Here is a 57,532-nt window from a genome sequence, read left to right on the forward strand (position 1 = left end):
CCTACACCACGCTCTACCGATATACCGACGACACCGCCCACCACGCCACCGACAACGCCACCCACCACCCCACCGACAACTCCCCCCACCACCCCACCGACAACTCCCCCCACCACCCCACCGACAACTCCCCCCACCACCCCACCCACGACTCCCCCGACCACGCCGCCAACCACCCCACCGACGACCCCGCCCACGACACCTCCGACCACGCCACCGACGACACCGCCCACCACGCCCCCAACCTCCCCGCCAACGTCGCCCCCGACGTCGCCGCCTACTTCTCCCCCGACGAGCCCGCCGACGTCGCCGCCCACCTCACCACCAACGTCTCCCCCCACCTCACCTCCGACGTCGCCGCCCACCTCACCACCCGTGCCGACGGTCTCCCCCAGACCGCCCCAGGTCACCAAGACCCCACAAGGCCCTGTCAACACAGGCGATGCGTCCGGCCCGTTGATCTGGCTCATCGAGCCGCCGACCGCGCCGTGGTTCGGTTGGATCGACACCGGCCCCTCCTGAGGACCGGCGCAGCGGTTCTGCAGGTCGCGATCGCCGGGCGGCGGTCGGCTGTGCGAGTGAGTCGGGCGAGGGGCCGACTCAGTCCGGACCGGTCGCAGCCGACCTCGGACCGCGAACCGCTGCGCCAATCACCACGGTGGGCCGATCGAGGCACACCACCGCAATAGAAACTGGAACACCCAACCGAGGACTCCGCTCGGCGCCCTCCCGCGAACCGTCCCGGCCCTCACCCCACCAGGGACGCGAGCAGCCGGCACCGATGCGGAACTCCACCCCGATCCGGGTCGCCATCCCCGCGATCGGGGTGGACTCAGGTCTGGTGCTTCTCGGCCGCAACGCAACGGCTGGTGGACGCAACTGTTCCCGGTGCCGTCGTACGGGCTCTACATAGGTTGCACAGTCGTGGCCGCGCGTTCCTGTCTGGTTGCGAGGATCAGGCCTGCGTTCCAACCGGGGGCGCGGCCGCCGACGGGTGGGTGGATCGTGGTGAGGTCGTGACCGGTTCGGGCGAGCAGCCAGGCGGTCAGTGAGTTCGAGTTCCACATGTCACCCGCGCCCAGTTGATCCCGTCCCCAGACAAGAGGCGGGACCGACGGGATGAGGTCGATCAGCGAGGCGGCACGAAGTTCGTCCTGGCTCACCCAGCCCGAGCCGGCCACGGCCTCCGCGATATCCGGAATCTGACCTCCCTGCCAGCAGCGGACCTCGTAGCGGAAGTACCGCGATCGGCCGAGCCAAGCCAGACCTACTGGGCCTTCGCAAACCACACCCCGGTCGGCCTGGTCGCTGCTCCAGACCGGCGTCATCTCGATCACGAACCGTTGTCCTCGGGCGTGCACCTGCAGTGCGGAGTGGTACAGGTCCGCCGCGGAGCGATGATCGCGCCACGAGGCCAGCGTTTCCAGTACCCGTCCGTTCCACCGCACCGACCGCCCACCGGCCCCGAGCGGAAGCCAGAACAACTCGATCCCGGACTCCGGTGTCGACATCACGCTTCCACACCAGAATGCGGGACGGTCTCGGCCCGTTGTTTGATGCCGAGCATGCACTTGCGCATCATCGGAAAGTCGAAGGGCTCGACCAGGAGAAGGCTGAACAGGATGGTCGGATGCGTCCAGCGGTAGTGGGTGCGGACTCTGGTGCGCAACCGGCTGCCTTCTGATCCGACCGGCTCCAGGTACCACAGCCAGGTCGTATGCCCGGCCTTGTCGCCCCAGAGCAACCACCTGCCGGGATCCAGATCCTTCACGTACAGACCTCCGCCACCCGGCCCGAGAGGCACAAGATCACCGACCCGGACATTCTGCAGCGATTGGTCGATGCGCACCGCGCTCCTGTGGCCGAGGTTGTCGAGCAGGTCGTAGCTGTACCACCCGGCCCGGTCGAAGCCGAGCTGGACTATCCACGGCCAGACAGCTTCGGGAGTCGCCTCGATCGTCACCGCGCGGGTCGCCGCGAAGGTGGGTGCGTCTACGACCTCATCTCCGGGCAATGGCTCGTGAACCTCGGCGTCCGTCGATCCCCACCGCAGATGCCAGGGACGGTACCTGGAGGTCAAGAACACTGCTGCCGCCGCGAATGCGCACACCCGGCCTAGATGTCGCAGCCAGGTTGGCGGGCTCAGCCGCGAGTACGTAGGCATGGTAGGTCAGTTCACCGTTGTGACGAGGTCCTCGACGGAACGCGGTTCTGTGTGCTGATTCCCGTGCGCAGCACGGTGTGGCACGATCGCGACCGGGCCGGAGACGACAGCCATCGCCCGGCGAGCGATGGGATCGCCGATCGGGACGATGCCCGCGTGCGCGCCAAGAACCACCAAGCTGACCTCTCGGGACTTGTGTAACAGCGCCGCGACGACCGGCCGACACGTCAGGTACCGCGTCACCTTCACCTCGGGGTACTCCGAGGACCATCGTCCGAGCATTTCGGCAAGCGCGGACTCCGCCGTGCGGATCCACAGGCCGTCGGGAAGCGAGTGGCGTGGAGCGGCATGAACCGCAACCAGGTTCCCGCCACGAGCACCTGCCGCGCCGAACGCATACCCGACCGCCTCGGACGACAGCGCAGTACCGTCGACGCCGACAGCGACATCGCGTTGCGACGGGGCCGCCTTCCACGAGCCTGGTACGACGATCAGCGGGCAGTCGCTGCGGCGGGCCAGAAGAAGGTTGCTCCGAGCAGCGATCAAGCGTTCAGGACCGCGATGCCGCGAGCGCCCGATGACCAAGGCACGGGCACCGTCGGCCGCCGCGGACAACACCTTGATCCGCGATCCCGACTCGCAGATCACTGTCACCTCGAGGGCGTCACCGATCTGCCGGCGAGTATGAGCAACGGCGACCCGCAAGGATTCACGGGCCCGCTCGGCCGACGGCTGGCGCTCCTCACCGGCGGCCACGTCCGAGGCCTGATGCGCGGCCAGGAGAACCAGCTCGGCATCGTCGCGGACAGCCTCCGTGCAGGCGTAGTCGATCACGCGCAGCCCTTCAGCCGATCCGTCGACTTCGACCACGACCGGACCAGTAGCAGCTGGGGCGGTTTCGGGCGACCGCGTGGTCGAGGTCACGGTGATTCCTTCCGGTTCGGGATGTCTGCTCCGATCGTGTCCCGCGGAAGCCGATCGGAGGCAGAGCCCGCCGGTCCCCTGCCTGGGTGCCGAAAGGCCCGTCGGCTCGGGACCGATGCCCGGTGCGGTCAGGTGTGGTGTGGGCGAGGCTGACGGTGACCTGCACCAACGATCGGGAGTCACCCATGCGTCAACTGCTGGAAAAGCCACTCGACAGCGTCGAACTGCAGGCGATCAACGCGTACTGGCGAGCCGCGAACTACCTGTCGGTCGGCCAGATCTACCTCATGCACAACGCCTTGCTGACCGAGCCGCTACGGCCGGAGCACATCAAGCCACGGCTGCTCGGCCATTGGGGAACGACTCCCGGCCTGAACCTCCTGTACGCCCACCTCAACCGGGCGATCAAGCAGCGCGACCTGTCGATGATGTACGTGATCGGACCCGGCCATGGTGGCCCCGCGATCGCGGCGAACACCTGGCTCGAAGGCAGCTACACCGACACCTACCCCGACGTGACCCGCGACGCCGCAGGCATGCAGACGCTGTTCCGCCAGTTCTCCTTCCCCGGCGGGATCCCCAGTCATGTCGCTCCGGAGCTGCCCGGCTCGATCCACGAGGGCGGCGAACTCGGCTACTCCCTCAGCCACGCGTACGGCGCCGCGCTGGACAACCCGGACCTGGTGGTCGCGTGTGTGATCGGCGACGGTGAGGCCGAGACCGGGCCGCTCGCGGCGTCCTGGCATTCCAACAAGTTCCTCGATCCGCGCACCGACGGCGCGGTGCTGCCGATCCTGCACCTGAACGGCTACAAGATCGCGAACCCGGCCGTCCTCGCCCGGATCGGCGACGAAGAACTCACCAGCCTGCTCGAGGGATACGGCCACCGGCCGTACCTGGTCGAGGGTCACGATCCTGAGCTTGTCCACCAGAACCTCGCCGCCACACTCGACGCGGTACTGGACGAGATCGCGGACATCCAGGCCGAGGCCCGCGCACTCCCCGACGTCCCTCGCCGGCCGTGGCCGATGATCGTCTTGCGAACACCCAAGGGCTGGACCGGTCCGCGAGACGTCGACGGCGTACCCGTCGAGGGAACCTGGCGGGCCCACCAGGTCCCGCTGGCCGGCGTACGAACCTCGCCAGAGCACCTCGCCATGCTGGAGGCGTGGATGCGTAGCTACCGGATCGAGGAGCTGTTCGACGCCGAAGGCATGCCGGTCGCCGAATTGACTGACCAGGTCCCGCCCGGAGACCGCCGGATGGGTTCCACCCGGCATGCCAACGGTGGACTGCTGACTCGCGCGCTCGACCTGCCTGCCCTGTCGGAGTACGCCGTCGACGTACCGCAACCAGGCAGCGGACCCGACGAGCCCACTCGCGTGCTCGGGACCTTCCTGCGCGACGTGATGCGGGCCAACGCCGACCACCAGAACTTCCGGGTCTTCGGGCCCGACGAGACCGCCTCCAACCGCCTCGACGCGATCTACGAGGCCACCTCCAAGGCCTGGAATGCCGAGGTGCTACCGACCGACGAGAACCTCGCGGTCAGTGGCCGGGTGATGGAGATCCTCAGCGAGCACACCTGCCAGGGCTGGCTCGAGGGCTACCTGCTGACCGGACGGCACGGCTGGTTCTCCTGCTACGAGGCGTTCGTGCACATTGTCGATTCCATGGTCAACCAGCACGCCAAGTGGCTGAAGGTCTCCCGCACACTTGCATGGCGGCGGCCGATCCCGTCCCTCAACTATCTCCTCACCTCGCACGTGTGGCGCCAGGACAACAACGGGTTCTCGCATCAGGATCCCGGCTTCATCGACCATGTCGTGAACAAGAAGGCCGAGGTTGTCCGGGTCTATCTGCCACCGGACACCAACACCCTGCTGGCGGTGTCGGACCATTGTCTGCGCAGTCGCGGATACATCAATGTCATTGTCGCAGGCAAGCAACCTCAACCCAGCTGGCTGGACCACGAGTCCGCTGTCCTGCACTGTGCACGAGGTATCGGGGTCTGGCAGTGGGCGAGCAACGATGCCGGCGAGCCGGACGTCGTACTGGCGTGTGCCGGCGACGTTCCCACGCTCGAAACCCTGGCCGCGGTGAGCGTGCTGCGTGAACACGTCCCCGACCTCAGGATCCGGGTCGTCAACGTCGTGGATCTGATGCGTCTACAGCCGGCCTCGGAGCACCCGCACGGGCTGAGCGACGCCGAGTTCGACGCCATCTTCACCACCGACAAGCCGGTCATCTTCGCGTACCACGGGTACCCGTCGCTGATCCATCGCCTCACCTACCGGCGGCACAACCACGCGAACCTTCATGTGCGCGGGTACAAGGAAGAGGGAACCACGACCACGCCGTTCGACATGGTGGTCCGCAACGACCTCGACCGCTACCACCTGGCCATCGACGTGATCGACCGCGTCCCCGGCCTCGGCCAGCGGGCCGTCACCACCCGCCAGTGGCTCACCGACCAGCGCGCACGGCACCACGCCTACATCATCGAGCACGGCGAGGACCTCCCCGAGGTACGCGACTGGCACTGGACACCCGCACCCGTTGGTCCCTGATGGTGACCATCCGGCGGGTCGGCTCGGCCAGTGGTTAGGGTTCAGCCATGGGGAGCAGCGTCTACATCGCGTCGGTAGAGGGGTCCACCGGAAAATCCACCGTCGCGCTCGGAGTGCTTCAGCAACTGTCGCGCCGGGTCGAACGGGTGGCGGTGTTCCGGCCCATCGTTCGTCCAGACACGGCGATGCACGGTGGTCGTGACTACGTCCTGGACCTCCTCACTGCCCATGATGCTGTCCAGTTGTCGTACGACGAGTGCCTCGGCGTGACGTACGACGAGGTGCACGCAGACCCCGACGCCGCGCTCGATGTGATCGTGCAGCGCTACCACGAGGTCGCCGACCGCGCCGACGCCGTACTCGTCGTCGGCAGCGACTACACCGACGTAGGAAGTCCGACCGAGTTCTCCTACAACGCGAAGATCGCCGCCAATCTGGGAACGCCGGTGCTGCTCGTCCTCAACGGATTCCAGCACAGCCCACACGACTTGCGGGCCATCGCCGACATGGCCGTCGGGGAGCTCCGGGAGAACCATGGTGCGCTCGCGGCGGTCGTCGCGAACCGGGTCGACCCGAAGCATCTCGACGACGCCGTCGCGGCGCTGGCCGGCGTCGGGGTACCGGCGTTCGCCCTGCCGGAGGAGCCGCTGCTGACCCAACCCACTGTTGCCGACCTGCTGCCTCCGGTAGACGGCAGCCTGCTGAGCGGCGACCCCGCCCTGCTGACGCGAGAAGTCACCGGCCTCGTCGTCGCCGGTATGACCATGCCGAACGTGCTCGACCGGTTGTTCGAGGGAACTGCGGTGGTGACAGCCGGAGACCGCCCAGAGGTTGTCCTCGGGGTCCTGATGGCGCACGCCTCGCGCAACTTCCCGCAGATCTCCGCGGTGGTTCTCAACGGTGGGTTCACCCTGCCGGCCCAGGTCCAGCGACTGATCGACGGCCTCGGGGTGACCCTGCCCATCCTCGAGACCACGCTCGACACCCAGGCAACGTCGGCGGCACTGACCGCAGTACGCGGCCGGCTCACCAAGGACTCGCCGCGCAAGGTGGACGCGGCGTCGGCGTTGTTCGAACAGCACGTCGACAGCGACGCTCTGCTCGATCAGCTGGAGGTCGCGCGCAGCAGTGCGGTCACGCCGCTGATGTTCGAGCACCAGCTGATCGACGAAGCAGTTGCCCAGCGCAAGCACATCGTCCTGCCGGAAGGCGAGGAGGAGCGCATCCTCCGAGCTGCCGACGTACTGCTCCGCCGGGGCGTGGCCGACCTGACCCTGCTCGGGAATCCGGTGACGATCAGCGCGAAGGCCGCCGCCCTCGGCACCGACATCGCCGCGGCCCGGATCGTCGACCCTGAGCACGACCACCTCGCCGACCGGCTCGCGGAGGAACTGCACAGGCTCCGGCAGCATCGCGGCGTCGACCTCGACCGGGCCCGCGAGCTGGTCAAAGACGTCTCGTACTTCGGGACGATGATGGTCCAACTCGGCCTCGCCGACGGCATGGTGTCCGGCTCGGTGCACACCACGGCCCACACCATCCGGCCCGCCCTCGAGGTCGTCAAGACCGTGCCCGGCGTGTCCGTCGTCTCGTCGGTGTTCTTCATGTGCCTGCAGAACCAGGTCCTGGTGTACGGCGACTGCGCCGTCAACCCGGATCCCACCGCCGAGCAGCTGGCCGACATCGCGATCTCGTCGGCCGCCACGGCAGTTGCCTTCGGCATCGAACCACGCGTCGCGATGCTGTCCTACTCGACCGGCGCCTCCGGCTCCGGAACCGACGTCGAAAAGGTGTCCGAGGCAACCGCGATCATCCGCGATCGGGCGCCGGAGCTGCCGGTCGAGGGACCGATCCAGTACGACGCCGCGATCGACGTCGCGGTAGCGAAGACGAAGCTGCCCGGATCGCCGGTGGCCGGCCGGGCGACCGTGTTCATCTTCCCCGACCTCAACACCGGCAACAACACCTACAAGGCCGTGCAACGGTCAGCGAACGCAGTCGCGGTCGGGCCGGTCCTGCAAGGTCTCCGCAAGCCCGTCAACGATCTCTCCCGCGGTGCGACCGTACGGGACATCGTGAACACCGTTGCGATCACTGCCATCCAGGCCGCCCGATGAGCGACCACGTCCTGGTCATCAACGCCGGTTCGTCGTCGCTCAAGTACAGCGTGGTCGACGCCCGCAACGGTGAGTCCGCTGCCTCCGGCCTGGCTGAACGCATCGGGGAAAGCCAAGGCCGCCACATCCACCGCGGCCCGAACGGTGAGACGGCAACGACGCGATCGATTCCCAGCCACGAGGACGCGCTGCGCGGGGCGATCGAGGCCTTCGAGTCGCACGGCCCGTCACTCGACGGCCTCGATCTCGCGGCAGTTGGCCACCGCGTCGTGCACGGCGGATCCAAGTTCTCTGCCTCGGCACTGATCGATGACGCACTGGTCGACGCGGTGACCGAACTGGTGCCCCTGGCCCCGTTGCACAACCCTGCCAACCTGGAGGGAATCCGGGTCGCCCGCCAACTGTTCCCCGGCTTGCCACAGGTCGCCGTGTTCGACACGGCGTTCCATCAAACCCTGCCACCGCCCGCCTACACCTACGCTGTGCCGTTGCGCTGGCGAGATGATCACGGGATCCGTCGCTACGGCTTCCACGGGACGTCGCACGCGTTCGTGTCCCGCGAGACCGCCCGGCTGCTCGGACGCGACCCGGCCGACGTGAACGTCATCGTGCTGCACCTCGGCAACGGGTGCTCGGCCGCAGCCGTCCGAGGTGGCCGGTCGGTCGAGACGTCGATGGGCCTGACGCCACTCGAGGGGCTCGTGATGGGGACGCGCTCAGGTGATGTCGATCCGGCGATCCCGGCGTACCTCACCCGAGAGCTCGGCCTGTCGATGGACGAGATCGACCATGCCCTCAACTCCGCTTCGGGATTGAAAGGCATCGCCGGCGAGAACGACTTCCGTGAGCTGTCGCAACTGCGTGCACAAGGTGACGAACACGCCGGCCTGGCCTTCGATGTCTACTGCCACCGGATCCGCAAGTACGTCGGTGCCTACTACGCCGTCCTGGAGACAGTCGACGCCGTCGTCTTCACCGCAGGTGTGGGTGAACACTCGGGCGAGGTTCGGGCCGCATCACTGAACGGCCTTGGACGACTGGGAATCGCCATCGACAAGGACCGCAACAACGCACCGTCGGCCGGAGCTCGCCGGATCTCCACCGATGACAGCGAGGTCGCGGTCTTCGTCGTTCCGACGAACGAGGAGTGGCAGATCGCCCGTGAGACCCTCGGCGTCGTAGGAAACTGAGAGCCGCAGTCGATGTCCGGGACCTGCTGACAGTCCCCGGCGAGTCCGGGACCTTCGGCCCTACTGGAGCACGACGGGCTGGATGATCGTGGATTTGTCGACGGTTGGGAGACCCTGATGAGCACGCAAAGTCATTTCGACCGGTCCCGGCTCGAGATCGTCGGTCCGGCAGATTGCCTGCAGCTGCTCGGGTCGGTCCCGCTGGGGCGGCTCGTCTACACGTCCGGCGGGCTTCCCGCGGTCCGGCTGGTCAACTTCGTCCTGGACGACGACACCATCGTGTTCAGCACTGCGAGCGGTGACAAGTTCCGGGCCGCGGAGCGGGGCGACGTGGTCGCCTTCGAGGCCGACGAGGTGGACCTCGAGCGGCATGTCGGCTGGACAGTGACCGCTGTCGGGCACCTGTCGGTCGTCTCCGCGGACGAGGTCGAGGCGCTTCGCCACAGCCTCCCGTTGCATTCCTGGCTGCCGATGGACGACCCGTACCTGCTCCGATTGGGCATCGAGTCCGTCCACGGCCGGCGGCTGCTCCCCTGGGCGCAGCGTCCCGGGTCCGCAAGTTCGCGTCGGCGATAACTTTCCGGAGTACCTTGGAGCCGTGGCTGAACGCTCGCGAGCGGAGCAAGGCAGCTGGGACGAGGGGGCGCTGGAGTACGCCGGTCTGTCCCGGATACGTCTGGACGCCCTCCTGCAGGAGCTGCTCGGCCGGGTCGACGAGATCATGGACACCCAGGAGCGGCTGCGGGCCCTGCTCGACGCGGTCGTCGGCATCGGCGCCGACCTCGACCTGAACAGCACGCTCGACCGCATCGTCACCGCGGCCTGCGAACTGGCCGGCGCGCGGTACGGCGCACTCGGCGTGGTCGGCCCGGACGGCAAACGGCTCGTCCGCTTCATCACTCACGGCGTCAGCGCCGAAGAAATTGCGGCGATCGGCCCATATCCCGAGGGTCACGGCATCCTCGGGCTGCTGATCGAGCACCCGGAACCGATCCGCCTGCACGAGCTGGCCGAACATCCGCGGTCGTACGGCTTCCCGGCGAACCACCCACCGATGAAGAGCTTCCTCGGCGTACCGATCCGGACCCGCGAGCGCGCCTTCGGCAACCTCTACCTGACCGAGAAGACCGGCGGCGCGGACTTCACCGAGGACGACGAGCGCACGGTCACAGCACTCGCGGTTGCCGCCGGGGTCGTCATCGACAACGCCCGCCTGTACGCCGACACCGAGCAGCGCCGGCGCTGGCACGAGGTCACCGCTGAGATCACCCAACTGATGCTGGGCGAGTTCGAGCCCGAGCAGGCACTTCGGCTGATCACGCAGCGATCCCGCGAAGTCTCCGGCGCACAGGTCGCAGCGTTGCTGCTTGCCGAAGGCACCGATCTGGTCGTGCGCGCCGTCGACGGACCACAGGAGTACCACCGCTTCATCGGCCGGCGGATCCCGGCCGACCTTCCCGTGCTCGGCACCGCGGCGATCAGGGACGAGCAGGTCGTGATCGAGGACCTGGCCCAATTCCTGAAGGACGCCGGCGGACTGACCGAGTTCCCCGAAGCGGCCGACCTCGGGCGAACGACGATGGCACCACTGCCGGCCGGCCGTACCGGCACCGGCGGCCTGCTCGTGATCGCCATGGAACAAGGATCGAACACCCGCAGCTCTGACGGCGCAGACCTGATCCGGGTGTTCGCCGGGCAGGCCACCCTGGCCCTCGAACGCGCCCAGGCACAACACGACCGCGAGATGCTCGCGGTCCTCGAGGACCGCGACCGGATCGCCAGGGATCTGCACGACCTGGTCATCCAGAGGCTCTTCGCCACCGGACTGCAACTGCAGGGCATGCATCGGCTCGCCCGCCCCGAACACCAGCAACGACTGAGCCAGGCAGTCGATGACATCGACACGACCATCCATGAACTCCGCGCTGCGATCTTCCAGCTCCAGCAGACCCCCGGCACCAGCTCACTGCGTGGTGACGTGCATGCGCTGGTCGCGGAGTACTCCGAACCGCTCGGGTTCCGGCCCCAGCTGATCTGCACCGGCCCGATCGACACCGTCGTACCAGCTCCCGTCCGGCCGCAGATCCTCGCCACCATCCGGGAATCGCTGTCGAACATCGTCCGTCACGCACAGGCATCCCAAGCCACCGTCGAGGTATCGGTCGGCGCGGACGAGGTCATGGCCCGGATCTCCGACGACGGCGTCGGCATCGCGCCCGGCAACCACAGAAGCGGCCTGCGCAACCTGACCGAACGCGCACGAACGGTCAACGGCACCGTCGAGATCGCCGGCAACGCACCGCACGGCACGGTGGTCGAGTTCAGAGCGCCGACCGGCGACTGACTGACTGCCGAACGGCCTGCTGGGTCGGGACTCTTGCCCGCAGCGCCACCCTCCTCCCACGCGCGACGCTGAAGTATCACCATTGGGAGGAGCCCTCCATGAAGTCGGACCTGCAACTGCCCGCGGCCCACGTCGACGCCCTGCTCACAGCGGCCATCGCCGCGCCCAGCATGCACAACACCCAACCCTGGCGGTTCGAGGTGAACGGTCACGTGATCGACCTCTTCCTCGACGGCTCGCGCACTCTGCCGGCCGAGGACCCCACCGGCCGGGCGATGCGCATCTCGGCCGGCGCGGCGATCTTCAACCTGCGCTGCGCGGCTGCCTCGCTGGGCTACGGCACCTGGTACGGCTTCGCGCCGTACCCCGACGAACCCAACCTGCTGGCCCGCATAGTCCTGGAACCCACGAGCACGCCGGACGAGACCCTGGGCAACCTCGCGACCCAGATCCCGCACCGGCACACCGACCGCCGTCCCTCCGACACCACGCCGGTGTCCGAGCGTATGCGCGTTGCCTTGATGCAGGCGGCGTACGCCGAAGGCGCCGAGCTGACCTGGCTCGGCGAACCCGAGGTGGACACCGTGCTCGGCCTGGTACTCGACACCGACCTGCGGGAGATCGGCGACTGGCAGCGCCGGACCGAGCGCGCCCACTGGGTCGGCGGTGAACGCAGGACCGAAGGCATCCCCAGCTCGGCGCTAGGACCGCGATCCACCACCTATCCGGCAGCCGTCCGCGACATGGCCACCCGCCCCGCCGACCACCTCCGCGAGCAGACCACCTTCGAGACCCACCCCGATCTCACCGTACTGTCCACCGGCTACGACAAGCCCGCGGACCAGGCCGCCGCCGGCGCCGCACTCGAGCGAGTGCTGCTCACCGCGACCCGGGAAGGCCTCAGCGCGTCGTTCCTCAACCAGCTACTCGAGTTCGACGACCTGCGCCGTACGGTTCAAGACCTCACGCTGCGGCCGGGACACGCCCACATGATCATCCGCTTCGGCCACCACCGGCCCGGCACCACCACCACGCCCCGCCGCCCGATCGCCGACTTCCTGCCCACCGAGGAGCAATCATGACCGGCACGTTGCAGCAAGAGATCGACCGCTGGGAGGCCGAACTCTCCCGCATCGCCGAGAGCAGCGCGTCCGACGACTGGTTCGTCGAAGAGCGCCGCCTGGCCGAAGCACGATGCACCCTCACCGCCTACCGCGGCCGCATCCTGCCGACCTTCACGAACCAGCCGAACGACGCGATCGTCGCCGACGAGATCACCCACCTGCTCGATCGACTCGAAGACCTCCGCAACGACCTCTTCCGAACCGTCCACCCGCCCACCTCCCACCAGGAGATCGCCGAAACCCTGGCCGCGCTGCGCGCCCTGACCCGCGTCGCCCTGCGCTTCGACCGAACACTCGAGAACGCGCACTGACCGTCGCCTACTACCGACGATCACGCGTTGGGCCCGCGCATCCGGCGGGCGTGCCAGTCGGGTTCGGGTGGTGCCGGGACGAGTCGCACGCGAACGTCGACCGCGAAGGCACCGGACGGGCCTGCGATCAACGGGTTGATGTCGAGCTCGGCCAGTTCAGGTATCAGCTCAGCGAGCCAGGCGACGCGGTGGACGACGTCGAGCACAGCCTCCTGGTCGGCGGCCTGTGCACCGCGATAACCGGCCAGCAGCGGTGCGCAGCGCAGTGAATGCACCATCTCGGTGGCGTCCAGGTCAGTGAGTGGCAGGCCTCGCCACTGGCGGTCGGCCAGCAGGTCGGTGAGGATGCCGCCGCTGCCGGCCATCAGCAGCGGACCGAACAGGCGGTCGCGCACGACGCCGATCACCAGCTCGGTCCCGCTCGGCGCCATCTGCGCGTCCCCGGCCGCCGCAGAGATCTCGTCGTACGCCGGCAGCACCGGAATCCCCGCGCCCTCGAGCAGCTGACCGACGTGCTGCGAATCCAACCAGCCACCGTCGGGATTGTGCTCGAGAAACCGGCGGACCAGTGCTCGCGTTCCGGCCGGATCAACCCGAGTCAGCACCGGCACGGCGCCCTGCGGCCGGGACCGCCATTCGGCGTACCGAACGGCATGAGCCACGGCACGCACCGCGCTCTCCGGGAAGGGGAACACCGGGAGACGACGACCGTCCGCGAGCGCGATCTCCGGTGCGGCATGGGCCGAACCGACACAGTTCACGACGATGGGAAGCTCGGCCTCTGCCGCCGAGTTCGCGATCGCGTCGTAGATGTCGCCGATGCGGCCGGCCCGCGTGACGGCGTAGCAGACCAGCACGGTGTCGACCTCGCCGCTGTCGACGATCACCTTCAAAGCCTGCGTGAGGCTCAGCGGTGACGCGGCCGCGCCCAGATCGACGGGATTTCCACTCCCCACCGCACCGATCGCGGCCAGCTGACGCAGAACGGCCTCACTGAGTTCCGGTAGGTCGAGTCCGAGGCGACCGGCAGCGTCCGCCGCGAGTACACCGGCACCGCCCGCGTTTCCGACGACGGCAAGCCGGCGGCCACCTGGCAGTGGCCGGGCCGCGAGTACCCGGGCCGTCTCCACGAGTTCCTCGACGGTGTCCATCCGCAGTACGCCGGACTGCGCGAACAGCGCGTCGACGGCGGTCTCCGGGGTCGCGGCCGCGGCAGTGTGTGAGGCACCGGCCCGCCGGCCATCCGCAGACCGGCCACCCTTCACAACCAGGATCGGCTTGGTCCGGCCGACCAGCCGGGCCAGGCCGCCGAACTTGCGCGGATTTCCGAACGACTCCAGGTAGAGGCCGATCACCGCGGTCCGCGCGTCGCCCCACCAGTGCAGCAGCAGATCGTTGCCGCTGACATCGACCTTGTTGCCGAGCGAGACGAACTCGGAGATCCCGAGTCCGGTCCGGGCGGCCTGGTCGAGCACTGCGATGCCGACGGCGCCCGACTGCGCGGCGATCGCCAGCGTTCCGGGCGTCGGTGACCCCTCGGCAAAGGTCGCGTTCAGGCTGACCGCCGGGTCGGTGTTCACCAGTCCCAGGCAGTTCGGGCCGATCAGCCGGATGCTGTGGCTGCGGGCGATCTCAAGGATCTCTCGCTGTAGCTCGGCCCCCGCCGCTCCCAGCTCGGAGAAGCCGGCGGTCAGCACCACCGCTCCCCCGACGCCCTTGGCGCCACACTCGGTCAGCACCGCTGGTACCTGAGCGGCCGGGACCGCGATCACTGCGAGATCGACGTCACCGGGCACATCCACGACCGACGGGTACGACGGAAGGTCCCTAACCCGCTCGGCGTGCGGATTCACGGCGTACACGGTTCCGGTGAAGTTGCCGCTGACAATGTTCCGCAAGACCTCGTGACCGACCCCGCCCGGAGTCCGGCCCGCACCGATCACCGCCACCCCGCGAGGCGAGAACAGCCGGGCGAACGAACGGTCTTCAGCACCCCGCTCACGCTCGGCCATCCGCTCCAGCGTCGACGGGCGGTAGGCCGTGTCCAACACCAACTCGACGACGCCGCTGTCCATGCTGCGGACCTGTTCGAAACCTGAGCCGGCGAACACGCGCAGCATTCCCACGTTCTCGACCAGCGTGTCGGCTCGCAGCCGCCAGATCCCGTTCTCCCGGGCCATCGCAGCGAGTTGCTCCAGCAGCAGCGTCCCGATCCCCCGGCCGTGGACCGAGTCCTCGACCAGGAAGGCCATCTCGGCCTCGCCCGTGCTCAGCGGTTCGTAACTCGCCACACCCACTAGCTGATCGCCGTACTCGGCCACCAAGGCGACATGCCCGTCGTGCACCGTCACCAGATGGTGCGTCTGCTCATCGGCGGACGACCGGCTGATCCCGAAGAAGCGCAGATAGATCGACCGGTCCGACACCCGCAGGTTCATCGCCGTGAGCGCCGGCTCGTCGTCCACCCGGAGCGGACGGATCTGGACCACCGACCCGTCCGAGGCCAGCACGTCCCAGCCGGTGGCCGGCCGCCCACCCACGACCTGATCGATCGCCGTCATGACGTCTCCTTCCGACACTCCACCAGCCCACCGCGCCACGCGCGCGCGAGCCAGTGCCGTTGGGTCCCACATCAGCGGGACCTTTGCCCCTTGGTGACCGCCGCGCAGGTCCTCGGGCCCGGTGGCGATGGTCATTCGGCACTGCCTCGACCGCACCGGCAGCTGATGTGCTGGAGACGAGCAGAAGGAGGTCTTCATGTCACGCAAGGTATTGGTTGCTTACGCCAGCAAGATGGGTGCCACCGCCGGCATCGCCGAGGTCATCAGTGACGAACTGCGCGAGCGCGGACACGAGGTCGACGTACTCGACGTTACCCAGGTCCGGACCGTCGAGCCGTACGACGCCGTCGTACTCGGCAGCGCGATCTACCTCCGCCGCTGGCGGCCCGAGGCGAGACAGTTCCTGAAGCGCTGCGCCGACGAGCTCCGCACCCGCCAGGTCTGGCTCTTCCACAGCGGACCCGTCGGCCCCGACAAGGACCAGGACCAGGAAATGCCTCCCGCCGTACGTCGCCTCGCTCGCGAGATCGGAGCCACCCCAGCGGTCACCTTCGCCGGTCGGCTCGAACCCGCCACCGCCAAGGGCTTCCTCGCCCGTCACCTGGCGACGGGAAACATGTCCGGAGACTCCCGCGACTGGACCAAGATCCGCGCCTGGGCAGCCGACATCAGCGCCGCCATCTCCACCACCCAACGCACCTGGGACACCACGCCAAGCTGACCCACGAGGTCCGGCGGCCGACCGAGGAGGCTTCTCGGTCGGCCGTTCCTATGGTTGCGGGTGCTTGTTCGCGTGTTCGATCGCGAACACGGCGGCCTCGGTGCGACGCTCGAGGTTCAGCTTGCGCAGCAACGAGGACACGTAGTTCTTGACCGTCTTCTCGGCCAGGAAGAGCGATTGAGCGATCTGGCGATTGGTCTTGCCTTCGGCGATCTCGGCGAGGATCCGGCGTTCCTGCTCGGTCAGAGCGGCATACCTCGGATCCTCCTCGGCGACCGGGTGACGGAGTCGTTCGAGCACCTTCATCGTCATCGCCGGGTCCAGGAGCGACTCGCCGGCGGCGATGCGTCGTACCGCCTCGATCAGCGCGTCGCCGTGGATCTGCTTCAGCAGGTAGCCCGCCGCGCCGGCCATGATCGCGGTGAAGAGTGCCTGGTCGTCGGAGTACGACGTGAGCATCAGGCAGGCCGGCGGATCGTCCATCGACGAGCGGATCTCGCGACACACGGTGATGCCGTCGCCGTCCGGCAACCGCACGTCCAGGACCGCGACATCGGGGCGTACGGCGGGGATCCGCGCGATCGCCTCCGCCGCGGTCGAGGCGTCACCGACCACGTCGATGTCCGGCTCGCCGTCCAGCAGCTGGTGCAGTCCCAGCCGGACGACCTCGTGATCGTCCAGCAGAAACACCTTGATCGCCATCACCGTCTCCTTCGCCGTCACCCGCCTGTCGGACGTGATCCGGCACGCCTGTTTGCAGCATGTCCTCTCAGCGCGGCCTGCGCCAGGGCCATCGGTCCCCCAGATCAGGACGTTTGCCGAGAGCCCGGATCTGGCCGTGCGTCGCGGCACAGGGTCAGTGCGTCGGTACGACGAGGTCGCCGCGCTGCTCGTGCTCCTGGTCGTCCTCGAGCGTGGGCTGGTGATGCGGCACGATCGCGACCGGACACGTCATCGCGGACACCGAGCGGCGCGCCACCGGATCGACCGGCAACGGACCAGCGTGCGAACCGACGACAACCAGGCCGACGTCACCGCTTTCGTGCACCAACGCGGCGGCCGGTTGACGGCTGCTCAGGAACCGCGTCACCCGCACACCCGGGAACCGGCTCGTCCACGGGGCGAGCGTCTCCGACAGCAGGTGATCTGCCCGGCTGATCCATGCATGCTCGGGGTCGTCGTTGTTCCAGGCGTGCTCCGCGGGCAGACCGGCGTGCACGACGACCAGTTCCGCCTCTCGACCGGCCGCCATACCGAAGGCGAACTCCAGTGCCTCCGACGACAGCGTCGTACCATCGATGCCGACGGCAACCTTGCGGTCCTGCAGCGACGGCTTCCAGGACGCGGGTACGACGACCACCGGACAGCCTGCGCGACTCGCCAGCGTCAGGCTCGCGTGCGTGCTCTGCAGTCGCTGCGGACCGCGACCACGCGATCTGCCGACAACCAGCATCCGCGCGTTCCGCGCCGCGTGTGCGAGCACCCGTGTGCGCGATCCCTCACCAGCGATCGCGGCCAACTGGAGCGCGTGGCCGTCCCGGTGCCGGACATGCGCGACCGCCACGCGCAACGTGGCGTCCGCGAGCTCGGCCGGCGGCTTCGGTGTATATCCCGGCATCATCGGCGAGAACGAACTGTGCGCCGAGTACGGCGCAACCAGCACCAGCTCGGCGCCACTGCGCAACGCCTCCGCGGCCGCATAGTCCACGACCCGCAGATTCTCCGCACGTCCATCGACCTCGACCACAACCGGCCCGGTCCGCGTCCATGTACTCATGTCTTCCGCCTTTCTCTCACGTCCAACGTCTCGCTATCCGGGCCGGAGTGGTCAGCCGCCTGCCGGCACGACCGCCGGCAGACAGCCGGCGCCGTGGAGCACACCCACGGGTCGCCGGCTTGACAGTCATCGGGTCACCGCAGCCACGGGTACCGGCGGACTGCGTCGACACCGCTCCACCATCGGCCGAGGCCCCACACGTTGCCAGCGGCAACGAGGGCGAGGACGATGACGGTGATGGCGCCGAGGATGTGGTCGTCGATCACCGGGTTGGTCTCCGGCGGCAGCGCTGCCGTCCACATCATCAGGTAGAGCACGGTGCCGCTGACGGCGGCGATCCGCATCCCGATTCCCAGGGTGAGGGCCAGGCCGATACCGGCCAGAGCGATCATGAACAGCGGTGTGACCCACCAGTCCCCGACCAGCGAGTGGTAGAAGTCCGCGAACGGGCCGCTGGTGCCCTTGCCCAGGAAGCCGGCGGTCGGGTCCCCGCCGTCGATCCAGCCCTTGCCGGCCGGGGTGGCGTAGCCGAGGCCGAACAGCTTGTCGACGAAGGCCCACAGGAATGTGAGGCCGAAGGCGATCCGCAGTACGGCGAGCGCGCGCCCGGCCATCGTGGTGATGACGGGATGACGATCACTCGTGATCGTGGAACCCGGCGAGCGGTGCGAGGTGGTGGTCATGGTGTCCCTTTCCTTTGAATCCGATACCTCGATCCTGCTGCCATCCCGGCTCGCCGGTTAGAGCCTTACTCACCTCACCCACCTGCCGAACGGCCTCTCAACTCGGGACCCTTGCCGCTGCGACGACGTGAGTGGACACACCATCGGTCGTCCGGCCGATCGCCTGCACCGCGATCTGAACGCGCAACAGCCGCGGTCCGCGACACCAGGTCGCCGACCGCGGCTGCAAATGCTGCTGGCGGCCGTCAGCGGATCTCGTGCCGGCGGACGATCGCGACAGGCGAGTCCGCGTGGTGCAGGAGACTCTGACTGACCGAACCCAGCAGCAAGCCGGCGACGCCGCCACGGCCACGGGATCCCACCACCACCAGCGAGGCCTGGTCGGACAGCGCGACCAGCAGGGCGCTCGTACGCCCTTCGAGCACCGAAGCCGTCACCGTCACCGTCGGATACTTCGCCCGATACGGCTCGAGGCTCTCCGCCAACCAGGCCATCAGCATCCGATGGGTACTCGCGATCGCCGCGGCGTGCTGAATCTGCGGGTGCCAGCAGTGGGTGACGATCAGGTCGTTGCCGGACCGGGCCGATTCCTCGAACGCGAAGGCCAGTGCCTCGTCCGAGTCCGGCGAGCCGTCGGTGCCCACGACCACGGATCCGGTACGGCGCTCACCGCGCATCACGACCACCGGACACGGTGCCTTGGCTGCGACCGACGTCGCCACCGAGCCGAGCACGGCGGCCGACATCTTGTTCCGTGATCTGGTCCCCAGGACCACCATCTCGGCCTGCTCTGCCTCGATGAGAATCGCGTTGGCCGGATCGGACTCCGCCAGCCACCCGGACGCATCGTGGTCTCCGAGCCGGTCCCGCGCGTACTCCACCGCGTCGTCGAGCTCGGCCTGGTACTCGTCCAGCGGCATCGGCGGTGGCACGTAGCCCTCGACACCGAGTGCCGGCCACCGGCTGAGCTCGTTCAAGTAGGCCCGGACGACCCGGACCGCCGATCGGCGCCCCTCGGCCGCCTCGACGGCCCAGTGCAGCGCGAGCTGACTCTCCGGGGTGTCGTCGACACCCACGAGGATGTACTTCTTCATTGCCTGTTCCCTTCCTTGGCTCGAACGGGATGGACAATCCGAACGGCTCGGGCCGGACCGTCGATGGTTGCGGCGGGCAGCGCCCGCGGGTGCACGTCGACCAAGTAGGTCTTGTCACGGACCGTTGCCGAGCGCCCCAGACCTGCGCGCACCATCCGCTGGACAATGACCGGCATGGCAGTCGCCAGGTGATCCACGCCCTGTTGCTCTCGGTTGCTGACGGCAACAGCACTGAACAGCGAGGCGAAGCACCGCCGACAGGCCGCGAGCACGTCCGCGCCGGTGCACAGATGGAGGAAGGCCTGGTCGACCACGTCGGGCTGCGTTCCTGTCGGGCTGTTGCGCACAGCAACCTCCGTGCCGTCACCACCCAGTTCCTCATACGCGGCGAGAATCTCGGCGGTCAATGCCGAGGGCAACGATGCCTCGCAGAACGCGGTGCGGATCTCGGCGGCGACCACGACCACGTCCCGCCCGGCCCGGTAGCGCCGAATCTCTCGTGCGATCACCGGGACCAGGCCGGCTTCGCGAACGAACTCCCGGTACGCCGTCGCAGTCACCGCGAAGCTCTCCGGGCCCCGGATCCCCTCCCGAGCCGGCTCAGCCAGTCGAGCGCTCCTCTGACCGACCTGCTCCGCAGCGATCCCGGTGGCACCGTCCAGTCGGATCACGTTCTTGCTGTTCATGTCTCCTCCTGTCAGAGCGAACCGGCAACAGCTTCGGCTTGTCGGTTGATTCCTGCTCTCATTCGACAGGTCTGACGGAGACGCCTGCAGAGTCGAAGGTCCCCTCTTCCGACGGCGCAGGTCCTCGTGCTCGAGTACGCGCCCTCGCGATCGGCGTTACTCGACGTACGCCGTCATCCGGATCGAGACGAGCAGTCCGGGTACATCGACGCCGAGCTTGGCGACGTAACGAGTCGGCGGCTCCGACCCGAACCACCGCGCGTACTCCTCGTTCAGGCCTGCGAAGTCCCCGGGGTCCGTGAGCAGTATGCCTACCTCGAGGATGTCGTCCAGGCCGGCGCCACCGGCGTTGAGGATGGCCTCACAGTTCTTGAGCGCCTGTCGTGTCTGACCTTGGATCGTGTCATCGGCGATGCTGCCGGTGCTCGGGTCGATTCCGACGGTTCCGGAGACGATGACATAGGGCCCGGCTTTGACTCCCTGGCTGTAGAGCGGCGAACTCGGCGCGTTGGCGGCGGTGATGATCTGACGTGCCATGACGGTCCTCTCGTTTCTTCCACATTCCGGCAGCACTAGATGAGGAGGTCAGCGATCTTTGCGATTCCGGAGCAGATGGATCGGTCGCTGACGTTGCCGAAGCCAAGGATGAGTTGACCAGGGGTCGTGGCCCGGTTCGATCGTTGCGTGCTCATCCCGTACAACCCCACCGACCGGGCTCGGGCGGCCGCTCGTACTTCGATCTCGTCGAAGTCGGCCGGGAGATGGGCGACGGCGTGGAAGCCGGCGGCGAGTCCCGTGACCGGCATCCCCTTCGCATACTCCGCCAAGGCATCCAGCAAGACTGTCCGACGGGCGCCGTACATAGCGCGAACTCTGCGCAGGTGCCGGTCGTAGCGACCGGACTCCATCAACCGCGCGAGCGCAAGTTGGTCGATTCCCGGACAGCCGCGATCGAGCGCGTTCTTCTGGTCGGCCACTGCTTCAAGCACGGTTGAAGGACAGAGAACCCAGCCGAGCCGGACAGCGGGAGCGAGCGATTTGCTCACCGTGCCCACCGCGAATACCCGGTCGGGAGCGAGACCCTGGACGACGCCGACCGGCTCGCGGTCGTAGCGAAATTCCGCGTCGTAGTCGTCCTCGATGATCCACCCGTCGCTACTGGTCGCCCAGTCCACCAAGGCATGCCGTCGTTCAGGTGAGAGGACCACCCCGGTGGGCCACTGGTGCGCTGGGGTGATGACTACCGCCTGTGCGCCGCTGGCCCGCAACGCGGCGACATCGATCCCCTGCGAATCAACGGGCACCCGGATAAGGTCCGTCAGTCCCGCCCAGGCCATGGCGAGCGTGCTCGTCTCGTCATAGCCAGGATCTTCGAACGCGATCTTGGTGATGCCCTTGTCTGCCAACGCCTTCAGGACCAGGTTCAGCCCCTGACAGAAACCCGCACACACGACCAGGCGGTCGGGCGATGCCGCCGCTCCGCGGACGCGGGACAGGTAGCCGGCCAGGACGCTGCGCAGTACGCCGCTCCCCCGGTGATCGTCGTACCCCAGGGCAGCGTTGGGAGCGTCCCGGCAGGCCTGCTGCACCGCCCAAGCCCAATCCGTACGGGGGAAGGACGCGAGGTCCGGGACAGCTGGGAGGAAATCCGCCAGCAACCGCGGCTCCGGAGCAGGCGCCGGGGCGTGTACGTCGGGCGACGTGTGCGCGCTCGCGGCCACCCGCGTAGCTGATCCCACCTGGGTGGTGAGGTATCCCTCCGCCTGTAGCTGACCGAAGCACTCCTGAACCAGACCACGGGAAACACCGAGCGTTCTTGCCAGCTCTCTGCTGGACGGGAGCCGCTCACCGACCGGCAGGCGACCGCCGCGGATCGCCTCCCGGAGGCCGGTCTCCAGCTGCACCCGCAACGGCTCCGGCCGCGACCGATCCAGCGACAGCAGCAAGGCCGGACCCAAACCGGACCACTGGATAGCCATGACATTGGACCATATCGTGGTCCACCTGGCGCTTCTAGCGTCAAAACATGAACGAAACAAGCACCCTCACAGCGCCCAACCAGACCAGCGCCCGATGCACGCCGCAACTGTCGGGGCCCGGAGTGGATCACGATCCAGGGCCTGAATTGGATCTCATCAGCCCCGGTGGCTCCGACCTAGGTTCTTGACCACAGCAACATCCAGAGAAAGGAACGGACCATGGGAAAGGTCGCGGTCAGCGAGTTCATTTCGCTCGACGGAGTCATCGAGGATCCAGGCGGTGGCGAGGGCACGAGCTTCGGCGGCTGGACCTTCCGGTTCCCGGCCGACGACGGACAGCGGTTCAAGTACGAGGAGTTGATGGCGAGCGACGTACAACTCCTGGGCCGCGTGACCTACGAGGCGTTCGCCGCCGCCTGGCCGGGGATGGAGGAGGCCGCCGGTGACTTCGGCGCGAAGATGAACAGCATGCCGAAGGTCGTCGTCTCGACCACGCTGACAGAAGCGAACTGGAAGAACTCCACCATCGCCTCGGGTGACCTCGCCGACATCGTTGCGGAGCTCAAGAAGCAGTACGAGGGCGACATTCTGGTCGCCGGCAGCGCCACGCTGGTAGCGGCCCTGCGCGCCGCGGACCTCGTCGACGAGTACCGCCTGATGGTGCATCCCGTTGTCCTCGGCCAGGGCAAGAAGCTCTTCCAGGACGGCGCCACACCGACCGACCTCGCCCTGGTGGAAACGCGCAAGGCCGGCCCCGACGTACAACTGCTCATCTATCGCCCGGCGAACCGCACGCCATGAACACCGTCACCGCAAGCGACGGTACGACGATCGCCTACGACCGGGCCGGCTCCGGCCCGGCCGTGATCCTCGTCGCCGGCGCCTTCTCCGACCGCAAGGACGCGATGATGACCGGCCTCGCGAACGCCATGGCCGGCCAGTTCACCACCTACCTCTACGACCGGCGCGGACGAGGCGACAGCGGCGACACCGCGCCGTACGCACCCCAACGAGAGGTCGAGGACCTGGACGCCCTGATCGCAGCGGCCGGCGGTCGGGCCGTTGTGTTCGGCGGGTCGTCCGGCGGTTCGCTGGCCCTCGAAGCAGCCGCCGCGGGGTCGGCCATCACCCACCTCGTCGTCTTCGAACCGCCTTACGTCGTTGCGGATCGCGGACCACTGCCGACCGCGGAGGAACTGGACGCACTGGTCCGATCAGGACGGCGCGGTGAAGCGGTCGAGCAGTTTCTCGTCCAAGGTGCCGAGCTCCCCGTCGAGGTCGTCGCCGGCATGAAGGCCGATCCCTCCTGGCCGCATCTCGAGTCGATCGCGCACACCCTCGTCTACGAAGCCGCCATCGTCGGCCCCGGCCCGATCCCCGACGCCCGGCTCAACACGATCTCCATCCCGACTTTGATCCTTTACGGCTCCAACAGCGCACCCCGCATGCAATCCGCCGCAAAGGTCGTCGCCGCTGCCATCCCCCACAGCACCCTGCAAGTCCTCCAAGGCCAGGCACATGGCGCCCTCGACGCCGAAGACGTCGCCACAGTCCTGGCCGACTTCGTGAGACGCACACAACCTTCCTGACCGTTGGGTAGGAGGTGTCCGGCGGCGCGAGCTCTCGCCAACACAGGCAGTGACTGGCATGCTCGAAGGTGAGGTGCGGCTGCACGGGGGTAGGGGCACGCACCGAGGGGGATGTGCACCAAGGGGGAACACAAATGAACGATTTACCAGCTACCGGCGCGCCCTCAGACGGCGAGGACTTCGCGCCCGCGAGTCCGGTGCGTCCAGGACCGGACACCGCCGCATCCAAGCCGGCGAAAGGCGTCGGACTCTGCCTGTCCGGCGGCGGCTTCCGCGCAATGCTGTTCCACGTCGGCGTCCTGAAGCGACTGAACGAGGCCGGCTGGCTGCCCAAGCTGGACCGCGTGTCCAGTGTGTCCGGCGGATCCATCACCGCCGGGTTGCTCGGCCTGCGCTGGGACGAGCTCGAGTTCTCCGACGGCGTCGCGACCAACTTCGACGCGCTGATCACCGACCCGCTCCGGGCCTTCGCGCATACCAAGGTCGATCTGCCCGCGGTGGCGGCCGGCGCGCTTCTGCCATTCGTCACGATCTCCGATCGCGTGGTCGAGAAGCTGAAGAAACATCTGTACGGCGACAAGACCCTGAAGGACCTGCCGTTGGACAAACCACGTTTCGTCATCAACGCGACGAATCTCGAGTCCGGCGTCCTCATGCGCTTCAGCCGGCCGTACATCGCCGACTACAAAGTGGGAAAAGTCGATGATCCCACCGTGCTCCTGGCCGAGGCGGTGGCCGCATCCTCGGCCTTCCCGCCGTTCCTCTCCCCCTTCGAGCTCGATCTGTCCGGCGCGAAGTGGGACACCGAGAAGGGCAATGTCTACACGAGCGCGGGCTACCGCTCCGACATCCTGCTCACCGACGGCGGCGTCTACGACAACCTGGGCATCGAGACGGTCTGGAAGGCGTACGAAACCGTCCTGATCAGTGACGCGAGCGGGCATCTCGACGCCGACCCGTCGCCCGGACGCGACTGGGGGCGCGGCATCATCCGGGTGCTCCACATCCTCGACTCGCAGATCAAGTCGCTGCGACGCAGCGCCGTCGTCACTGCGTTCAACAACGACAGCGACCCGCACGAGGGCTTCTTCATCAGCACGACGACCGACTTCCGGACCTGGCCGGCCCCCGGGCAGCGCCCGTACCCGGACGTCGATCCTGCTGTCACGCAACGACTCGCGAGCATCAGCACCCGGCTCAACGTGATGCCCGACGACCAGCAGGAGCTGCTGATCAACTGGGGCTTCGCGGCGGCCGACGCCGGGCTGCTGGCCTTCCTCGTGCCGGACCTGCCGGCCGAGCGGTTGCCGTATCCGGACCGTCCGTTGCGGGAGACGCAGGATGCCTCCGCCTAGCTTCGACGAGGTCGCCGCGGAAGCACCACGCAAGCGCGGCGCGACTGGGGCGGAGCGGAACCTGCTCAAGCACGACACGGTCCCGATGACCGTGTTCGCGCAGGACCCGATCGTGATGGATGCCAAGACAGGCCCGATCTTCGCCCAGGTCGCGGTGCCGGCCGAACGCCTGCAACGCGGACCGCGTGGGCATCGCTTCCACGTGGTCGACATCGGCGTCGGGTCGAACACCGCGGCAGCCCCGGTGATCCTGACCGACCGCGATCCCTGGGTTTATCGCGACCGCTGGGACGCCCAGAACCGGACCGGCGATCCGGCCGACCTCGTCGAGAACGCGGACTTCCGGGCCCAGAACCTGTACGCCGTCGCCGCCCACACCCTCGCGCTGTTCGAGCAGCATCTCGGCCGGCCGATCCCCTGGTACTCGCACTACCCGCAGCTCTACCTGGTCCCCCGCGCGCGGATCGAGGCCAACGCGTTCTACTCGCGCGAACACAACGCGGTCATGTTCGGCTGGCTGCCGGCCGTCTCGGGCCGACCGAGCCTCTACACCGCTTTGTCGTACGACGTCATCGCGCACGAGGTCAGCCACGCGATCCTCGACGGCCTGCGACCGCGGTACACCGAGCCCGGTCTGCCGGACCAGCTCGCGTTCCACGAGGCGCTTGCCGATCTCGTCGCGCTGCTGTCGGTCTTCAGCCTCAAGGATGTCGCCCGGCGCCTGCTCGACGAGGACGGCTCCGGACTGATCGAGTTCGAGACCGACGACGCCGCGATGCGGAACCCGGATCGGGAGCTGGGACGGAAGGAACTGGCCGAGGGACGCGCGGCCAAGCTGAAGGCTTCGCCGCTGGCGAGGCTCGCCGAGCAGATCGGCGGACAACGGGCACAAGCGGCCGGCGGTACGGTCGCCGGACGCTATCCAGCGCTGCGCAGGTCGATCGATCTGCTGCCATCACCTGCCTGGTTGAACGATCCCGCGTACGTCGAGCCGCATCGCCGCGCGGAGATCCTCGTCGCCGCCTTCATGCAAACCATGGTGTCGATGTGGGCCGGCCGGCTCGATCCGTTGCGCATCGAGGTCGCCGCCGATGGTGCTGCCGCCGCCGACCACGGCGGTCTCGACGTCGCCCGGGTGGCGGAAGAGGGCGTCAAGGCGGCTCAGCACCTGCTCGGCATGCTTCTGCGCGCGCTCGACTACCTGCCGCCGGTGGAGCTCGAGTTCGGCGACGTGATCGACGCGGTGATCACCGCGGACCAGAGGCTCGCCGCTGACGACGAGCACGGATACCGCGAGGCGCTGACGGCGGCGTTCGGGAGCTTTGGCATCGTCCCGCCGTCGCACCAGATCGTCGACCAGGACGGCGTCGCCGCGCCCGGCCCGGGCAACGCCAAGGCGGACGGCGCGACCACGCCGTACAAGGCCGATCCGGACACCAGGCCCAAGGTAGGTATCCGGTACGAGCACCTCAACCTGGCCGCGCTCCGGACCTCACCCGAGGAGGTCTACCAGTTCATCTGGAACAACGCCGGCGCGCTGCAGATCGACGTACGGCTGACCACGCGGGTCGAGCGGGTCCTGGGCAGCACCCGGGTCGGCCCCGACGGTCTGATTGTCAACGAGACCATTGCCGACTACATCCAGATCCTGCATGCGCTGCCTGACGAGCTACCGCCCGGCATCAAGGTCCCGGCCGACCTGCCCGAGGACACCCCGGTCGAGTTGCTGGGCGGCGGCGTACTCGTCTTCGACCAGTTCGGAAGGTTCAGGTTGCATCAGCGCAAACCGATCCTGGACGTCGAGCGGCAGAACCGCAGGTTGGATTACCTGTTCACACAAGGGATCCTGGACCGGGAGGGCGGCCTCGGCACGTCGGACGGCCAAGGTGACAAACGGCGGTTCTCGCTGCTGCACCGCGACACCGAGCTGGACGAGCTGTGAACGCGCAACCGAGCCGCGTCCGGCTCCGTGCGTACAAGGTAGGTTTCGGGGACTGCCTGCTGCTGACCGTGAGCTACAAGTCCGCGTTGCCGGACGGGCGCCGAGAGCGGCACCTGCTGATCGACTGCGGCACCATCGCGCGCGCCGTGGACGGGCCACGCCTGACTGACATCGCCGAACAGATCGCGAAGCACTCCGACGGCCAGCTCGATGCCGTGGTGGCGACGCACCGGCACCGCGACCACATCTCGGGTTTCGGCAACAAGGGCGCTGCGCAAGCGCTCGACCAGCTGAACCCGCGGATGGTGATCCGGCCGTGGACCGACGTACCCGAGACCGAGCGAACCGATCCCCGGCTCGGACTCGACGACGATCAGCGCCACTTCCTCAGCGTCCTCGACCAAGTGCCCGCACTGGCCGAACACCTCAACGCCCTCGCCTTCGACAACGCCGGCCAGGCCACGCGGGCCGGCCGCCTCGCGGAGCTCGGATTCAAGAATCCCGAGGCGATCGCGCTGCTCGAATCCTGGGGCTCTCGTGGCCGGGCGCACTATGTCACCGCGGGCGACACCTTGGACGTCGCCGAGCAGCTTCCAGGCGTCAGTCTCCAGGTCCTCGGCCCACCCACGCTCAAGGACGTGGGTGACCTCACCCACTATGCCAAGGATTCCGAGGACTACTGGCTCGGTCTGGCCGGCGAGCGCGCCTTGGCGCCCTTGGTGCAACCGGGGAACGCCGCGGCGCCGGCGCGGGCCCGCCGCGTTCTCGCCGAGCCTGGTGGCGTCGGCGCGGCCGAGTGGCTGCTGCGGAATCTCAGCGAGCGCCGGATCTCGCAGGGGCTCGAGATCGTCGAGGCACTGGACGACGTACTCAACAACACCAGCGTCATCCTGCTCGTCACCATCGGCAGTAGGCGGCTGCTGCTGCCGGGCGATGCCCAGATCGAGAACTGGTCGCTCACGCGGGACAAGGTCGAGGGACGCAACGGCCGCAAGCAGGACCGGAAACTCGCTACCGCGCTGAGCAAAGTCGATCTCTACAAGGTGGGCCATCACGGCAGCCGCAATGCGACGCCCAAGTGGCTGACCAAGCACTGGGCGGCGACCGCGCCGCCGGGGCATACGGTCGTATCGGTGCTGTCGACCAAGACGCACTTCTTCGAGAAGAGCCAGGAAGGCGCAGTGCCCAAGCCGGAGCTGATCGCAGGCCTCGGCGAACTCGGACCACTCCACAGCACCGACGACCTAGCCCCCGGAGTCTGGTGGATGGACCTCGAGGCCCCGGCCCGCGGCAACGCCACCTTCACCTTCACCGCCGGCCCAGACATGGGTACGCCGTAGGCAGGGGCGCGACCAGCCGGATCGGGTTCAGGCGACGTGGGTGGCTTGGGGCTCGGCGAGGGTGAAGAGGCGGTCGAAGACTGCGATTCGGTCGAACTGCAAGGCGTACTCCCGTGCGCGCCGCTCGGCCGCCGCCCGCTGCTCGTGGGTCCAGTCGCACACGACCTCGTCGAGCACGGTCCGCAGGGCCGCCGGGTCATGCTGCGGCACCAGCAAGGCCGTATCACCGACCGCTTCAGGTACGCCGCCGGTCGCACAGGTGATGACCGGTCCGCCACCCGCGAGGGCCTTCTCCACCAGCGCGATCCCGAACGTCTCCACGAACTCCGGCTGCTCGCGGGTCGGCAGCACGAACGCCGCGCTCCCGGCCATCAACCCCGGCTTCTCCGCGTCGTCCACGTCGGTCAGCACCCGCACTCGCTCGCCCAGGCCCGCTGCCGCCACCCGCGCCACCACCTCGGCTTCCTGCGGCCCGCGCCCGGCCAGGACCAACTGCACCCGCTCAGCTGACCGGGATCCGGCGTACGCGTCTATGAGGTCATCGATCCCCTTCGCCGAGGCGATCCGGGACAGGAACAGCACATATCCGTTCCGCGAAAGGCCCCGTCGGGCAAGGGTTTCCGCGATCCGGTCTTCGGTCAGCGACAGGTAGGACCAGGAGTCGACCGCCGGGTAAGAGATGGCGATCCGCTCCCGGCAGCGCTGCGCGAACGTCGTACCGTGCATGGCATCGAGGGCCGCCGCCGATGCCACGATCAGCTCCCTGGTGTATTCCGACACCGCCACGCAGTGGTCAGCCTCCAGGTAGACCGACAGGATGTGCGCGGCGGCCCCGAACTGGCCGGTGTTCACGCACTCGCGCACCACGTTGGTGATGTCGGAGCCCACCGCCTCAGCCACCGTGGTGACCCGTGCGGGCCCGATCCGACGCGCGACCTGAGCAGCCTCCTGTACGGCGATCGCGTGCGGGCTCAGGTACAGCGACATCGCCACCGTCGGTACTCCGTCACTGAACAGCTCGACCAGCCGCCCGATGAGCCCGGACAAGTACCGCCCGTCCGGAACCCGGTAGTCGCCGACGGGATCAGGCCGCTCCACGGTGATGCCAGGGCTGTACGGCAGCACGCGATCCAATGGTTTCAACGGCAACCCGGCCGCCTCCAACGCATCCAGCGGCCAGGTCACGATACGTACGTCGTCGAACCCGCGGGTGAGCGCCACCTCCGCGAGGCACCGTGCCTCACCCGAATGGCCGCAGATGACCGGGTCTGCGCGGACGACAAGGACCAGACGGCGGTTGGGTGTGGACGAGACATTCATGCCTCACCTCCAAGCGGGTCGGATGTGGATGGTGGCCTGATGTGCCTCCCCCAGCCGGAGGGCTGAGGGCCGAGATCGATGTGCAGGTTGCGGATGTGCCGCAGTTCGCGGCCGGAGATCCAGGGGCGTTCGAGTGTCTTGCCGTCCACCGTGATGGATTGGACGTAGGAGACCGGTCCGCCTGCCTCGACCGGTTCGAATCCTGACGTGGTGATCGACAGGTCGCCGTCGGGCAGCCGGGTCAAAGACTCCGCCACGGCCGGCGCGCTGACCAGGAACAGGTTCTGCCCAGCCACCGGGAACAACCCGAGCGTCGCCCACACGTACCACGCAGACAGCCCGCCGGAGTCGTCGTTTCCGGGCAGCCCGCCCCGGCCGGTGCCGAATTGGTTGGCGACGGCGGCATGCACCACCTCTGCGGTTCGGTCCGGCCGTCCCGCGTAGTGGTAGGACCACGGCGCTTCGTAGTCCGGTTCGTTGTTCAATCCCTCGAACCGGCACAGGCCGTACCCGGCGTCCATCTCGGCCACGCTCGGCGCCACTCCCGGCTGGGTGACCGGTACGGCGTCGTACCCGAAGAACCGGTCGAGCAGTCCCACGAACGCTTCGTCACCGCCGGCGAGTGCGATCCGGGCGCGCATGTCGTGCAGCAGCCGGAAGGAGTAGTTCCACCGTCCGCCCTCGTAGAACGTCGAGTCGCGCAGCAGGCCGGTGCCCGGGTCGTACGCCGCCCGCCAACCTCGAGCGAGGTCGCGCATCTGCTGGGCCAGTGGCCGGTCGCGCACCTTGTGGGCGATCGCCGCGGTGCAGTGGTAGGCGTACGCCAGATCGAGAGTGTGGCTGATCGGGTGCGCCACACCGTGCACCAGGTAGTCCTCGCCGTACGTCCGGCGCAGGTCCATCTCCAGGTGCACCATGGCCCAGTCCCAGTCGACACCAGGCAGATCCAGTTGGCACAGGTCGGCGAAGAAGGTGTGCGCGAGGGCGCTGCCCTGCCGGGAGAAGCGGTCGGCGCCCTTGGCCATCCGGTAGCCGATCGGCAGGTTGCCCTCCTGCTCGCAGATCGACAGCAGCGCGCCGGCCAGCGCGACCGAACGCTCCGGGAACAGCGTGGTCATCAGCGGCAGGTGGGTGCGGTAGATGTCCCACATCGTGCAGATGTCGAACGCGTACGGGCCCGCGGTCGTCCATGACGGGCTCTCGTCCGGGGCGAAGCACGGCTTGACCAGCGAGTGGTACAGCGCGGTGCCGAAAACGGTTGCCTGGTCATCGGCCCCGGTCTTGATCTCAACCTTGCCGAGGTGGTCGCGCCAGCTGGCCGCCGTACGGTCGCGTCGTACGGCGAAGGTGGTCGGGTTGCGACCGACGTCCGCACGGAGGTTCTCGCGCGCCGTCTCACACCCACGCAGTGAGAACCCCAGCCGCACCTCGACGGTCTGCTCGGCGCGTGACGGGCCCATGAACATCAGCCCGAACGGCCGCAAGGTGGTCGGCCGGATGTAGTCGAAGTCGAGGCGGGTGCCACCGGGCATCAGGCGCCGGTCGTACCACAGCAGCTGCCGCCAGCCGGGGGCGTCGACCTCGAGGTGCACAGCCAGCGGCACGCCCTCGACGTGGATCTCCCCTTGAGCCACACCGGGCTCGAGCATCGCCAGGTGCGCCTTCAGCGGGACCGTCCGGCTGTGCGGGATGGCCAGGCCGCCGGTCGAGGCATCGATGACGATCCGGGCCGCGTCATTCGCCGGGAAGGTGTACCGGTGGACGGCCGACTTGGGGCCGACCGTCACCTCGCAGTGCACCCCCGAACTCAGCGTCGCCGCGTAGTACCCGGGCTCGGCCACCTCGTCCAGCAGGTCCCACGTGGTGCCCAGGTCATCGAGCGGGCCGAGCATCGGAGTGACCTGGAAGTAGTTGTAGTACTTGCGGATCGCGCCGGTGCCGGACTGCTGGAAGTGGGTGAAGCCGGAGGCGACGGGGCGGTCGTACAACAGGTCGGGCACGCCCTCGGTGTTGAAGTCGTACAGCCCGTAGCCGGTCGGGTAGGCCCCGGAGTACGGGCAGGCCGACACCATCCCGAACGGGTACATGGCGCCCGGGTGGGTGTTGCCGACCTGCGGCTTGGGCCACCACCAGGTCGAGGCCAGGCCCTTGGGCGCGGGCAGGTCGGTCGCGCCGGTCCCGATGAACGGGTCGACATGCTCGTACATCGGCTCACCGCCTCGCGCGGCTGACGTGGACTCTCAACGTAAGAAGCGGATGTTTCAGCCACGTGACCGGAAGAGACGTGCAGGGTTACGACCGTTCCGGTGAGGAGGTCGGCAGCGGCCGGCGCTCGCGGGTCCACTTAACGGCGATGGCGACGGCTACCGCCAGGAGCAGCGGAGCGGCGAGGTTCGTCGGGACCGAGGGGACCGACGAGGCCGACACGTTGGTCACGGCATGGATTGCGATGGCTGCGGCCACACTGCCGGTACCACCGAAGATCCAGACGTAGATGACCCGGAGGGCAAGGGACGCGAAGAGTCCCAGGGCGATCAGCAACGATGTCTCGTCGCTGCTGAGCATCGACGGGATGTGCCAGGCCCACCACGGCACGCCGATGATCAGGCTGGCCGCGACCGGCCCAAAGCGCGACCACAGTGGTTCGGTTGCGTATCCGATCCAGCCGAGCTCCTCCCCTGTCGCAGCTAGGAAGTAGACAGGTACGAACACGGCCATGGTGGACAAGCTCAGCGCGGGCTGACCGGGCACATGAAGACCGGTCAGATGAACGACGGCGGCGGTCGACAGATAGATCGCCGGCATCAGCAGCAGGATCGGCAGGATCCATGCGCGGCTCGGGATGCGCCTGAAGTCGAGAGCTCGTCGAAGGAGCATGCGCACGCCGCGGCGGCCCTCGGAACGGCCGGTCAGGATCAGCGCCGCGGTCATCGGCATGAACGCTCCGACGAAGTCGAGCGGAGGGCCGTTCTTCGGCATGCCCGGCAGCGTCACCAGCGGACTCAGCACATACAAGGGCAGTGTCAGCACGAACACCAGCGCGAAGAACATCAATGGCCTGCGCCGATCCACCTCCGCAGAACGACCACTCACGCGCTCTTGAAGACTCCAAGCCATACCAAGACCCTACGAGACAGTCGCAGTCTTCAGCAAGTCACTGTCTCAACGCACCAACTGAGCGGGCGGGGCCTGGGAGGGGCCCCGCCCGCTGCTAGTGGTCGTTCAGGTAGCTGTACTGCTTCAACCCGTAGTACGGGTCGCCGCTGTTGCCGGTCAGCCAGACCTCGACGTAGATCGTCGTACCCTCGGGCAGGTTGTGGATCGCCGACCAGGTCTCCGAGCACTGACCGTTGCCGCCGGCATGCAGCTGGTACAGCGGCTGGTACGGAAGCACCGAGATCGCCGCGCTGACGCCGTACCCGTCCGCTTCGTTGTCACACACCCGAATGTCGTCGTCGTACTCCTTGACGAACACCTTGCCGCCGGCCGTCCCGGAGTCTCCGGTCGAGTAGATGTGATCCCAGAACAACGGCGTCGTGTGGGCGGACGCCGGTGCCGCGGTCGCCCCGGCGACCACAGTGCCCATCGCCAGCGCCACTGCGCCGACCGACTTACGAAACCTCATGATTCTCCTCAATCGTTGCCGCATTCCCCTACTCCACAACGATCTGCTGGACGCGACCCGGTCCGCTACGCATCGGAGTCCAATCTCAGCGCCACGGCTTCGTAGCACGCTACAAAGCGACGGCTGCGGCGCCGATGCGTTGCTCCGGGCAACGACGTCGGGCGCGGCCGGCGTCTAGCCGTACCGGCGGTCTGCGAGTTGGACGAGCTGCTGCGCGCGAGGTACCTTCGGCCCTGGGCTTGGCGACGGACGACCAGCCGCGGAGGCCGACAGTGGAAGAGTGGGACGAGCACCGCTCCGCGGTCTTCGGCGCGGCGTACCGGATCCTCGGCACGGTGACCGAGGCCGAGGACGTCACCCAGGACGTCTGGCTACGTGCGGCAGCTGCCGACCGGTCCGACGTCCGAGATTTGCGTGCATGGCTGGTCACGCTCGCCGCCCGGACGTCCTACAACGTCCTCAAATCGGCGCGGGTACGGCGGGAGCAGTACGTCGGCCCCTGGTTGCCGGAGCCGTTGCTCACCGGGGAGGACGCGGCCGCGAAGGTGCTCCTGGACGAGTCGCTGAGCACCGCGATGCTGGTCGTGATGGAGACGCTGACGCCCGCCGAGCGCGTCGCGCTCGTGATGCACGACGTCTTCGAGCTTCCGTTCGACCAGATCGCCGAGGTGCTCGGGACAACGAGCGCGGCCGGCCGCAAGCTCGCGTCCCGCGCGCGGACGCGACTCGCGAAGGTCAAGGATCGGCCGCCGGCCTCGCGGGCGGAGACCGAACGGCTGCTGCTGGCGTTCCGGGCCGCGACCGAGCTGGGCGACCTGGCCGGTCTCGTCGCGCTGCTGGATCCCGACGCGGTGTACGTCGCCGACGGCGGCGGCAAGACCCGGACCGCACAGAAGCCGGTGTCGGGCGCCGACCGGATCGCCGCGCTGGCGATCCGGGTCCTCGGCCTCGCCCGGGCCGACACATCCCGGATCGTGGAGGTGAACGGTGTGCCGGCGCTGGCGACGTACCGGAGCGGACAGCTGATCTGGCTGGACACCGTCGAGATCCACGACGGCCGGATCACCGAGCTGAGGCGGCTCGCGAATCCGGACAAACTCGGTCACATCTGACGAGGCTGTCTTGTCTCCCTGCAAACGACAGGGAAAGAGGACAGAGCACGTGAAACACGTAGTCATCGTCGGAGCCGGTTTCGCAGGCGTGTGGAGCGCGGCGGGAGCGGCACTCGCACGCGGTGATGCGGATCTGCGCATCACCGTGATCGCCCCCAACGAGCAACTGGTGCTGAGGCCCAGGCTGTACGAACCGGACCTGGACCTCGCCACCGTCGAGCTGGACAGGATCCTGACGCCGATCGGCGCCGAGCACGTCCGCGCCACGGTCGACACGATCGACACCGAACGCGGGACTGTGACTGCCGATGGCGAGGAGATCGAGTACGACCGGCTCGTGCTGGCCGCCGGCAGCAAGCTGGTGCGGCCCAACCGCCTGCCTGGCGCTGATCTACTGCACGATATCGACACCCTGGACGGCGCCCGTCGGCTCAAGGAGCAGCTGCGTGGGCGAGCCGGCTACTCGGCCGTCGTGGTCGGGGCCGGCTTCGTCGGTCTCGAGGCCGCGACCGCTCTCGCGGCCGATGGCCAGGTCCTGCTCGTCGACCGTGCCGACGTGGTCGGCGACCAGCTCGGGCAGCGGCCGCGCGCCGAGATCGAGAAGGCATTGGACGTCCTGGGGATCGAGCGCCGACTCGGTACGTCGCTGACCGAGGTCGGCGATGGGTACGCCGTACTGACAGACGGCACCAAGGTCGAGGCGGATGTCGTGGTTTGGGCAGTCGGGATGCGCGCCAATCACCTGACCGAGCAGATCTCCGGCCAACTCGACCACCTCGGCCGGGTGCCCGTCGACCGGTGGCTGCGCGCGCTTCCCGAGGTCTTCGTCGCCGGTGACACGGCCGCGGCTGCGTTCGACGACGATCACGCGGTCATGCAGGCCTGCCAGCACGCGACCCCGCTCGGCAAGGTCGCCGGCTACAACGCGGCCGCAGATCTGCTCGGTCTGCCGCTCCGGGAGTTCAATCCCGGCCCGTACGTCACGTGTCTGGACCTGGGCGGGGCCGGCGCGATCTTCACCCGCGGATGGGACCGCAAGGTGGTCGCCGCCGGCGCGGAGGGAGCCGTGGTGAAGCGAGGCATCAACCAGGCGATCCACCCGCCGGTCGACGACGCCGAGCAGATCCTGGCCGCCGCCGACCGGGTCTACATCGATCTCCCGTTCTTCCCCCGCTAGCGCTGAACGAGCCGAGTGGCCAGCCGGGCTCGCCGGTCTGGCCACTCCTCGCTCACGCGGCAGACATCCTGCTCTGCCTGTGTTCGGGTCCCGCTACGACAACAGCCTGATCCGGTCCCGGACCGATGGAGTGATGACGGGGTGGGCGCGGAGATAGTCGATGAACTCCTCGTGATCGCGTCCGTTGCGATACGGGTCGGTGAAGCCGCTGAGCGCCTTGTACCCGTCCGCCCCGATCAGGGTGTAGGCCAGCGCCGCCACCCGGTAGGTCTTCGTCAGGTCCAGCGGTGCGTCGTCGATGCGGAAGCCGGCCGGGTCGACCCTGTCGCCGACGGTACGACGAGTGTCGAAGGTGGCTCGCACGTTGGCGGAGAAGTTCAGCGGTCCATAGCGAACGGTCCCGTCGGCAGCCGTCTGCCATTGCTGCTCCAGGGCGTCATGAATCTGCTGTCCGGTCAGGGAGACGGTCAGGACCGGGTTCTCGTAGCCGAGTTGCGAGTAGGCCTCGCCGTACAGGATGACGCCGTCGGCGTCGTTCGCGTTGCTGCCCTTGGCGTACAACAGGGAGCCGGCCACGGCGTTCGACCCGGTTATCGGCTTGGCCGCGACCAGGGCGAAGTCGACGGGTCCGTTCCGCCTTGCCGACCACAGACACAGGTCCGCGCCGAGCTCACCCATCGTGCTCTCGCCTGAGACCGAGAGGGCCGGCGTGAAGTCTCCGTCCAGGTGCCCGGCCACGGTTCCGTACCGCCGCTCGCCGAACGCGGTCCAGTAGTCGACGATTCGTGCGATCCGCGGATCGGGGGTGACGTCGAGCGTGACCGGATAGTTCGTCGACACCGTTAGGTCCCGGACCACCTCCCCGGTCCGCGGATCCAGCTTGAGCCTGATCTCGTTGATGATCTGGCCGGCGTGCCCCGCCTCGACCATCGGACGGGGAACACCGTTCGGATCGGGAAGCATCGCGTTGAACCACCAGTGCCAGTGACCGGTGACGATCGCGCAGATTTCCGGAGTGAGATCGGCAGCAAGCTTGATCGCTGGTCCAGTAGCAACATTCGCGCCGTTGATCGGGGCGTGCCAGTTGTCGGCCTGCTGGGCGCCGTCGTGCACCACCACCACCAACGCACGCACACCGCGACGCTTCAGGAAGGCGGCGGTCCGGTTGCCGGCGACCGCCGTCTCGATGCTGTCGAGCTTCGGGTTGTACGAGGTCGAGCCGGTCGGGGTGTCGGCCACGGTCAGATGAATGAATCCGATCGGGTACCGGCGGCCACGATGGGTCACCCATTCCACGTTGTACGGCGCGAACACGGGCCGACCGGACTTCCGCCACAGAATGTTGGCCGAGTAGTAGCCGAACTTGATGCCCTGGTACGGACGGCCGGTGGAGTCGCGGAAACTGGAGTCACGCCCCGGCACCCCGATCGGCTTCGCCTTCATCATGTGATCGATCAGGTAGTCGACACCGGTGTCGAACTCGTGGTTTCCGAGCGCCGAGAACTGCAGGCCGAGCGCGTTCAGCACCTCGACCGTCGACTCGTCCGACAGCATCTTGTTGTCCAGCGGCTGCCCGCCGCCGAAGTTGTCGCCGGCACTGAAGAAGATCGAGTTCTCGCGCGCCCTGATCCCGCGCAGGTGGGTCGCCAGGTACGCCGCGCCACCGACGTGCAAGGTGTCCTGGCCGTCAGGCCCCGGCAGGTACCCGTCGATCTGGGCCGTCGGTGTCCGGTTGTTGCCGTGGAAGTCGGTGATATTCAGCAACTGGACATCGACGAGCTCGCCTGACGGCGGTCGACGCCCGGCTTCGCTCGCGTACGCCGAAACTCCCAGCCCCACCGAAGCAACCACTCCGCCGGCGCCCGCCAGCACAGCCCGTCGGCCAATCCGTCTCTCCATCGCGGCATCCCTTCGATCCGTCAACGTTCGATCTGCGACGCTTCTTCGGCCACCGCGGGCAGGGCCACGAGCGGCGAGCCCGGAAGGGGCGTGGTGTCGAAGTACCTGACCTCGAAGACGCGCTCGGTGAACTTCCAGCCGTCCGCGGTGCGGCGATAGCGGTCGTTGAAGAACGCGTAGTTGTAGATCGAGGTGCCGTTGCGGAGCTTGCCGAGCTCGCACACGTACGCACGGCCGGACGCGGTGTCGCCGTCGAGCTCGATCGAGCCCGGATGCGTGGTCTGGACGAAGAACTCCCACGCGTCCGCCAGCTCCTCGGTCCCGGCCCGGATCGCCTCCCGCCCGGTCTGCTCGACGTGCACGTCCGGGATCTTGTACACCCCGTCCTCGGTGAACAGCTCCGCGAACCGGTCGTAGTCCCCCATCATCGCCGCGTCGCTGAACTCACCCCGCAGCGCCTCGATCTCCACCCGGTCGGCTACAGCCTGAAAGTCAGTCATTGCTCTCTTCCTCATCGTCACGAGCCCGGTGCGGACACACCGGTTGCATCTCGCTCTAGGACGAAGCAGCCGACCGGAATGTCAGCCGGGCCGAGCCCGGCCCGCCGGGTGCGTGATTAGAGGGACGGCGACGGTTGGCGAGCGTCGACCGCGCGGTTCAGTTCCTGCCAGTAGCGCGCGATGACGGAGAGCTCGGCTTCGGTGAAGCCGAGCGTGGTCTCGCTCATCGCGTCGGCGTACAGATCGAAGCGCGCACTGATCGGGGCGACGCGGTCTTTGCGGACGTGGACGGCGAACCGGCGGCCGTCCTCGGGCGTCCGCACTCGCTCCACGAACCCGGCCTCCTCGAGCTTGTCCAGGACGCGGGTGACGGTACTGCGAGGCAGGCCCGTCTGGGCACTGAGCTCCGCGGGATACATGGCGCCGTCGTGCAACGTCAGCACGTGCAGCGCCTGCAGGGCCACCTCCGAGATCCCGCCGGCCTTCGCGACGTCGGCGTACAGCAGGATCAGCCGCGGCAGGATCCGCTGGAACTGGTCCCGGACGATCTCCCGGTTCGACAGGGCAGTCATGTCGATCACACTACTTGTTCCATTTCGGAACTACCTGGTAGCTTGACGAGATCCTTCCACAATGGAACTACTTTCCGGAGGCCGGGTGGACAGGCTGAGCACGGTCGTCGGCGACCGGCGGCGGCTGATCAATATCGCCTATCGATTGCTCGGCTCGGTCACGGATGCCGAGGACGCGGTGCAAGAGACCTTCACCCGCTGGTGTGCGCTGGCACCGGAGCAACAGGAGTCGATCGAGTCCCCCAACGCCTGGCTGAGCAAGGTGGTGAGCCGCGTCTGCCTCGACCAGCTCGGATCCGCCCGGGTGCGGCGAGAGCGGTATGTCGGCCCCTGGTTGCCTGAGCCTGTGCCTGACCGGACCGAATGGTCCCTCGGCTCGCACACCCGATCCGCGGACCCGGCCGAGCGCATCACACTCGATGAATCCGTCGACATGGCCTTTCTGATCGTCCTGGAGGCGATGACGCCGCCGGAGCGAGTGACGTTCCTGCTCCATGACGTCTTCCGGTACTCGTTCGCGGAGATCGCCGAGATGGTCGGGCGTACACCTGCCGCCTGCCGACAGCTCGCGTACTCGGCACGTCGCCGGATCCCCGAGCGTCCTGCCGAGGTGATGACAGCGCAGCGATCGGACCTGATCCGGAGCTTTCGGAGGGCCTGGGAGTCCAAGGACGTGACCGCACTGGTCGGCCTCCTCGATCCGACGGTGGTCGCGGTCGCCGACGGCGGTGGTGTCGTCACCGCAGCGTGGCACCCGATCGAAGGCCGCGACGAAGTCACGCAGTACCTGATCGAGGTCGCCAGGCTCGCGGGCGAACTGACGCTGCTCGAGCGCACCGTCAACGGGCAACCCGGCCTGGTCGCACTCCACGACGAAACGATCGCGGCGGTCTACGCGTTCGAGATCGCCGACGACCGAATCCGCCAAATCTGGTCCATCCGCAACCCAGAAAAGCTCCGCCTCTGGACGAACCTGTGACCCACCACGACAGGCAGCCTGAACGAACGTTAGTGCGGGCTCGACGTCGGCCATCAGCGTAGCGTCGCTCGGCAAACTGGATGAACGCATCAGCAACATCGGCAATTCGCACAGCCAGGGTGACAAGTTGCCCTCACACGCGGCAAACTCATCGCGAGCGCCACGAGACCAAGCTTCCACGCCGGGGGGACGAGTGATTGCAGTGATTCCACCGGAGAATCCGAGCGAGTCTTTGGACAGAGTTCTCGCCGGCGCCCTCAGCTCCTTCCCTTTAGTCGGAGGCGCGGCCGGCGCGTGGTACCAACTCGTGATGGAAGGCCCCTACAACAGACGCCTACAGGCTTGGCGACTCCACATCTCCGAAGCGGTGAACGGGCTGATCGAAAGAGAGGCCGGCCTCCTCGACAATGAGGTGTTCTTGGATGCGTTCGTCAACGCCACGCGTGCCGCACAGGCCACACACCAGCAGGAAAAGCTGGACGCACTTCGAAATGCGATGGTCAACTCGGTCGCTCCAGGTGCACCCGGGCCTGACGAGCAGGCAAGATTCTTCCGTCTTGTTGACCAGTTCTCCGCCGCACATTTGACTCTCCTCACATTCCTTGACGCTAGCGGGCCTGGTTGGGATCTGCACTCGCTCCACACAACCGACCTTGTGGTCGGGAAGGTGATCGGACGAGTGATCCCGATGTTTCGCGATCGGAAGGACTGGTACGAACTACTAGCTAGCGACCTCGGCAATGCCCGACTCATCTCACAACCTGCGTTCTTAGCAGATGTGCCGATGGAGCTCCTGCCGCTCACAACGCCACTCGGCGAACGCTTCCTGGGATTCGTTCGCGAGACGATCCCGCCCGCGTCGAGCAATCCCTAGGCGCCGTCTACGGAGCGCGGACCGCATCTGTGAGTGACTGAGCGCTGACCCCGCATGTCGGCGAGCGGCTGGAGGCTCGCCAAGCTGGGCTTGCTCGGCGCAGCCATCGCATCGAGGTGTACGGCATCCCAGAAGCGCAAGCGCCTATCTAGCAGCTCAGCTGCGCGAACACCGACGATTGCCCTTTGCAATCCCCTTGAGCCATCACCACCTCTGTACGCCGCCCCGGCAGCGACCGCAGATCGCGTACCGTGTTTGGGTGATCATTGATGCAACAGCGGCCGCGCGTCGAGCTGACCCAGGGCGCGTCAAGGAATGGCTTGCCGAGCAGCGGGTTTTCATCTCGAGCGCGATGGGCGATACCGCGGCGGAGCGGAGCGCAGTCGCTCGGCAGATCGAGGACCTCGGCGCGCGCGCCGTCTGGTTCGAGGAGTTCGGCCGAGATGCAAACGCTGAGGAGGCATATCTCAGTGAGCTCGATGCCTCGACGGTCTATGTCGGCATTCTCAATGAGCTGTACGGCCGACCGAACCCACCCGGCGGTGACTCGGCCACCGAGATCGAGTACCGCCGCGCCCGGGAGAGCGGTAAACGCGTGAACGTTTACGTGAAATCCAATGCGCCGAACCGCGAGGGCGCGTTGTCGCGTTTCCTTGATCGGGTCCGGTTCTTCGTGACAACCGAAAGCTATGTCAACGACGCCGACCTGGCGCAGCGGGTGGGACGACGACTCGAGGCGCTGGCAGCCGAGGCATTCTCGCCATGGATCAAGCTCGGTGACTTCGTCTTCCGCGCCGACGAGATCGCCGATGCAGGCAGCACGATCACCATTCGTGCGCGCGTTTCGGAAGAGATCTCGCACCAGGTCTCTGCTCTTCGCGACAACCCGTACCGACGCGAGCAGCTCAGCTTCGCCTCTCGGACCCGGGTGGCTACCTGCGAACTCGGTGGCGCCAAGCACACAATCCGCGCTGGTGGCGCCGACGAGATCACGGTCGAACTAACCAAGGTTGAACCTCCGCGCGGCGACGCGATGCGGGTCAGTACCGCCGGCTACACCGCCGACGACCTGGTCGAACTCGGCCTCCGCGAGCTGTTCTTCGGTACGCCGACGCCCGCCAGCCTCGGCATGCTCAAAGGCCTTGCCGAACCGGGAATCAACGTTGCTGAGCTCCGCCAGGCATTCGACCTGCCGAACGAGTTCGCAGAAGCCGTAGTCCGCCTTGTCGTCACCGAGGGCCTCGTCGGCCGCGGTCATGCAGAACGCTTGATTTCCTTCGCGCTAGGACCCCGAACAGGAGACGTCCGACGCCTCGCACTCGAGTGGCAAGAGCCGAAGGTCTATGTGAACGTCGAAGCGAAACGGCGCAGTATCGAAGGCGAATGGCGCCGCCAACCGAGCGACTGACCCGCTGGAAGAAGAGGTACCTGGGGTCGGCTCGTTCTGGGACAGCGGCACGGATCTCTATTCGGCGTTCGGGGAATTGGCTGGCGGGGTGGAGAGAGTCAGGTGTGTTCTGATTTGGTAGCGGTCGCCGCGGTAGGCGGCGCGGGTGAACTCGAATCGGCGTCCGTGCTGGTCCCGGGTGGTTCGCTCCAGGATCAGGACCGGCGCTTCCAGTGCGAGGCCGAGTAGGGCGGACTCGGTGGCGTCGGCCGCTGCTGCCCCCTGCGTCTGTTCGGCGTCGGTCGGGATCACGCCGTACTGATGCTCGAGCAACGCGTAGAACGAGTTCTGCTCGATCGCCCGAACGTCGAACTCGGGGACGAGCTCCTGCAGCACGTGGATGGTCTCCAGACAGATCGGGTCGTCGTCGACGAAGCGTTGCCGGGCGATCCGCAGTACGGCGGTGTTCGGCGCAACCCGGAGCCGGCTGCCGACCAAGGTGCCGGCCTGGATCGTGGCGTGGCTGAGAACCCGGCTGGTCCAGTGCCCAGGTGCGTTCGGGTACGTCGCTCCGTGGGTGCCGCTGATCTGTTGAGCGACCTTGGGGCTACCGACGAACATGCCCCGGCCGTGCTCGCGAACCAGCCGGCCGTCGCGGACCAGGTCGTCGACCACTGCTCGGAGTGTGGGTCGGGAGATCCCGAGCTCGGTCGACAGTTGGCGCTCGGACGGGATCGGCTGGCCGACCGCTCGGGACTCGACCAGCCCCAGCAGGTGCTCGCGCGCCACATCTCGCTTTCGAAGGCTGCCCGCCACGAGACCCTCCTTGGTACGACGGAAGGTCTCGCATGCTACGCCGCTTGTCGTGGCAGAGCTCAGTGCTCCGGCGGCTGGTAGTTCTCGCAGCTGCCGGTGTTGCTCAAGGAGTCCTGGTAGGTGGTGTCGCGCTTGCGGTACTTCTCCACGCGCGCGTCGGCCTGTGTGGGCGAGACGGTCTCGTTCTTGGCGTAGTAGGCCCAATCGACCTGCTCGCGGTACTCACTTGTCGACGTGCCCTGGTGCCCGTCCAGATCGATGAACCACAGGTTCCAGTTCATGCTCATGTCCTGACGGGGCAGGACGGTGTTGCCGTCCTGGTCGACGGTGTGGTCACCGGTGAGCTTGCCGTCGATGTAGTACCGGACGTGGCCGTTGCCGACCTGCGTGACGTAGGTGTGCCAGCCGTTCAGCGACCTCTCCTGCCGGCTCTCCGCAGTTCGAGCGTCCCACGGGTCCTCTCGGAAGGTGTGCCAGCTCGTCTGGAAGTTGATGGGGCCGGTCTCGCCCCAACCTCCGTTCGGCAGGTACTCGGTGAAGTCGAGCTCGCTGTAGATCGGGTCGTAGTCGAACTTCGTCGGGCCGATCGCGAACGCGGTCTCGTTGATGTGGTCGCCATCCGGTCCTGTTGCCGGGCTGTCGGCGTACCGGACGCGGGTCGCGTAGGTGCCGTTCCGCAGATTCATGGTGGTCCGGCGGAGCTCGGCGTTGGTCGTACCGGCGACCGTGCCGTCGGTCGTCGCCCGGAGCTGAGCGACCTTCTGACCGCCGCTGGTGAGGAAGGAGACGTTGCTCGCCGGCCAGGCAGAGCCCGGCACACCTGGGCCACCCATTTCACTCCGCGCGTTCCAGCCGTGGTCGCCGAGAGCAGGGTCGGTGGCCGACGTGTACTGGAAGTCGTCGAACAGTACGCCGCACTTGCCCGCCGCGCGGTCGGCCCGATCGGTCGAACCGACGGCAGCAGACGCGCCGGTCACCATCGAGGCGATCGTGGCGGCGGTGGCGATGAAGATGGTCGTTCGCTGACGTGGCATGTCTTCGATCTCCTTCGCGGCAAGGATGGGCGGAAGCCCGCGTCCTGGTCGAGCATGAATGCCACTGGAGTGATCTGCAAGAGCTCCCACAATCTTTTCGAATGGACTCGGCATAAGCACTATTCGGCGAGAGATCGTTGCCCGCCCACTGGTAAATACCAACAATTGGCGGCGGCGATTTACACCGAGTGGCGGCTCCGTCTCAGAGCACGGCGGCCGGTCTTTACCACCCACCACACAGGCACGTGTCCCGATGACCTGCGTGGTGGCGACCGCTACGTAGTGGGCCGAGACCACGTAGGTGGCTACGTCGGTCCGAAGGCGCGACGACGTAACCGGCAACCGCATCGTGATGACAGGGGCACGAGCGGGAGAGGAGCCGGGAGCGTGAACGCAGGAGTGTCAACGCAGACATGGAACGACAGGGATAACCTCGACGAGGCGGTCGCGACGTTCCTCGGAATCCGACCGCGGCTGATGGCGATCGCCTACCGCTACCTGGCCAGCACGAGCGAGGCCGAGGACATCGTCCAGGAAACCTGGCTTCGCTGGCAGAAGACCGACCGTACGGTCGTCGTGAACCCGCCGGCTCTCCTGGCGACGATGACCACCCGGCTCGCCATCAACGCTAGCCAGTCCGCCCGGCGACGCCACGAAACGTCGATGACCGTCTCGGCATCCCAGTACGTCGACGAGGACGACGACCCGGCGACGAAAGCCGAAACCCACGAAGCCGTCGAACATGCCCTGCTGGTGATCCTCGAGAGCCTGACCCCCAAAGAGCGCGCCGCTTTCGTCCTCCGTGAAGCCTTCGACTACTCCTACGGCCAGATCTCGGAGCTCCTTCAGCTCGGCGCGGCCAACACCAGGCAACTCGTCTGCCGAGCCCGTCGGGGACTCGCCGGCGACCGCCACGTGAGCGTGAGCCGGACCTCGTACCAGCGCTTCCTGCACGCCTTCCTCGACGCCTCCCGGGCCGGCGACCTGACCGAACTCGAAGACCTCCTGGCCGCCGAACTGGCCGCCCGAACAGTTCGATCCGGCCGAGTCGCCGTCCGTTAGTGCTGCCTAGCTTCGGGCCGCCTGTTCGATGACGCGCGTGGTTGTCTTGGGGTCGGACATCAGGCCGAGGTGTCCTTCGTTGAACTCGGTCACCTTGGAGCCGGCGCGCTTGGCCATCGTTCGCTGGACGGACGGCGGGATGATCTTGTCGCCGGTGCCGATCAGGTACCAGGACGGGATCGTCTTCCACGCCGGGGCGCCGGACTGATCGGCCAGACCACCGAAGGCGCCCGGTCGCTGGGTTGCGTACGCCATTGCCTTGTCGTCGTTGTCCAAACCGGTCGCGAACGACGTGAAGACAGTCGACTTCTTCAGGTACAGATCAGTGGTCGCCGTTGGCGGACCGGCCGGAACGAAGTCGAAGATCGTCGTTGGGTCCGGGACGGAGAGCGCGGAGTCAGGCCCCGCCATCTGGAGGGCCGTCTCGCCCTGGTCGAGCGCGAAGGCGTTGACGTAGACGAGCGCCTTGACGTTCGGCACGCCAGTGGCCGCGTTGGTTGCCACCGCGCCGCCGTACGAGTGTCCGACCAGTACGACGGGGCCTGACAGCGACTGCAGGAAGGTCCGAACGGTGGCTGCGTCGCCGGGCAGCGAGCGCAGTGGGTTCGGGATAGCGCGCACCGTGTAACCGTCATCCTGAAGCAGTTCGATGACGCGGGTCCAGCTAGACGCGTCCGCCCACGCCCCGTGGACGAGCACGATCGTGGGCTTCACCGATCGGTTGCCCTGGGCACCGGCACTCAATGACGGCGTCAGGCTCGCGAGGACGACTGGGACGGCGAGCATCGCCACCAGTCGCGTACGGGCTGACGCTGCGTTCTTGAAAAGACTGGTCATGGATCTGTCCTGTTCCGTACGAAGGACGGCTCCGGACGGCCTTTGCGCGAAGGCCGATACCGGGGTCGGAGTAGAGCGAGATCGCTCACTCGTGTGTATGACCGGGCAACCACCTCGGGCGTGACACTGCTACGACTTCCGAGTTGGGCCTGCGCGGAGTACATCTATGGGAAGCCAGCTATTCGCGATCCCCTAGTGAGCCGACATGACCAATCCCGATCACGCCGAACTGCAACGCCGCTGCGAGCTGCTGCAATCACTGCATCGTCCTGGTACTCCCCTGCTGCTTCCGAATGCCTGGGACGCGGCGACGGCCAAGGCCGTGGTGACAGCCGGATTCCCAGTCGTCGCGACCACCAGCGGCGGAGTGGCCGCCACCCTCGGCTACGAGGACCAGGAGGGTGCGCCGGCCGACGAGATGTTCGCCGCGGCTGCCCGGATCGTCCGAGCTGTGGAGGTGCCGGTCACGGTGGACGCGGAGGCCGGTTACGGCATGGAGCCGGCCGATCTGGTGGCTGCGTTGCGGACCGTGGGCGCCGCCGGCTGCAACCTCGAGGACACCGACTACCGCGCAGGAGGTCTCCGCGCTACCGGCGAGCACGCAAAGTGGCTGGCCGCGGTTCGCCAGGCCGCAGTAGACGCCGACTACCCCCTCGTCATCAACGCGCGGATCGATGTGTTCCTGGGCCCGCTCATCGCAGGCGCCGACCCTGACGTCCTGGCACAGCTCGTGCCGGAGGGCATTGAGCGCGGTACGGCGTACCTCGAAGCCGGCGCCTACTGCGTCTACCCGATCGGCCTGTGGGAGTCGGACGCGCTGCAACGCTTCATTTCGCGCATCGGGGGCCCGGTCAACGTCGTCAAGATTCCGCCGACGCCACCGCTGGCCGAGCTGGCCGCTCTCGGCGTGGCGCGGGTGAGCTGGGGACCGTTCCTGCACCACGACGCGATCGCGCGCTTCGAGGCGGAAGTCGCCTCGCTCCGGGACTGACGGCTAGGCCGATTCGAGCCGGCTCAACGGTAGGTGGCCGAGCTCTTTCCGCGAGGTGATCTCGAGCTTCGCGAACACCTTCCGCAGATGCCAGTCCACGGTGTGACGGCTGATGTACAGCTCGGCTCCGATCTCGGGGTTGGACAGACCATCCCGCGCGAGCCGTGCAATCTGAGACTCCTGGTTGGTGAGGAGGCCGCGCGTCCGGGCGCTGCGACCGTACGCCGATCCCCCGGCGGCGAGCAGCTCCCGCCGGGCGCGATCCGCGTACGCCTCGGCCCCGAGCTGGCTGAACAGATCGTGAGCAGCTCGAAGCTGGTGGCGTGCGTCGTTGCGCCGGTTCGCGCGGCGCAACCACTCGCCGTACAGGAGTTGCGCGCGGCCGAGATGGACGACGACGCGAGTCTGCTCGAGTCGCTCGATCGCCTCTTGGTACAGCGATTCCGCGGACCTGCCGTCGCTCAGCAGAGCGCGCGACCATGCCTGTACGCCGAGTGCCCAGTTCGTCCCGGAGGCGTTGGTTCGTTCTCGCACCTGTTGCAGTGCAGCTGCGGCCTCGTCCCGAGCACCGCTTCGGGTGGCTGCCTCGACCAACTCGACCAGCGCGAAGCCGCAGAGACCCAGGTCGTCGTATTCGCAGGCCTGCCGGGCCGAGACCAGGGCGGCGTCGTACCGGCCGAGTGCGTTGTGCAGTACGGCGTTCACGTAGCCGGCGCCGCCGATCCATCGCGACTCGCCGCGCGCGGTCACGTCCTCGATGTCGACCCGGAACACGTCCATCAGCTCGGTCGGATCGACGCCGCGCCAGGCGGCGAGCAACATCGTGGGATAGTTCACGGCCGCGCCACCGATCGCGCCCGAGATCACGCCGCTCTCCTCCAGCAAGGCCGACGCAGCCGCGAACTCGCCGGCGTACACGTGCACAAGGGCCCGGTAACCCAGCGCCAGGGGAAGCAAGGTGAGAGCGCCGGACTCACGGCACAGGCGGACCGCCTGAGAGGCCACGTCGTGCCACTTGAGGTCGTCCCACAGGTCGCCGGCGACGAGCCAGGGCAGCCAGAACCAGCGCAAGATGTCGTTCTCGTCGGCGTCGGCGAACGCATCCAGCGCGTGCCGCATCGGCGCGACCCCAGCCACGTAGCCGTCCGTGAACCGGGTGGCCAGACCGTCGAGGAGAAGGTCCGTCGGTCGCACCGCGGGCAGTGCCGAAAACGCGTCCCGAGCGGCGACGGCCACTTCGCGCGAGCCGACCGGACCGTGCAAGCGGCCGGCGTAAATCGTTGCGCCGAGCGCCTCCAGATAGGTGACGCGTGCCGTCTCGACATCATGTGGCGCGAGCGCTTCGGCCGCCGCGAGCAACGCCGGCGGCGCATCGACGCCACGATTGAGCGCGAACACGATCTGGGCCCGGAGACGAGCGATCATGGCACGTCCGAGATCGTCCGTCGGGAACCCCGCAGCCAGTGCCAGCAGTCCGGTCGCGGCATCGAACGCGCCGGACTCGAACCTCGCCCGGGCGGCGGCCAGAGTTCGCCGGCCACGGCGGCGCGGATCCGGCGTCAGCTCGGCGGATCGCTCGAGGAATGCGGCGGCAGCGGCAATACCGCCGCGAGCCCGTGCGCGGCCGGCGGACTGTTCCAACTGCTCTGCGATGGACTCGTCCAGCCCGGCACTCGCATGGCCGCGATGCCACGCGTGCCGATCGGGTTCGAGTTCGGAGTCGATCGCTTTGGCCAGCGCACCATGCACCTCGAGGCGGTCGCCGGCGGAGGCGGCCCGGTAGACGGCCGAGCGCAACAGCGGATGACGAAACCGGACATGTGCGCCGAGATCGATCAACCCTTCCCGCTCTGCGGCGACCGCGGCGTCGGGTCCAAGGCCGAGCAGGTTCGCCGACCGCCAGAGCAACGCCACGTCTCCCATCGGCTCGGCTGCCGCGGTCAGCATCAGCTGCCGGGTGTCGGCAGGAAGGGACTCGACCTGGCGCAGGAAGCTCTGCTCGATCTGGGTCGCGAGCGGCGCCGCATCCGGGAGCTGGAAGCCGCCGGCGAGCTCGGCGGGTGTGAGGCCGCGTGGGAGTTCGAGGAGCGCGAGCGGGTTGCCACGCGACTCGGCGATGACACGATCCCGAACCTTCTCGTCGAGGCGCCCGGGCCAGGCGGAATCGAGGAGCGCACGAGCATCGGCGTACCGCAGTCCGCTCAGCACGAGCTCCGGGAGTCCGGCCAGCTCCTGCACGTCATTGGGCTGACGGGTCGCGAACACCAGCCCGACCGACTCGGCCAGCAGCCGGCGGGCAACGAAGGCGATCGTGAGCAGCGAAGCCCGGTCGAGCCACTGCGCGTCGTCGATCACGCAGACCAGGGGTCGCTCCTCCGCGGCTTCCGCGAGCAGAGCGAGTACGGCGAGTCCGACGACGAAACGGTCCGCGGGCCCGTGCGCGCTGAGTCCGAACGCCGTCTCGAGCGCAGCCCGCTGCGGCTCGGGCAATCGGTCCTTCAGCGGCAGCAGGGGCCAACAGAGCTGATGGAGGCCGGCATAGGCGAGCTCCGTCTCGAACTGGACACCGGACACACGCGTCACCCGACAGCCGGACGCCTTTCGCTGCGTGTATTCCAGCAGCGCGGACTTCCCGATGCCTGCTTCGCCGCGCATGACCAGGACCTGGCTCTGACCAGCCCGCACGTTGTCCAACAACCGATCCACGAACCGACACTCAGCGTGCCGCCCCAGTAACCCAAACCGGAGATGTTCGCTCGACATGCCAGGACGCTACCGCCCCCGTTCACCCCTGCCAATCACTGCGTCAGCGCTCGACTTGGAGTAGGGCTTGGTTTACGGCTTCGGTTAGGGCTGGGTGGATCCAGTAGGGGCGGTTGGCGAGGGTCTGGGCGTCGATGTCGAGTGTCATCGCCACGACCAGCGGCTGGATGAGGGTTGCTGCCTGCGGACCCATGATGTGCGCGCCGAGCAGGCGGCCCGTGGCGGGATCTGCGAGCACCTTGCAGAAGCCTGTGGTGTCCTCCATCGCCCACCCGTACGCGACATCGGCGAATCGGGTGCTCACGGCAACATAACTGCGCGCCGCGTCCCGGAGATCCTGCTCGGTCGAACCCACCGACGCGATCTGCGGATCGGTGAAGACAGCCGCCGGTACGACGTCATGATCCGTCGCGCGCAGATCGTCCGGGTGGCGCAGGTTGTGCGCGACCACCTCGGCCTCCCGATTCGCCACATGCTTCAACGGGTACGGCGAACAGACGTCACCGAGCGCGTACACCCCCTCGACCCCGGTCCGCTGGTACTCGTCAACAACGATGCGCCCATCGTCGTGGGTGCCGATGCCGGCGCGGTCCAGGTCGAGCCTGTCGGAGTTGGGCGTCCGGCCGACCGCAACCAGGAGTGTGTCGGCGGTGAGCGTCGTACCGTCGTCGAGCAGCAGCCGCAATGCGCCAGGGTTGCCCTCGAGCTTGGTCAGTTCGCGGCCGAGGTGGAGCTCGAAGCGATGGCGGGCGAGCTCGGTGTAAGCCTCCGCCACGGATTCATCCTGCGGTCCGAGGAGCTGATCCGCCTGCTCGACGATGACGACCTCGCTACCCGCGGCGGCGAAGACGTGCGCGAACTCGGCGGCGATGTAACCACCACCGAGGATCGCGAGTCGCCGCGGCGGCGTCTCGATCCGCATGATCGTGTCCGATGTCTCGTACGGCAGACCCGATGCGACGACCGGCGGCGGAATCGTCGGCCGGCCACCTGCGGCGATCACGATCTGATCGGCCTCCACCGCGACCGACTCGTCGCCCAGCTCGATCTGCAATCTGGTCGGGGCCAGGAAGCGGGCATGACCCGGGTAGACCGTCACGAAGTCGCTCTCCTCGCGACCTGCCCGCCCCTTCGCCGCATCGGCGTCGATCCGCTCGAAGACGCGGTCCCGCAGCTCGGTCCAGCGCAATCCCAGCAACTCGGCGTCGACGTCGTACCGACCGGCATCGCGAACGGTGTCGGCCACCTCGGCGGCGTAGGCGAGCATCTTCGAGGGGATGCACCCGAAGTTCAGACAGGTCCCGCCGAACCGGCGCTCCTCGACGATGGCGACATCAAGACCGGCGAAGGAATCCCCGACAACCATGTTGCCGGACCCCGCGCCGATGACAACCACATCATGATGCTTCATTCTCGCAGCCTAGGTTCGACGTCAAAGGATTGGATCGTGCTGCTCCCCGCACCAGCGCGTTGATCGCAGAAGGTGGTGCCTCCCTGGGACAAGGGAGACACCACCGGTACTGCGGGATCGTCAGGCCGCGGGGGGCATGAGGACGGTGTCGATGAGGTACACGGTCGCGTTGGCGGTCTTCACGCCGCCGCAGATCACCTTCGCGTTGTTGACCATCAGGTTGTCACCGGAACCGGTGACGGTGAGGTTCTGCTTCTCGACCGTGGCGTGCGTACCAACCACTGCGGTCGGGTCGAGCTGACCGGCCACGACGTGGTAGGTGAGGATCTTGCTCAGCAGCGCGTCGTTGGTCTTCAGGGTGGCGATGGTGGCCGCGGGGATCTTGGCGAAGGCGGTGTCGACGGGCGCGAAGACGGTGAACTCGCCACCGTTCAGGGTCGAGACCAGGTCAACCTTCGGGTTCAGCTTGCCCGACACCGACGCGACCAGCGTCTTCAGCAACGGGTTGCCGGACGCCGCGGTCGCCACCGGCGCGGCAGCCATGCCGTCGATCGAGCCGGCGCCGGTCGGGTTGGCCTTGGCGTAGTCGGCACAACCAGCACCGACCATGCCGCCGTTGGCGGCCGGCATCGCGCTCGGGGTCTCGGCCGGGGCCGAGGACGACGAGGTCGTGGACGACGGGGTGGCGCCGGCGTCGTCGTTGCTTCCACAGGCCGCGGTGAGACACAGCAGGGACAGGGCAGACGCGGCGAGGCCGACGCGAGCAAGGTTCTTGGGCATGACGAGATCTCTCTTTCGGTGAGTGACTGAGCCCGGGGCGACTGGCGAGTCCGGCGAACGTGGTGAACTCGCCCGGCGTTGTCGCCACCAGTCGCTCGGAGTCGCTGGGTGCGGCTCGTAGCTGACACCCGTACTTCGGCACCCACACCGGCCCGGATGGGTCAGTTACCAGACCAATCGGATCGCCGTCCCACCCGCCACTCCCCGACGGCTTCCTGCGCTGGGCCCACCAGAGCTTCTCGTCGGGCTAGATCAGGGCTCGGCTCCGGAGGCCGGCGCCGAGCAGATCCGCGACTTCGGTCGTGGACAGCCCCAGTAGGCCGGCCACTTCCCGGTAGTTCAGTCCACCCGGCCGGACCATGGCGACAGCGATTCGTTGCCGATCGGGCAGCGCAGCGTCCGCGAGAGCTTGCAGACCGCCGCACTCGCGATAGACGCGGCAGGCGAGGCCGAAGCGTACGTCGTCGGTGGACGCCACCAAGGGAGCAGAACTGCTGGCCGCGCAGATGACCTCGACGACGATGGCCTCGGCTCGTTGCTCATCCCCGACGATGGCCGAAGCCATCGACAACAGCGCGGCGCCGTGCTCATCGCACATCCCACCGGCTGCCACCTGCTGCCGCGACTGATCCGGCGGCTGAGAATGGCGTCGACGCTCCGCGTGGCGTGATCTCCGCGCACGGGTCTTCTGCATGAACCTGACTCCTCCGCAACCCACATCCCACGAGTGCCACCGGGGTCTGAGGTAGCGATCGAGCGGTCCTATGACAGCAATCGTTGCGACAATACAACCGCATTGACGCCGTGAGCATCACCGAGAGCCATCGGTTGTGTCATGACGCGGTCGCACGCCCGTGGATCGACAGCGACACGAGCACCAAGAACGCCTGCCCCCGCGTCACCGGCCTTCGGCACACCCGAAGGCCGGTGACGCGGGGTTGAGGGGTTAGATCGGGAGGGGGTCGTAGTTGGCGCCGAAGGGGGCGTCCGGTCGGGTGAACTCGCCCATCAGGGCGCGCCTGAGGGGTGTGGTGCGCTCCAGGAATTCGGGGTCGTTGTTGAGGCGGTCGGCCGGGCGGACCCACGGTGGGCTGTAGACGTAGTGCGTCGTGTAGCGGTCGTAGTCGCCGTCGTGGCGGAACGTGCGGTGCCAGACGCCGTTGTGGAACACCAGAGCAGACCCAGCCTCGGCGCACACGACGTGGCCGATCGCGATGTCGCCCTTGCTCTGGCGGATCGAATCAGGCAGACCGACCCGCGACCGGTGGCTGCCCGGGATCAGCTCCATATTCCCCATGCCAGGCACCGTCTGATCGGTGAGCAGATACGAGACGCGAAGCTGCAACAGCGGAACCGGGTATCCCAGGTCCTTGAAGTCGAAGGCCGACGATCCGTCCTGGTGCCACCCGCCGTTCCCCGCGTGTGCCGGCTGCATGGTGTTCCAACCGGCCTGCAGTACGAAGCGGTCGCCGAGCAGACCCTGCACCTTCGGCAGCACGTCCGGGTGGTCGATCAGCCGCTCGAGCACCGGCTCGCTCTCGTAGGTCCGGCCGATCTGCCCGAACTCGCGGTCGCGGTTCTGGTGCAGCCGCTGCGAAACATCGTAGGCCTCGGCGGCCTCGTCCTTGGTCAAGACGTTGGGAATCAGGAAGTAGCCCCACGACTCGAAGATGAAGCGGTCAGTCTCGGTCAGCTGACCTTTGTCGACGACGGGATCGAGCATCAATCTGCCCTCTTCTTCATGGTGTTGGAACGGCTTCTGGATCTGGTGGTCAAGGCAACAGCCACCATCTCGAGGATGGCGGCTGTCATGATCCAATGCTCCCCCGCGTCCAACTGCCGAGAAAGGACCAAACCGCCCGGATTGGCACCCGCTGGTCCCGGGAGGCCTAATCTGTGACGATGCCCCAACGCGCTGACGTTCAGCAGTTGCAGGTCGAGGACGACCCGTTCGCGGGACAGCCCGAGTGGCCGGCGCGCTGGATCCGGGCGGCGGAGAACGGCGACGTGGTCGGCTTCCGGCTCCCGGTCGAGTGCGCACAGCCGGCTGAGGTCGTCGTCCACGTGTCCGCCGACGAGCGGTACGAACTGTGGCTCGACGGCGACCTCATCGGCCGCGGCCCTTCGCGAGGCGAGGTCGGCCACTGGTCGTTCGAGAGCTACCGGCTGCGGTTGCCGGCCGGCGGGCACTGGATCGCTGCCCGCGTGTGGAGCCTCGGGGACGACGCACCGCTGGCGCAGCAGACCTCGGTGACGGTCCTACCTTCCTCCTCGCAGCAGAGGGGCTTGAACTCGGCACTGGTACGGCGACCTGGCAGGCGGCTGCACTGCCTGGCCACGGCCGCCGACCGAAAGGTGACGGGTACGGCTGCGGCGCCAGGGACGTCAGTGACGGCCGCACGTTCCCATGGGGTTGGCAGACCGGCGCGGACAGCCTCAACTGGTCACCGGCCGCGACCGGCGGCGTACGACGGCTGGTGCCGTCCCGTCTGCCTGCACCAGCGCAACGATGGGCCGAGGGCGCTCGCGTCCGGCATGTCGCCGAGCACCCGGCCGGACAGCCGACCCACGACCGTGTCGTAGATCCGGCGGACCACCTGGACGATGAGGCCGGCGACTGGCAACAGCTGATTGACGGTACGGCGATTGTGCTGCCGCCCCGGACCTGCCGGCGGGTACTGATAGACCTCGACCAGTATGTCTGCGCGTACCCCGTCCTCGATCTCGAGGGCGGACGTGATGCCGAAGTGCGGCTGCATTGGCAGGAGTCGCTGTACGAGACGGGACCCCAAGCAGGCAAGGGGCATCGCGACGTTGTCGACGGCAAGCTCTTCGGCCGGCAAGGGCTCGAGGAAGACGGCCTCGGCGACCTCTTCATCGCCGGCGGCGGCCGCGAGCGGCACAGCACCCTGTGGTGGCAGTCCGGCCGCTATGTCGAGGTTCTCGTCACCACCGCGGCCGAACCGCTGACGATTGCCGGCGTGCGGTTCCGGGAGACCCACTATCCATACGAGGACCGCAGCGGCTTCACCGCCAGCGACCCGCGGCTTGCGGAGGTCGGCGTACTCGCATTCCGGACGCTGCAGGCGTGCAGCCATGAGACGACCATGGACTGCCCCTACTACGAGCAGCTCCAGTACGCCGGTGATACCCGGCTGCAGTGCCTGGTCGCCTACACCACCACCGGCGATGACGCACTCGCGCGGCAGGCATTGCGTGCCTTCAGCCGCAGCCAGGGTGACGACGGATTGGTCCAGTCCCGTACGCCGTCCCGGCAGGCCTCCCCCATCCCGCCGTTCACGTTGTGGTGGGTCGCGATGGTGCACGACTTCGCGCTCTGGCGTGGCGATCTGGCCTTCGTCACCGACCTGATGCCAGGAGTACGTGCGGCCATCGACGCGCACCGCCGTACCGTCGACGACCGCGGGATCTTCCACGCCTTGCACGGCTGGAACTTCACCGACTGGGTGCCGGGCTGGGACGCAGGCACCCCGCCGGGGATCGTCCAAGACGGGGAAGAGCACCCTGACTGGCCCGGCCCCGGGCGCGGCGTGACGGCGGTCCTGCAACTGCAGCTGGCCATGGTCGCGCGGCAGACCGCCGACCTGGAGTCCTGGGTAGGCGAGCCTGACGCTGCCGCTGAGTACGCACGGCTGGCCGACCGCCTGGTAGAGGCCGCCGACGGCGCCTTCTACGACGCCGACCGCAGGCTGTACGCCGACGACCTCGAGCACACCGCCTTCAGCGAACACGCGCAGTCGCTGGCGCTACTCGCGGGAGCGAAGTACGGCGAGACGGCGGTACGGGCAATGCTGCAGGAACCGCCCGGGACGCTGGCTCGGACCACCGTGTACTTCGACCACTACCTGTTCGAGGCACTCCAGCGGATCGGCCGGACCGACGTACTGCTGGACCGGCTCGGACTCTGGTTCGGCCTGCTGGACCAGGGTCTGCGTACCGTGATCGAGCACCCTGAGCCGACTCGCAGCGATTGTCACGCGTGGGGCGCCCACCCGCTGTACCACTACATCGCCACGCTGCTGGGTGTCCGACCGACGTCCCCCGGAATGGCCACGGTCACGATCTCTCCCCGCCTCGGGGGCCTCGAATGGGCCCACGCATTGGTGCCGACCCCGCACGGCATCCTCGAGATCCGAGCAGAGGCCGGCAAACCAGCAACATTCACCGCACCGGCAGAGATTGCGGTAACAATCCCACCGCCACTCCGATCGGCGGCTGACATCGATGTCGGTGGCAACCAATAAAACGATTGCTGGGATCGGACACCTCTTTGCCTATTTCTTTTCCGCATCCTGGCTGGACCAAATGAATTGTTCATCGTAGTGTGCTCCGCGGGGGGCGGGGCATATGCAGTGTTATTCCTGTGGGACGGAAAATCGGCTCACAGCGGTGTACTGCGGCTCGTGCGGGCAGAAGCTCGGCGGAGTCGCGACCAACGGGGACAGATTCGTCGACCATGTGATGCCTGTCGACGGGCCGACGACCGGACGGCGCATCGCTGTACTACCTGCGGCACAAGGAACCGTGCCGCCAGACAACGGAACCAGGGTCGAACCCGAGCAGCGAAGCTCGGACGCGACCCGCTATCTGTGCGCGGCCGTGCATCTCGACAGCCGGATCGCGGACCAGGTCATCAACGACCTGCTGGAACAGGACTTCCGGGCGGCGCCGTCGTCGCCGGACGTCGACCTGGTGCCCGTGGTTCTGCACGCCTTGTCGGCGCGCACGCGGCAACTCACCCGGGACGTGATCCTCATCGTCCTGCTGATCGTGATGGCGTGGTCCCTGGTCTCGTTGCACACGACAACGGTCCTGGTCAGCATCGCGCTCGCGTGGGCGGCAGTGCTCGGCGAGACCCTGGTGGCGACGTACGGCGTACTCGCGCACGACCTGCGGCCGGGGAACTTCCATCCCGCGAGGCTGCCGCGCCCGAGTAATGCCAAGGCGCGCAGGCGCCTGGAGCAGATCGAGGAGTTCGGCCGGTCCAACGTCTCGGTGTACAGCGAGTACGTCCCGTTCGTCGGCCACGGCCGGACGGTCGAGGCATGGTCGGCCGCCCTGGCCCTCCGCCCGGCGACGGGTCGCGAGGCGGAGCGCTTCACCACCACGGACATGCACGACTTCGTGCTGGCCAGGATGCGTGAGATCCCGGTCGGCACGGTGGAAGTCTCCGATCGCATCTACGTCGACGGCCGGGACATCCGCGGCGACCGCCGGTTCCTTCCCGGTGAGCTTTCGGTGCCGAGGGCACAGGTGGATCCCTCTCTCATCCGCAGCCTGATGAGTGAGCCCGAGGACCGGGCGCGGCCCTACGTGTCCTTCCAGATCAAGGGCTGGCGGGGCCAGCTGGTGCTGTCGACCTTCCTGCGCTTCGTCGTGACCTCGAAGGAGGTCTTCATCGAGGTCAGCCACTCGCTGCTGACCCCGGTCCGCGAGGAGTTCCAGGTAGTGGACCAGCTGCTGCCGCAGCCGAATCCGCGGCAGGCGGTGACGATCGCCGCGAAGTCGGCCGCCGTACTGCCGATCTATCTCGTCCGGGCACCGGTGGCGCTGGCCAGGGCACTCGTCAGCCCGCTCACCGCGGAGCTCCGGACGGCGCGGCAACGCCGGGAGATCCGTGGCGCGCTGCGCTTCAATTACGGCGCACCGGCCAGTCCGCGCGAGACGCTCAGCGATCCGAACTTCCAGCGCTATTTCCAGAAGCTCGACACGTCGCATTACGTCAAGGTTCTCGAGAAGCGTCTCCTCGACGCCATCATCGAATTCCTCGAAGCCCGCGGAATTGACACGTCGGAGTTCGACGAGAGAAAGCACACGATCGAGAACAACGGTCTCTACGTCGCCGGAAACCTGGTGGCGGGAAGCGTCGCGGTAGGCAACCGCGCGCGGGCGACCACCAGG

50 protein-coding genes (1 of these 50 cut by a window edge) are annotated in these 57,532 nt (G+C 67.6%); 24 read left to right on the plus strand and 26 right to left on the minus strand.

What is annotated here, in order from left to right; translation table 11 throughout:
- Positions 1–689, plus strand: a 689-nt coding sequence (locus AB0L70_RS29600) for a hypothetical protein (RefSeq protein ID WP_363689883.1), incomplete at its 5' end; no start/stop codon positions are given.
- A gap of 216 nt (positions 690–905) precedes the next feature.
- Here the strand turns inward: AB0L70_RS29600 and AB0L70_RS29605 are convergent.
- From AB0L70_RS29605 to AB0L70_RS29615, 3 genes are all read right to left on the minus strand, one after another.
- The gene (locus AB0L70_RS29605) at positions 906–1,511 is read right to left on the minus strand and encodes a hypothetical protein (protein WP_363689885.1); all 606 of its coding nucleotides are present in this window, start codon (positions 1,509–1,511) and stop codon (positions 906–908) included.
- On the minus strand, positions 1,511–2,080 hold the full coding sequence (locus AB0L70_RS29610; RefSeq protein WP_363689887.1) for a hypothetical protein: 570 nt from the start codon (positions 2,078–2,080) through the stop codon (positions 1,511–1,513). Before AB0L70_RS29610 ends, AB0L70_RS29605 begins: the two co-directional genes overlap by 1 nt.
- A gap of 90 nt (positions 2,081–2,170) precedes the next feature.
- On the minus strand, positions 2,171–3,088 hold the full coding sequence (locus AB0L70_RS29615) for a universal stress protein (RefSeq protein ID WP_363689889.1): 918 nt from the start codon (positions 3,086–3,088) through the stop codon (positions 2,171–2,173).
- Between the two features lie 185 nt (positions 3,089–3,273).
- Between AB0L70_RS29615 and AB0L70_RS29620 the strand changes: the two genes are divergently transcribed.
- From AB0L70_RS29620 to AB0L70_RS29650, 7 genes are all read left to right on the plus strand, one after another.
- Positions 3,274–5,658: a phosphoketolase family protein gene (locus AB0L70_RS29620; protein WP_363689891.1), complete on the plus strand. Its 2,385-nt coding sequence runs from the start codon at positions 3,274–3,276 to the stop codon at positions 5,656–5,658.
- Positions 5,659–5,705: 47 nt separating this feature from the next.
- On the plus strand, positions 5,706–7,775 hold the full coding sequence (pta, locus tag AB0L70_RS29625; RefSeq protein WP_363689893.1) for a phosphate acetyltransferase: 2,070 nt from the start codon (positions 5,706–5,708) through the stop codon (positions 7,773–7,775).
- The gene (locus tag AB0L70_RS29630; protein WP_363689895.1) at positions 7,772–8,965 is read left to right on the plus strand and encodes an acetate kinase; all 1,194 of its coding nucleotides are present in this window, start codon (positions 7,772–7,774) and stop codon (positions 8,963–8,965) included. The genes pta and AB0L70_RS29630 overlap by 4 nt, the downstream gene beginning before the upstream one ends.
- A 117-nt stretch (positions 8,966–9,082) precedes the next feature.
- Positions 9,083–9,541 carry a pyridoxamine 5'-phosphate oxidase family protein gene (locus AB0L70_RS29635; RefSeq protein ID WP_363689897.1) on the plus strand — a complete coding sequence of 153 codons (459 nt, stop codon included), beginning with the start codon at positions 9,083–9,085 and terminating at the stop codon, positions 9,539–9,541.
- 22 nt (positions 9,542–9,563) lie between these two features.
- Positions 9,564–11,309 (plus strand): GAF domain-containing protein, encoded by a 1,746-nt coding sequence (locus tag AB0L70_RS29640; protein WP_363689899.1) that lies wholly within the window; start codon positions 9,564–9,566, stop codon positions 11,307–11,309.
- Positions 11,310–11,407: 98 nt separating this feature from the next.
- On the plus strand, positions 11,408–12,391 hold the full coding sequence (locus AB0L70_RS29645; protein ID WP_363689901.1) for a hypothetical protein: 984 nt from the start codon (positions 11,408–11,410) through the stop codon (positions 12,389–12,391).
- Entirely contained in the window at positions 12,388–12,744 is a 357-nt protein-coding gene (locus tag AB0L70_RS29650; RefSeq protein WP_363689903.1) for a hypothetical protein, read from the plus strand. Before AB0L70_RS29645 ends, AB0L70_RS29650 begins: the two co-directional genes overlap by 4 nt.
- Positions 12,745–12,764: 20 nt before the next feature.
- Here AB0L70_RS29650 and AB0L70_RS29655 read toward each other — a convergent pair whose 3' ends face one another.
- Positions 12,765–15,305 carry a GNAT family N-acetyltransferase gene (locus AB0L70_RS29655; protein WP_363689905.1) on the minus strand — a complete coding sequence of 847 codons (2,541 nt, stop codon included), beginning with the start codon at positions 15,303–15,305 and terminating at the stop codon, positions 12,765–12,767.
- A gap of 196 nt (positions 15,306–15,501) precedes the next feature.
- Between AB0L70_RS29655 and AB0L70_RS29660 the strand changes: the two genes are divergently transcribed.
- The gene (locus AB0L70_RS29660) at positions 15,502–16,026 is read left to right on the plus strand and encodes a flavodoxin domain-containing protein (RefSeq protein WP_363689907.1); all 525 of its coding nucleotides are present in this window, start codon (positions 15,502–15,504) and stop codon (positions 16,024–16,026) included.
- Between the two features lie 48 nt (positions 16,027–16,074).
- Here AB0L70_RS29660 and AB0L70_RS29665 read toward each other — a convergent pair whose 3' ends face one another.
- The 7 genes from AB0L70_RS29665 to AB0L70_RS29695 form a co-directional block, all read right to left on the minus strand.
- Entirely contained in the window at positions 16,075–16,728 is a 654-nt protein-coding gene (locus AB0L70_RS29665) for a response regulator transcription factor (protein WP_363689909.1), read from the minus strand.
- Between the two features lie 154 nt (positions 16,729–16,882).
- Positions 16,883–17,803, minus strand: coding sequence for a universal stress protein (locus tag AB0L70_RS29670; RefSeq protein ID WP_363689911.1), 921 nt, complete (start codon positions 17,801–17,803; stop codon positions 16,883–16,885).
- A gap of 134 nt (positions 17,804–17,937) precedes the next feature.
- Positions 17,938–18,486 carry a hypothetical protein gene (locus AB0L70_RS29675; RefSeq protein WP_363689913.1) on the minus strand — a complete coding sequence of 183 codons (549 nt, stop codon included), beginning with the start codon at positions 18,484–18,486 and terminating at the stop codon, positions 17,938–17,940.
- Positions 18,487–18,731: 245 nt separating this feature from the next.
- Entirely contained in the window at positions 18,732–19,580 is an 849-nt protein-coding gene (locus AB0L70_RS29680) for a universal stress protein (protein WP_363689915.1), read from the minus strand.
- Entirely contained in the window at positions 19,577–20,266 is a 690-nt protein-coding gene (locus AB0L70_RS29685; RefSeq protein WP_363689917.1) for a PEP/pyruvate-binding domain-containing protein, read from the minus strand. Before AB0L70_RS29685 ends, AB0L70_RS29680 begins: the two co-directional genes overlap by 4 nt.
- A 156-nt stretch (positions 20,267–20,422) precedes the next feature.
- Positions 20,423–20,803, minus strand: coding sequence for a RidA family protein (locus AB0L70_RS29690; protein ID WP_363689919.1), 381 nt, complete (start codon positions 20,801–20,803; stop codon positions 20,423–20,425).
- Positions 20,804–20,838: 35 nt separating this feature from the next.
- Complete coding sequence (locus tag AB0L70_RS29695) at positions 20,839–22,245, minus strand: PLP-dependent aminotransferase family protein (RefSeq protein ID WP_363689921.1); 1,407 nt, start codon at positions 22,243–22,245, stop codon at positions 20,839–20,841.
- Between the two features lie 219 nt (positions 22,246–22,464).
- On the opposite strand from AB0L70_RS29695, the gene AB0L70_RS29700 reads away from it, so the two are divergent.
- From AB0L70_RS29700 to AB0L70_RS29720, 5 genes are all read left to right on the plus strand, one after another.
- Positions 22,465–23,046 carry a dihydrofolate reductase family protein gene (locus AB0L70_RS29700; RefSeq protein WP_363689923.1) on the plus strand — a complete coding sequence of 194 codons (582 nt, stop codon included), beginning with the start codon at positions 22,465–22,467 and terminating at the stop codon, positions 23,044–23,046.
- Positions 23,043–23,834: an alpha/beta hydrolase gene (locus AB0L70_RS29705; RefSeq protein ID WP_363689925.1), complete on the plus strand. Its 792-nt coding sequence runs from the start codon at positions 23,043–23,045 to the stop codon at positions 23,832–23,834. Before AB0L70_RS29700 ends, AB0L70_RS29705 begins: the two co-directional genes overlap by 4 nt.
- 134 nt (positions 23,835–23,968) lie before the next feature.
- The gene (locus AB0L70_RS29710) at positions 23,969–25,189 is read left to right on the plus strand and encodes a patatin-like phospholipase family protein (protein WP_363689927.1); all 1,221 of its coding nucleotides are present in this window, start codon (positions 23,969–23,971) and stop codon (positions 25,187–25,189) included.
- On the plus strand, positions 25,176–27,131 hold the full coding sequence (locus AB0L70_RS29715; protein ID WP_363689929.1) for a hypothetical protein: 1,956 nt from the start codon (positions 25,176–25,178) through the stop codon (positions 27,129–27,131). The genes AB0L70_RS29710 and AB0L70_RS29715 overlap by 14 nt, the downstream gene beginning before the upstream one ends.
- Positions 27,128–28,471, plus strand: coding sequence for a hypothetical protein (locus AB0L70_RS29720; protein ID WP_363689931.1), 1,344 nt, complete (start codon positions 27,128–27,130; stop codon positions 28,469–28,471). Before AB0L70_RS29715 ends, AB0L70_RS29720 begins: the two co-directional genes overlap by 4 nt.
- A 27-nt stretch (positions 28,472–28,498) precedes the next feature.
- Here AB0L70_RS29720 and AB0L70_RS29725 read toward each other — a convergent pair whose 3' ends face one another.
- The 4 genes from AB0L70_RS29725 to AB0L70_RS29740 form a co-directional block, all read right to left on the minus strand.
- On the minus strand, positions 28,499–29,791 hold the full coding sequence (locus AB0L70_RS29725; protein WP_363689933.1) for a glycosyltransferase: 1,293 nt from the start codon (positions 29,789–29,791) through the stop codon (positions 28,499–28,501).
- Entirely contained in the window at positions 29,788–31,998 is a 2,211-nt protein-coding gene (locus tag AB0L70_RS29730; RefSeq protein WP_363689935.1) for a glycoside hydrolase domain-containing protein, read from the minus strand. The genes AB0L70_RS29725 and AB0L70_RS29730 overlap by 4 nt, the downstream gene beginning before the upstream one ends.
- A gap of 85 nt (positions 31,999–32,083) precedes the next feature.
- Entirely contained in the window at positions 32,084–32,908 is an 825-nt protein-coding gene (locus tag AB0L70_RS29735) for a type II CAAX endopeptidase family protein (protein WP_363689937.1), read from the minus strand.
- Positions 32,909–33,002: 94 nt separating this feature from the next.
- A complete protein-coding gene (locus tag AB0L70_RS29740) occupies positions 33,003–33,416 on the minus strand; it encodes a hypothetical protein (protein ID WP_363689939.1) in 414 nt (137 codons plus the stop codon).
- Positions 33,417–33,688: 272 nt separating this feature from the next.
- Between AB0L70_RS29740 and sigJ (AB0L70_RS29745) the strand changes: the two genes are divergently transcribed.
- Both sigJ (AB0L70_RS29745) and AB0L70_RS29750 read left to right on the plus strand, forming a co-directional pair.
- Positions 33,689–34,528: an RNA polymerase sigma factor SigJ gene (gene sigJ, locus AB0L70_RS29745; protein ID WP_363689941.1), complete on the plus strand. Its 840-nt coding sequence runs from the start codon at positions 33,689–33,691 to the stop codon at positions 34,526–34,528.
- A gap of 49 nt (positions 34,529–34,577) precedes the next feature.
- A complete protein-coding gene (locus AB0L70_RS29750; RefSeq protein ID WP_363689943.1) occupies positions 34,578–35,705 on the plus strand; it encodes an FAD-dependent oxidoreductase in 1,128 nt (375 codons plus the stop codon).
- Positions 35,706–35,798: 93 nt separating this feature from the next.
- Here AB0L70_RS29750 and AB0L70_RS29755 read toward each other — a convergent pair whose 3' ends face one another.
- The 3 genes from AB0L70_RS29755 to AB0L70_RS29765 form a co-directional block, all read right to left on the minus strand.
- Positions 35,799–37,604 (minus strand): bifunctional metallophosphatase/5'-nucleotidase, encoded by a 1,806-nt coding sequence (locus AB0L70_RS29755; RefSeq protein WP_363689945.1) that lies wholly within the window; start codon positions 37,602–37,604, stop codon positions 35,799–35,801.
- Between the two features lie 20 nt (positions 37,605–37,624).
- Positions 37,625–38,104, minus strand: a complete 480-nt coding sequence (locus AB0L70_RS29760) for a nuclear transport factor 2 family protein (protein ID WP_363689947.1) — start codon at positions 38,102–38,104, stop codon at positions 37,625–37,627.
- 116 nt (positions 38,105–38,220) lie between these two features.
- Positions 38,221–38,676, minus strand: a complete 456-nt coding sequence (locus tag AB0L70_RS29765; protein ID WP_363689949.1) for a helix-turn-helix domain-containing protein — start codon at positions 38,674–38,676, stop codon at positions 38,221–38,223.
- Positions 38,677–38,761: 85 nt separating this feature from the next.
- On the opposite strand from AB0L70_RS29765, the gene sigJ (AB0L70_RS29770) reads away from it, so the two are divergent.
- From sigJ (AB0L70_RS29770) to AB0L70_RS29780, 3 genes are all read left to right on the plus strand, one after another.
- Positions 38,762–39,655: an RNA polymerase sigma factor SigJ gene (gene sigJ, locus AB0L70_RS29770; protein ID WP_363689951.1), complete on the plus strand. Its 894-nt coding sequence runs from the start codon at positions 38,762–38,764 to the stop codon at positions 39,653–39,655.
- Positions 39,656–39,965: 310 nt separating this feature from the next.
- Complete coding sequence (locus tag AB0L70_RS29775; protein ID WP_363689953.1) at positions 39,966–40,529, plus strand: hypothetical protein; 564 nt, start codon at positions 39,966–39,968, stop codon at positions 40,527–40,529.
- A 259-nt stretch (positions 40,530–40,788) separates the two neighbouring features.
- Positions 40,789–41,937, plus strand: coding sequence for a DUF4062 domain-containing protein (locus tag AB0L70_RS29780; protein WP_363689955.1), 1,149 nt, complete (start codon positions 40,789–40,791; stop codon positions 41,935–41,937).
- 57 nt (positions 41,938–41,994) lie between these two features.
- On the opposite strand, the gene AB0L70_RS29785 is transcribed toward AB0L70_RS29780, so the two are convergent.
- Both AB0L70_RS29785 and AB0L70_RS29790 read right to left on the minus strand, forming a co-directional pair.
- A complete protein-coding gene (locus AB0L70_RS29785; RefSeq protein ID WP_363689957.1) occupies positions 41,995–42,732 on the minus strand; it encodes a GntR family transcriptional regulator in 738 nt (245 codons plus the stop codon).
- 59 nt (positions 42,733–42,791) lie between these two features.
- The gene (locus tag AB0L70_RS29790) at positions 42,792–43,766 is read right to left on the minus strand and encodes a glycoside hydrolase family 16 protein (RefSeq protein ID WP_363689959.1); all 975 of its coding nucleotides are present in this window, start codon (positions 43,764–43,766) and stop codon (positions 42,792–42,794) included.
- A 387-nt stretch (positions 43,767–44,153) separates the two neighbouring features.
- On the opposite strand from AB0L70_RS29790, the gene AB0L70_RS29795 reads away from it, so the two are divergent.
- Positions 44,154–44,828 carry a sigma-70 family RNA polymerase sigma factor gene (locus AB0L70_RS29795; protein ID WP_363689961.1) on the plus strand — a complete coding sequence of 225 codons (675 nt, stop codon included), beginning with the start codon at positions 44,154–44,156 and terminating at the stop codon, positions 44,826–44,828.
- Between the two features lie 6 nt (positions 44,829–44,834).
- On the opposite strand, the gene AB0L70_RS29800 is transcribed toward AB0L70_RS29795, so the two are convergent.
- Complete coding sequence (locus tag AB0L70_RS29800; protein WP_363689963.1) at positions 44,835–45,665, minus strand: alpha/beta hydrolase; 831 nt, start codon at positions 45,663–45,665, stop codon at positions 44,835–44,837.
- A 205-nt stretch (positions 45,666–45,870) separates the two neighbouring features.
- Between AB0L70_RS29800 and AB0L70_RS29805 the strand changes: the two genes are divergently transcribed.
- Positions 45,871–46,656 (plus strand): isocitrate lyase/phosphoenolpyruvate mutase family protein, encoded by a 786-nt coding sequence (locus AB0L70_RS29805; RefSeq protein ID WP_363689965.1) that lies wholly within the window; start codon positions 45,871–45,873, stop codon positions 46,654–46,656.
- Positions 46,657–46,659: 3 nt separating this feature from the next.
- Here the strand turns inward: AB0L70_RS29805 and AB0L70_RS29810 are convergent, their stop codons facing one another.
- The 5 genes from AB0L70_RS29810 to AB0L70_RS29830 all read right to left on the minus strand — a co-directional run bounded on the left by AB0L70_RS29810 (position 46,660) and on the right by AB0L70_RS29830 (position 53,333).
- Positions 46,660–49,419 carry an AAA family ATPase gene (locus AB0L70_RS29810; protein WP_363689968.1) on the minus strand — a complete coding sequence of 920 codons (2,760 nt, stop codon included), beginning with the start codon at positions 49,417–49,419 and terminating at the stop codon, positions 46,660–46,662.
- Between the two features lie 43 nt (positions 49,420–49,462).
- Complete coding sequence (locus AB0L70_RS29815) at positions 49,463–50,830, minus strand: mycothione reductase (RefSeq protein ID WP_363689970.1); 1,368 nt, start codon at positions 50,828–50,830, stop codon at positions 49,463–49,465.
- A gap of 120 nt (positions 50,831–50,950) precedes the next feature.
- Positions 50,951–51,610 carry a fasciclin domain-containing protein gene (locus tag AB0L70_RS29820; RefSeq protein WP_363689972.1) on the minus strand — a complete coding sequence of 220 codons (660 nt, stop codon included), beginning with the start codon at positions 51,608–51,610 and terminating at the stop codon, positions 50,951–50,953.
- Between the two features lie 247 nt (positions 51,611–51,857).
- Positions 51,858–52,304: a hypothetical protein gene (locus AB0L70_RS29825; protein ID WP_363689974.1), complete on the minus strand. Its 447-nt coding sequence runs from the start codon at positions 52,302–52,304 to the stop codon at positions 51,858–51,860.
- A gap of 252 nt (positions 52,305–52,556) precedes the next feature.
- Entirely contained in the window at positions 52,557–53,333 is a 777-nt protein-coding gene (locus AB0L70_RS29830; protein WP_363689976.1) for a phytanoyl-CoA dioxygenase family protein, read from the minus strand.
- Positions 53,334–53,512: 179 nt separating this feature from the next.
- Between AB0L70_RS29830 and AB0L70_RS29835 the strand changes: the two genes are divergently transcribed.
- The 3 genes from AB0L70_RS29835 to AB0L70_RS29845 all read left to right on the plus strand — a co-directional run.
- On the plus strand, positions 53,513–54,193 hold the full coding sequence (locus AB0L70_RS29835; RefSeq protein ID WP_363689978.1) for a hypothetical protein: 681 nt from the start codon (positions 53,513–53,515) through the stop codon (positions 54,191–54,193).
- Entirely contained in the window at positions 54,088–55,875 is a 1,788-nt protein-coding gene (locus AB0L70_RS29840; RefSeq protein ID WP_363689980.1) for a hypothetical protein, read from the plus strand. Before AB0L70_RS29835 ends, AB0L70_RS29840 begins: the two co-directional genes overlap by 106 nt.
- A gap of 280 nt (positions 55,876–56,155) precedes the next feature.
- Positions 56,156–57,532: the 5' portion of a hypothetical protein gene (locus tag AB0L70_RS29845; protein WP_363689982.1), read on the plus strand. The gene runs 27 nt beyond the window's last position; 1,377 of the gene's 1,404 nt are visible here — the first part of the coding sequence; it begins with the start codon at positions 56,156–56,158; its stop codon lies beyond the right edge, outside the window.

The sequence above is a fragment of the Kribbella sp. NPDC051952 genome (assembly GCF_040680855.1).
GTDB lineage: Bacteria > Actinomycetota > Actinomycetes > Propionibacteriales > Kribbellaceae > Kribbella.

What these genes read in the sequence shown, in the direction of transcription:
- AB0L70_RS29605 (WP_363689885.1), bottom strand. Translation starts at nt 1,511, where the DNA reads ATGTCGACACCGGAGTCCGGGATCGAGTTGTTCTGGCTTCCGCTCGGG.
- AB0L70_RS29620 (WP_363689891.1), top strand. Translation starts at nt 3,274, where the DNA reads ATGCGTCAACTGCTGGAAAAGCCACTCGACAGCGTCGAACTGCAGGCG.
- pta (WP_363689893.1), top strand. Translation starts at nt 5,706, where the DNA reads ATGGGGAGCAGCGTCTACATCGCGTCGGTAGAGGGGTCCACCGGAAAA.
- AB0L70_RS29630 (WP_363689895.1), top strand. Translation starts at nt 7,772, where the DNA reads ATGAGCGACCACGTCCTGGTCATCAACGCCGGTTCGTCGTCGCTCAAG.
- AB0L70_RS29635 (WP_363689897.1), top strand. Translation starts at nt 9,083, where the DNA reads ATGAGCACGCAAAGTCATTTCGACCGGTCCCGGCTCGAGATCGTCGGT.
- AB0L70_RS29645 (WP_363689901.1), top strand. Translation starts at nt 11,408, where the DNA reads ATGAAGTCGGACCTGCAACTGCCCGCGGCCCACGTCGACGCCCTGCTC.
- AB0L70_RS29650 (WP_363689903.1), top strand. Translation starts at nt 12,388, where the DNA reads ATGACCGGCACGTTGCAGCAAGAGATCGACCGCTGGGAGGCCGAACTC.
- AB0L70_RS29655 (WP_363689905.1), bottom strand. Translation starts at nt 15,305, where the DNA reads ATGACGGCGATCGATCAGGTCGTGGGTGGGCGGCCGGCCACCGGCTGG.
- AB0L70_RS29660 (WP_363689907.1), top strand. Translation starts at nt 15,502, where the DNA reads ATGTCACGCAAGGTATTGGTTGCTTACGCCAGCAAGATGGGTGCCACC.
- AB0L70_RS29665 (WP_363689909.1), bottom strand. Translation starts at nt 16,728, where the DNA reads ATGGCGATCAAGGTGTTTCTGCTGGACGATCACGAGGTCGTCCGGCTG.
- AB0L70_RS29670 (WP_363689911.1), bottom strand. Translation starts at nt 17,803, where the DNA reads ATGAGTACATGGACGCGGACCGGGCCGGTTGTGGTCGAGGTCGATGGA.
- AB0L70_RS29675 (WP_363689913.1), bottom strand. Translation starts at nt 18,486, where the DNA reads ATGACCACCACCTCGCACCGCTCGCCGGGTTCCACGATCACGAGTGAT.
- AB0L70_RS29680 (WP_363689915.1), bottom strand. Translation starts at nt 19,580, where the DNA reads ATGAAGAAGTACATCCTCGTGGGTGTCGACGACACCCCGGAGAGTCAG.
- AB0L70_RS29685 (WP_363689917.1), bottom strand. Translation starts at nt 20,266, where the DNA reads ATGAACAGCAAGAACGTGATCCGACTGGACGGTGCCACCGGGATCGCT.
- AB0L70_RS29690 (WP_363689919.1), bottom strand. Translation starts at nt 20,803, where the DNA reads ATGGCACGTCAGATCATCACCGCCGCCAACGCGCCGAGTTCGCCGCTC.
- AB0L70_RS29695 (WP_363689921.1), bottom strand. Translation starts at nt 22,245, where the DNA reads ATGGCTATCCAGTGGTCCGGTTTGGGTCCGGCCTTGCTGCTGTCGCTG.
- AB0L70_RS29700 (WP_363689923.1), top strand. Translation starts at nt 22,465, where the DNA reads ATGGGAAAGGTCGCGGTCAGCGAGTTCATTTCGCTCGACGGAGTCATC.
- AB0L70_RS29705 (WP_363689925.1), top strand. Translation starts at nt 23,043, where the DNA reads ATGAACACCGTCACCGCAAGCGACGGTACGACGATCGCCTACGACCGG.
- AB0L70_RS29710 (WP_363689927.1), top strand. Translation starts at nt 23,969, where the DNA reads ATGAACGATTTACCAGCTACCGGCGCGCCCTCAGACGGCGAGGACTTC.
- AB0L70_RS29715 (WP_363689929.1), top strand. Translation starts at nt 25,176, where the DNA reads ATGCCTCCGCCTAGCTTCGACGAGGTCGCCGCGGAAGCACCACGCAAG.
- AB0L70_RS29725 (WP_363689933.1), bottom strand. Translation starts at nt 29,791, where the DNA reads ATGAATGTCTCGTCCACACCCAACCGCCGTCTGGTCCTTGTCGTCCGC.
- AB0L70_RS29730 (WP_363689935.1), bottom strand. Translation starts at nt 31,998, where the DNA reads ATGTACGAGCATGTCGACCCGTTCATCGGGACCGGCGCGACCGACCTG.
- AB0L70_RS29735 (WP_363689937.1), bottom strand. Translation starts at nt 32,908, where the DNA reads ATGGCTTGGAGTCTTCAAGAGCGCGTGAGTGGTCGTTCTGCGGAGGTG.
- AB0L70_RS29740 (WP_363689939.1), bottom strand. Translation starts at nt 33,416, where the DNA reads ATGAGGTTTCGTAAGTCGGTCGGCGCAGTGGCGCTGGCGATGGGCACT.
- AB0L70_RS29755 (WP_363689945.1), bottom strand. Translation starts at nt 37,604, where the DNA reads ATGGAGAGACGGATTGGCCGACGGGCTGTGCTGGCGGGCGCCGGCGGA.
- AB0L70_RS29760 (WP_363689947.1), bottom strand. Translation starts at nt 38,104, where the DNA reads ATGACTGACTTTCAGGCTGTAGCCGACCGGGTGGAGATCGAGGCGCTG.
- AB0L70_RS29765 (WP_363689949.1), bottom strand. Translation starts at nt 38,676, where the DNA reads ATGACTGCCCTGTCGAACCGGGAGATCGTCCGGGACCAGTTCCAGCGG.
- AB0L70_RS29775 (WP_363689953.1), top strand. Translation starts at nt 39,966, where the DNA reads ATGGAAGGCCCCTACAACAGACGCCTACAGGCTTGGCGACTCCACATC.
- AB0L70_RS29790 (WP_363689959.1), bottom strand. Translation starts at nt 43,766, where the DNA reads ATGCCACGTCAGCGAACGACCATCTTCATCGCCACCGCCGCCACGATC.
- AB0L70_RS29800 (WP_363689963.1), bottom strand. Translation starts at nt 45,665, where the DNA reads ATGACCAGTCTTTTCAAGAACGCAGCGTCAGCCCGTACGCGACTGGTG.
- AB0L70_RS29805 (WP_363689965.1), top strand. Translation starts at nt 45,871, where the DNA reads ATGACCAATCCCGATCACGCCGAACTGCAACGCCGCTGCGAGCTGCTG.
- AB0L70_RS29810 (WP_363689968.1), bottom strand. Translation starts at nt 49,419, where the DNA reads ATGTCGAGCGAACATCTCCGGTTTGGGTTACTGGGGCGGCACGCTGAG.
- AB0L70_RS29815 (WP_363689970.1), bottom strand. Translation starts at nt 50,830, where the DNA reads ATGAAGCATCATGATGTGGTTGTCATCGGCGCGGGGTCCGGCAACATG.
- AB0L70_RS29820 (WP_363689972.1), bottom strand. Translation starts at nt 51,610, where the DNA reads ATGCCCAAGAACCTTGCTCGCGTCGGCCTCGCCGCGTCTGCCCTGTCC.
- AB0L70_RS29825 (WP_363689974.1), bottom strand. Translation starts at nt 52,304, where the DNA reads ATGCAGAAGACCCGTGCGCGGAGATCACGCCACGCGGAGCGTCGACGC.
- AB0L70_RS29830 (WP_363689976.1), bottom strand. Translation starts at nt 53,333, where the DNA reads ATGCTCGATCCCGTCGTCGACAAAGGTCAGCTGACCGAGACTGACCGC.
- AB0L70_RS29835 (WP_363689978.1), top strand. Translation starts at nt 53,513, where the DNA reads ATGCCCCAACGCGCTGACGTTCAGCAGTTGCAGGTCGAGGACGACCCG.